The 57,671-nt window shown below is 35.7% G+C and carries 57 protein-coding genes, 1 tRNA gene, 1 pseudogene and 1 CRISPR repeat array (1 of these 60 only partly in view); of the genes and pseudogenes, 18 read left to right on the forward strand and 41 right to left on the reverse strand.

Annotated features, from left to right (window positions below):
• Positions 1-156 precede the first annotated feature (156 nt).
• The gene (locus tag H3T48_RS05930) at positions 157-1,191 is read left to right on the forward strand and encodes a lactonase family protein (protein WP_198188869.1); all 1,035 of its coding nucleotides are present in this window, start codon (positions 157-159) and stop codon (positions 1,189-1,191) included.
• 28 nt (positions 1,192-1,219) lie between these two features.
• On the opposite strand, the gene H3T48_RS05935 is transcribed toward H3T48_RS05930, so the two are convergent.
• The 3 genes from H3T48_RS05935 to H3T48_RS05945 are packed head-to-tail and all read right to left on the reverse strand — an operon-like array spanning position 1,220 to position 3,541.
• Positions 1,220-2,119 (reverse strand): RluA family pseudouridine synthase, encoded by a 900-nt coding sequence (locus tag H3T48_RS05935; protein ID WP_198188870.1) that lies wholly within the window; start codon positions 2,117-2,119, stop codon positions 1,220-1,222.
• The gene (locus tag H3T48_RS05940; protein ID WP_074425597.1) at positions 2,106-2,912 is read right to left on the reverse strand and encodes an NAD kinase; all 807 of its coding nucleotides are present in this window, start codon (positions 2,910-2,912) and stop codon (positions 2,106-2,108) included. Before H3T48_RS05940 ends, H3T48_RS05935 begins: the two co-directional genes overlap by 14 nt.
• Positions 2,912-3,541, reverse strand: coding sequence for a GTP pyrophosphokinase family protein (locus H3T48_RS05945; protein ID WP_074425598.1), 630 nt, complete (start codon positions 3,539-3,541; stop codon positions 2,912-2,914). Before H3T48_RS05945 ends, H3T48_RS05940 begins: the two co-directional genes overlap by 1 nt.
• Positions 3,542-4,044: 503 nt before the next feature.
• Here H3T48_RS05945 and H3T48_RS05950 point away from each other — a divergent pair.
• Both H3T48_RS05950 and H3T48_RS05955 read left to right on the forward strand, forming a co-directional pair.
• A complete protein-coding gene (locus H3T48_RS05950) occupies positions 4,045-4,668 on the forward strand; it encodes a CYTH domain-containing protein (RefSeq protein ID WP_198188871.1) in 624 nt (207 codons plus the stop codon).
• A gap of 79 nt (positions 4,669-4,747) precedes the next feature.
• Positions 4,748-5,389, forward strand: coding sequence for a DsbA family protein (locus tag H3T48_RS05955; RefSeq protein WP_198188872.1), 642 nt, complete (start codon positions 4,748-4,750; stop codon positions 5,387-5,389).
• Here the strand turns inward: H3T48_RS05955 and H3T48_RS05960 are convergent.
• The 6 genes from H3T48_RS05960 to H3T48_RS05985 form a co-directional block, all read right to left on the reverse strand.
• Positions 5,364-6,233 (reverse strand): competence protein CoiA, encoded by an 870-nt coding sequence (locus tag H3T48_RS05960; protein ID WP_370567531.1) that lies wholly within the window; start codon positions 6,231-6,233, stop codon positions 5,364-5,366. The two genes, H3T48_RS05955 and H3T48_RS05960, sit on opposite strands and share 26 nt — an antisense overlap.
• 56 nt (positions 6,234-6,289) lie before the next feature.
• Positions 6,290-7,015 carry an adaptor protein MecA gene (locus H3T48_RS05965; RefSeq protein WP_198188874.1) on the reverse strand — a complete coding sequence of 242 codons (726 nt, stop codon included), beginning with the start codon at positions 7,013-7,015 and terminating at the stop codon, positions 6,290-6,292.
• A 104-nt stretch (positions 7,016-7,119) separates the two neighbouring features.
• A complete protein-coding gene (gene spxA / locus H3T48_RS05970) occupies positions 7,120-7,518 on the reverse strand; it encodes a transcriptional regulator SpxA (RefSeq protein WP_046306436.1) in 399 nt (132 codons plus the stop codon).
• 208 nt (positions 7,519-7,726) lie between these two features.
• On the reverse strand, positions 7,727-9,460 hold the full coding sequence (gene ptsP / locus H3T48_RS05975; RefSeq protein WP_074425604.1) for a phosphoenolpyruvate--protein phosphotransferase: 1,734 nt from the start codon (positions 9,458-9,460) through the stop codon (positions 7,727-7,729).
• Complete coding sequence (locus H3T48_RS05980) at positions 9,460-9,726, reverse strand: phosphocarrier protein HPr (RefSeq protein ID WP_046306433.1); 267 nt, start codon at positions 9,724-9,726, stop codon at positions 9,460-9,462. The genes ptsP and H3T48_RS05980 overlap by 1 nt, the downstream gene beginning before the upstream one ends.
• Before the next feature lie 112 nt (positions 9,727-9,838).
• On the reverse strand, positions 9,839-10,021 hold the full coding sequence (locus H3T48_RS05985) for a hypothetical protein (RefSeq protein ID WP_046306432.1): 183 nt from the start codon (positions 10,019-10,021) through the stop codon (positions 9,839-9,841).
• Positions 10,022-10,200: 179 nt separating this feature from the next.
• Here H3T48_RS05985 and H3T48_RS05990 point away from each other — a divergent pair, with 179 nt between their 5' ends.
• The gene (locus tag H3T48_RS05990) at positions 10,201-12,396 is read left to right on the forward strand and encodes an ATP-dependent Clp protease ATP-binding subunit (RefSeq protein ID WP_198188875.1); all 2,196 of its coding nucleotides are present in this window, start codon (positions 10,201-10,203) and stop codon (positions 12,394-12,396) included.
• Between the two features lie 125 nt (positions 12,397-12,521).
• Complete coding sequence (locus tag H3T48_RS05995) at positions 12,522-12,803, forward strand: DUF1827 family protein (protein ID WP_046306430.1); 282 nt, start codon at positions 12,522-12,524, stop codon at positions 12,801-12,803.
• A 39-nt stretch (positions 12,804-12,842) separates the two neighbouring features.
• Here the strand turns inward: H3T48_RS05995 and H3T48_RS06000 are convergent, their stop codons facing one another.
• Both H3T48_RS06000 and H3T48_RS06005 read right to left on the reverse strand, forming a co-directional pair.
• Positions 12,843-14,414: a peptide chain release factor 3 gene (locus H3T48_RS06000; RefSeq protein WP_198188876.1), complete on the reverse strand. Its 1,572-nt coding sequence runs from the start codon at positions 14,412-14,414 to the stop codon at positions 12,843-12,845.
• On the reverse strand, positions 14,414-15,283 hold the full coding sequence (locus tag H3T48_RS06005; RefSeq protein WP_122034646.1) for a hemolysin family protein: 870 nt from the start codon (positions 15,281-15,283) through the stop codon (positions 14,414-14,416). The genes H3T48_RS06000 and H3T48_RS06005 overlap by 1 nt, the downstream gene beginning before the upstream one ends.
• 100 nt (positions 15,284-15,383) lie before the next feature.
• On the opposite strand from H3T48_RS06005, the gene H3T48_RS06010 reads away from it, so the two are divergent.
• Entirely contained in the window at positions 15,384-15,845 is a 462-nt protein-coding gene (locus H3T48_RS06010) for a hypothetical protein (protein ID WP_046306424.1), read from the forward strand.
• A gap of 5 nt (positions 15,846-15,850) precedes the next feature.
• On the opposite strand, the gene H3T48_RS06015 is transcribed toward H3T48_RS06010, so the two are convergent.
• Positions 15,851-16,330, reverse strand: coding sequence for a hypothetical protein (locus H3T48_RS06015; protein WP_046306422.1), 480 nt, complete (start codon positions 16,328-16,330; stop codon positions 15,851-15,853).
• Between the two features lie 9 nt (positions 16,331-16,339).
• The gene (gene recX, locus H3T48_RS06020; RefSeq protein ID WP_198188877.1) at positions 16,340-17,155 is read right to left on the reverse strand and encodes a recombination regulator RecX; all 816 of its coding nucleotides are present in this window, start codon (positions 17,153-17,155) and stop codon (positions 16,340-16,342) included.
• 125 nt (positions 17,156-17,280) lie between these two features.
• On the opposite strand from recX, the gene rlmD (H3T48_RS06025) reads away from it, so the two are divergent.
• Positions 17,281-18,657: a 23S rRNA (uracil(1939)-C(5))-methyltransferase RlmD gene (rlmD, locus tag H3T48_RS06025; protein ID WP_109715270.1), complete on the forward strand. Its 1,377-nt coding sequence runs from the start codon at positions 17,281-17,283 to the stop codon at positions 18,655-18,657.
• Positions 18,658-18,939: 282 nt separating this feature from the next.
• Here the strand turns inward: rlmD (H3T48_RS06025) and H3T48_RS06030 are convergent, their stop codons facing one another.
• Positions 18,940-19,902, reverse strand: a complete 963-nt coding sequence (locus H3T48_RS06030; RefSeq protein WP_370567534.1) for an alpha/beta fold hydrolase — start codon at positions 19,900-19,902, stop codon at positions 18,940-18,942.
• Between the two features lie 63 nt (positions 19,903-19,965).
• Between H3T48_RS06030 and H3T48_RS06035 the strand changes: the two genes are divergently transcribed.
• Positions 19,966-20,250, forward strand: coding sequence for a hypothetical protein (locus H3T48_RS06035; RefSeq protein WP_198188879.1), 285 nt, complete (start codon positions 19,966-19,968; stop codon positions 20,248-20,250).
• A gap of 310 nt (positions 20,251-20,560) precedes the next feature.
• Here H3T48_RS06035 and H3T48_RS06040 read toward each other — a convergent pair whose 3' ends face one another.
• The 7 genes from H3T48_RS06040 to map form a co-directional block, all read right to left on the reverse strand.
• Complete coding sequence (locus H3T48_RS06040; RefSeq protein ID WP_198188880.1) at positions 20,561-20,902, reverse strand: hypothetical protein; 342 nt, start codon at positions 20,900-20,902, stop codon at positions 20,561-20,563.
• Between the two features lie 40 nt (positions 20,903-20,942).
• Positions 20,943-21,242: direct repeats of the CRISPR family, unit length 36 nt; unit sequence GTTCTAACCATCATTGATTTAACAACCATCTAAAAC.
• 261 nt (positions 21,243-21,503) lie between these two features.
• Positions 21,504-22,667, reverse strand: a complete 1,164-nt coding sequence (locus tag H3T48_RS06045; protein WP_198188881.1) for a hydroxymethylglutaryl-CoA synthase — start codon at positions 22,665-22,667, stop codon at positions 21,504-21,506.
• The gene (locus H3T48_RS06050) at positions 22,667-23,878 is read right to left on the reverse strand and encodes a hydroxymethylglutaryl-CoA reductase, degradative (protein ID WP_198188882.1); all 1,212 of its coding nucleotides are present in this window, start codon (positions 23,876-23,878) and stop codon (positions 22,667-22,669) included. The genes H3T48_RS06045 and H3T48_RS06050 overlap by 1 nt, the downstream gene beginning before the upstream one ends.
• Positions 23,879-23,881: 3 nt before the next feature.
• Positions 23,882-25,033: a thiolase family protein gene (locus H3T48_RS06055; protein ID WP_198188883.1), complete on the reverse strand. Its 1,152-nt coding sequence runs from the start codon at positions 25,031-25,033 to the stop codon at positions 23,882-23,884.
• A 136-nt stretch (positions 25,034-25,169) separates the two neighbouring features.
• Complete coding sequence (gene galU, locus H3T48_RS06060; RefSeq protein ID WP_046306400.1) at positions 25,170-26,066, reverse strand: UTP--glucose-1-phosphate uridylyltransferase GalU; 897 nt, start codon at positions 26,064-26,066, stop codon at positions 25,170-25,172.
• A gap of 59 nt (positions 26,067-26,125) precedes the next feature.
• Positions 26,126-27,049, reverse strand: coding sequence for a YihY/virulence factor BrkB family protein (locus H3T48_RS06065; protein WP_198188884.1), 924 nt, complete (start codon positions 27,047-27,049; stop codon positions 26,126-26,128).
• Positions 27,050-27,054: 5 nt separating this feature from the next.
• Entirely contained in the window at positions 27,055-27,882 is an 828-nt protein-coding gene (gene map, locus H3T48_RS06070) for a type I methionyl aminopeptidase (RefSeq protein WP_046306396.1), read from the reverse strand.
• A gap of 139 nt (positions 27,883-28,021) precedes the next feature.
• On the opposite strand from map, the gene H3T48_RS06075 reads away from it, so the two are divergent.
• The gene (locus tag H3T48_RS06075; protein WP_046306393.1) at positions 28,022-28,468 is read left to right on the forward strand and encodes a flavodoxin; all 447 of its coding nucleotides are present in this window, start codon (positions 28,022-28,024) and stop codon (positions 28,466-28,468) included.
• Positions 28,461-28,994, forward strand: a complete 534-nt coding sequence (locus tag H3T48_RS06080; RefSeq protein WP_122034618.1) for a GtrA family protein — start codon at positions 28,461-28,463, stop codon at positions 28,992-28,994. Before H3T48_RS06075 ends, H3T48_RS06080 begins: the two co-directional genes overlap by 8 nt.
• A gap of 328 nt (positions 28,995-29,322) precedes the next feature.
• On the opposite strand, the gene H3T48_RS06085 is transcribed toward H3T48_RS06080, so the two are convergent.
• Both H3T48_RS06085 and wecB read right to left on the reverse strand, forming a co-directional pair.
• Positions 29,323-30,906 carry an ABC transporter ATP-binding protein gene (locus tag H3T48_RS06085; RefSeq protein WP_198188885.1) on the reverse strand — a complete coding sequence of 528 codons (1,584 nt, stop codon included), beginning with the start codon at positions 30,904-30,906 and terminating at the stop codon, positions 29,323-29,325.
• A 29-nt stretch (positions 30,907-30,935) separates the two neighbouring features.
• A complete protein-coding gene (gene wecB, locus H3T48_RS06090; RefSeq protein ID WP_198188886.1) occupies positions 30,936-32,078 on the reverse strand; it encodes a non-hydrolyzing UDP-N-acetylglucosamine 2-epimerase in 1,143 nt (380 codons plus the stop codon).
• Between the two features lie 413 nt (positions 32,079-32,491).
• On the opposite strand from wecB, the gene H3T48_RS06095 reads away from it, so the two are divergent.
• The 4 genes and pseudogenes from H3T48_RS06095 (at position 32,492) to H3T48_RS06110 (ending at position 34,423) form a co-directional block, all read left to right on the forward strand.
• Positions 32,492-32,728, forward strand: coding sequence for a DUF2188 domain-containing protein (locus tag H3T48_RS06095; protein WP_198188887.1), 237 nt, complete (start codon positions 32,492-32,494; stop codon positions 32,726-32,728).
• A 293-nt stretch (positions 32,729-33,021) separates the two neighbouring features.
• Positions 33,022-33,259, forward strand: a pseudogene (locus H3T48_RS06100) (DUF961 family protein); the annotation flags it as partial.
• Between the two features lie 292 nt (positions 33,260-33,551).
• Entirely contained in the window at positions 33,552-33,965 is a 414-nt protein-coding gene (locus H3T48_RS06105) for a polyketide cyclase (protein WP_198188888.1), read from the forward strand.
• The gene (locus H3T48_RS06110) at positions 33,965-34,423 is read left to right on the forward strand and encodes a MarR family winged helix-turn-helix transcriptional regulator (protein WP_198188889.1); all 459 of its coding nucleotides are present in this window, start codon (positions 33,965-33,967) and stop codon (positions 34,421-34,423) included. Before H3T48_RS06105 ends, H3T48_RS06110 begins: the two co-directional genes overlap by 1 nt.
• Before the next feature lie 628 nt (positions 34,424-35,051).
• Here H3T48_RS06110 and H3T48_RS06115 read toward each other — a convergent pair.
• The 9 genes from H3T48_RS06115 to H3T48_RS06155 form a co-directional block, all read right to left on the reverse strand.
• On the reverse strand, positions 35,052-35,957 hold the full coding sequence (locus tag H3T48_RS06115) for an NHL repeat-containing protein (RefSeq protein WP_198188890.1): 906 nt from the start codon (positions 35,955-35,957) through the stop codon (positions 35,052-35,054).
• A 723-nt stretch (positions 35,958-36,680) separates the two neighbouring features.
• A tRNA-Arg gene (locus H3T48_RS06120) sits at positions 36,681-36,753 on the reverse strand.
• Positions 36,754-36,804: 51 nt separating this feature from the next.
• Entirely contained in the window at positions 36,805-38,133 is a 1,329-nt protein-coding gene (locus tag H3T48_RS06125; protein WP_122034603.1) for a PTS sugar transporter subunit IIC, read from the reverse strand.
• Positions 38,130-39,371, reverse strand: a complete 1,242-nt coding sequence (locus H3T48_RS06130; protein WP_198188944.1) for a DEAD/DEAH box helicase — start codon at positions 39,369-39,371, stop codon at positions 38,130-38,132. Before H3T48_RS06130 ends, H3T48_RS06125 begins: the two co-directional genes overlap by 4 nt.
• Positions 39,368-40,075 (reverse strand): GH25 family lysozyme, encoded by a 708-nt coding sequence (locus H3T48_RS06135; RefSeq protein ID WP_198188891.1) that lies wholly within the window; start codon positions 40,073-40,075, stop codon positions 39,368-39,370. Before H3T48_RS06135 ends, H3T48_RS06130 begins: the two co-directional genes overlap by 4 nt.
• 120 nt (positions 40,076-40,195) lie before the next feature.
• Positions 40,196-41,197, reverse strand: a complete 1,002-nt coding sequence (locus tag H3T48_RS06140; RefSeq protein WP_198188892.1) for a D-2-hydroxyacid dehydrogenase — start codon at positions 41,195-41,197, stop codon at positions 40,196-40,198.
• A gap of 207 nt (positions 41,198-41,404) precedes the next feature.
• On the reverse strand, positions 41,405-42,589 hold the full coding sequence (locus tag H3T48_RS06145) for an amidohydrolase family protein (RefSeq protein ID WP_198188893.1): 1,185 nt from the start codon (positions 42,587-42,589) through the stop codon (positions 41,405-41,407).
• 349 nt (positions 42,590-42,938) lie between these two features.
• The gene (locus tag H3T48_RS06150) at positions 42,939-45,011 is read right to left on the reverse strand and encodes a glucose PTS transporter subunit IIA (RefSeq protein ID WP_232349893.1); all 2,073 of its coding nucleotides are present in this window, start codon (positions 45,009-45,011) and stop codon (positions 42,939-42,941) included.
• A gap of 16 nt (positions 45,012-45,027) precedes the next feature.
• A complete protein-coding gene (locus H3T48_RS06155) occupies positions 45,028-45,720 on the reverse strand; it encodes an N-acetylmannosamine-6-phosphate 2-epimerase (RefSeq protein WP_122034592.1) in 693 nt (230 codons plus the stop codon).
• A 140-nt stretch (positions 45,721-45,860) separates the two neighbouring features.
• On the opposite strand from H3T48_RS06155, the gene H3T48_RS06160 reads away from it, so the two are divergent.
• Positions 45,861-46,676 (forward strand): MurR/RpiR family transcriptional regulator, encoded by an 816-nt coding sequence (locus tag H3T48_RS06160; protein WP_198188894.1) that lies wholly within the window; start codon positions 45,861-45,863, stop codon positions 46,674-46,676.
• Positions 46,677-46,729: 53 nt separating this feature from the next.
• Here H3T48_RS06160 and H3T48_RS06165 read toward each other — a convergent pair whose 3' ends face one another.
• The 3 genes from H3T48_RS06165 to dcm all read right to left on the reverse strand — a co-directional run bounded on the left by H3T48_RS06165 (position 46,730) and on the right by dcm (position 49,962).
• On the reverse strand, positions 46,730-47,215 hold the full coding sequence (locus H3T48_RS06165) for a prolyl-tRNA synthetase associated domain-containing protein (RefSeq protein ID WP_198188895.1): 486 nt from the start codon (positions 47,213-47,215) through the stop codon (positions 46,730-46,732).
• Positions 47,216-47,236: 21 nt separating this feature from the next.
• Positions 47,237-48,448 (reverse strand): MFS transporter, encoded by a 1,212-nt coding sequence (locus H3T48_RS06170; RefSeq protein WP_198188896.1) that lies wholly within the window; start codon positions 48,446-48,448, stop codon positions 47,237-47,239.
• A gap of 227 nt (positions 48,449-48,675) precedes the next feature.
• The gene (gene dcm, locus H3T48_RS06175) at positions 48,676-49,962 is read right to left on the reverse strand and encodes a DNA (cytosine-5-)-methyltransferase (protein ID WP_198188897.1); all 1,287 of its coding nucleotides are present in this window, start codon (positions 49,960-49,962) and stop codon (positions 48,676-48,678) included.
• A gap of 89 nt (positions 49,963-50,051) precedes the next feature.
• Between dcm and H3T48_RS06180 the strand changes: the two genes are divergently transcribed.
• On the forward strand, positions 50,052-51,503 hold the full coding sequence (locus H3T48_RS06180; protein ID WP_198188898.1) for a Sau3AI family type II restriction endonuclease: 1,452 nt from the start codon (positions 50,052-50,054) through the stop codon (positions 51,501-51,503).
• Between the two features lie 189 nt (positions 51,504-51,692).
• On the opposite strand, the gene H3T48_RS06185 is transcribed toward H3T48_RS06180, so the two are convergent.
• On the reverse strand, positions 51,693-53,129 hold the full coding sequence (locus tag H3T48_RS06185) for a DUF2075 domain-containing protein (RefSeq protein WP_232349894.1): 1,437 nt from the start codon (positions 53,127-53,129) through the stop codon (positions 51,693-51,695).
• 497 nt (positions 53,130-53,626) lie between these two features.
• A complete protein-coding gene (locus tag H3T48_RS06190; protein ID WP_198188899.1) occupies positions 53,627-54,139 on the reverse strand; it encodes a DNA-3-methyladenine glycosylase I in 513 nt (170 codons plus the stop codon).
• A 226-nt stretch (positions 54,140-54,365) separates the two neighbouring features.
• Between H3T48_RS06190 and H3T48_RS06195 the strand changes: the two genes are divergently transcribed.
• Positions 54,366-54,800: a LytTR family DNA-binding domain-containing protein gene (locus H3T48_RS06195; protein WP_198188900.1), complete on the forward strand. Its 435-nt coding sequence runs from the start codon at positions 54,366-54,368 to the stop codon at positions 54,798-54,800.
• A 32-nt stretch (positions 54,801-54,832) separates the two neighbouring features.
• Entirely contained in the window at positions 54,833-55,255 is a 423-nt protein-coding gene (locus tag H3T48_RS06200; protein ID WP_232349899.1) for a DUF3021 domain-containing protein, read from the forward strand.
• Positions 55,256-55,400: 145 nt separating this feature from the next.
• Here the strand turns inward: H3T48_RS06200 and H3T48_RS06205 are convergent, their stop codons facing one another.
• From H3T48_RS06205 to rlmD (H3T48_RS06220), 4 genes are all read right to left on the reverse strand, one after another.
• On the reverse strand, positions 55,401-55,766 hold the full coding sequence (locus H3T48_RS06205; RefSeq protein WP_198188902.1) for a TIGR02328 family protein: 366 nt from the start codon (positions 55,764-55,766) through the stop codon (positions 55,401-55,403).
• Positions 55,763-56,143 carry a YbgA family protein gene (locus tag H3T48_RS06210; protein ID WP_187157651.1) on the reverse strand — a complete coding sequence of 127 codons (381 nt, stop codon included), beginning with the start codon at positions 56,141-56,143 and terminating at the stop codon, positions 55,763-55,765. Before H3T48_RS06210 ends, H3T48_RS06205 begins: the two co-directional genes overlap by 4 nt.
• 336 nt (positions 56,144-56,479) lie before the next feature.
• A complete protein-coding gene (locus H3T48_RS06215; RefSeq protein ID WP_187158148.1) occupies positions 56,480-56,656 on the reverse strand; it encodes a hypothetical protein in 177 nt (58 codons plus the stop codon).
• Positions 56,657-57,089: 433 nt separating this feature from the next.
• A protein-coding gene (gene rlmD, locus H3T48_RS06220) for a 23S rRNA (uracil(1939)-C(5))-methyltransferase RlmD (RefSeq protein WP_198188904.1) crosses the window boundary here: on the reverse strand, positions 57,090-57,671 show its end. The gene runs 765 nt beyond the window's last position; 582 of the gene's 1,347 nt are visible here — the last part of the coding sequence; its start codon lies off the right edge, out of view; its stop codon occupies positions 57,090-57,092.

The following is a 57,671-nucleotide window of genomic DNA, read 5'->3' on the forward strand; positions in this document are numbered from 1 at the left end:
TGTACTCCTTAATAAAAATGTGATTTAATCGGAATATTCCGATACCATACTTTACCACTTTTAAACTAATGTAATCATGCAAATTTTTTACAAATAAATGTCATGTTATACTTATCTCATTAGTTCATATCAATGAAATTAAATGGAGGCTGAAAAATGAAATTATTAATTGGTGGTTACACCAAAAAAAAGGCTACAGGAATTTACGAATTACCACTTTATAATTCTGATAACGGCTTAAAAGTTGAACTGGAAACAGCAAAGGAAGTAATCAAAATCGGCGGTCCTACTTACTTTGTTCAAGACCAGGATTTGATTTTCACAATTAACAATGCCGGTGATAAAGGCGGAATTAGTTCTTTCCAGTTAGTTGATGGTGCATATCAAGAAAAAGATTCTTATTTAACTGCTGGTTCTTCACCAGCTTACATTGGAATTGATTCAGTAAAGCACCTACTTTATACAGCAAACTATCACACTGGTGTTTTAGCTGTCTTTTCTTATACAACTGATGGTCAACTAACTCTAATCGACTCTGTCACACATACAGCAGACACACTTGGACCTCGTCCAGAACAAGTTGACGGGCCTCATCCACACTTTTTTGATGAGACACCAGAACAGAACCTGGTAAGTTGCGATTTGGGTAACGACTGCGTTGATTTTTATCGCCTTCAAAACAACAAGCTTGAACACTTAGCTAAGTATCAAAATGAAGCCGGCTTTGGTACACGTCATATCGTCTTTAGTCCTGATGGAAATTACTTCTATGTCGTTGGTGAGCTTTCAAGTAAGGTCAATGTGGTTCAATTTAATGAAAAAGATTGGACTTTTAACAACATTGCCACATATTCAACTATTCCTGACGATTACACTGACCACAACGGTGCTGCTGCTATTAAAATTAGTCATGATGGTAAATTTATTTACGTATCTAACCGCGGTCACGACTCAATTACTGTTTTTGCTGTTAAAGAAGATCACACGTTAGAGCTTAAACAACGCGTTTCTACTTTTGGTGAATTCCCTCGTGATTTCAACTGGGATCCAAGTGAGCAATTTGTTGTAGCAACCAACCAAAACACTGACAATGCTACCTTATACAAGCGTAGTGCTGAAGATGGTTGCCTTACTCCAATTCAAAAAGACATTTACGTACCTGAAGGTACTCGTGTTCTCTTCAGTGAATAAATTTTAAGCCAAACAAAAAGAACTGTTTTTACAGTTCTTTTTTTGTGCTATTTTGCCATAAAGCTTGCATATCTTCCGGATCCTCAATTTCAATTTCTACCAGCTGGTTGTGTGCAAATGGATCTGGAAAGGCTAAGTAAAAGCAGTTCAATGCTTGGCGGTTAAATTCGTCATTTATGCCATACAGCGGATCTCCAAATAAAGGATGGTTAATTGATTGCATATGAAGTCTGATTTGATGAGTCCGTCCAGTATAAAGTCTTAGTTCAACTAGACTAATTCCGGGCTCTTGTTTAAGAACCTGATAAGCTGTAATTGCTCTTTTGCCATCCGGAGTAATACTACGCTTGACTGCATCTCCCTTTTTTCCAATTGGTTTATCAATCACACCCTTTAATTCATTTTCCGCAAAATTACCATGAACAAGCGCATGATACTTTTTAACAAACTGATCTTTATCTAGCTTACTAAAACGTGAATGAGCTATTGCATTTTTACCAACCAATACTAAGCCTGAGGTTTCGCGATCAAGCCTGGTTACAACGTGCGGCTTAACGCCCTGCAGCTTTTGTTGCTCAAAATAACCCAAAACACGATTTACAACCGCATTGTCATCATATCTTGAAGGAATTGACAAGAGATCTGCTGGTTTATTTATGACTAAATAGTTTTCCGTTTCTTTAGCAATCATTAAAGGCCTAAACGAAGGTTTTAGCCATGGATTTTCCTTTTCGTTTCCAGGAACAAAAATCACTTCGTCACCAAGATGTAACTGATAATTGGTAAAACGCCGCTTATGATTGACTAAAATCATTCCGTCATTGTTTTTTGCATCATTAACAGCCTTTTTTGAAAAACCATTTTTCATTAAAAAAGCCCCTAATTCTATGGGAGCTTTATTTTCTACTTTAACTTTAAATAGTGTCATGCTTATCCCCAATGAATGCACTCTGAACTCGAGACCAAAAATGAGTATGTCCAAACCGGTCAAACCGAATTTCCTTGTTTGAAATTCGAAAATCTATCTTTTTGGCATTATGAATATTAATTCTATTACCGTCAACCGTCATTACAAAATGATCTGAATTAGGGACAATCGTAATCCACTGGTCGGGTGCAATGACAATTGGAGATGAAAGGGTTCTAAAGACACGATTATTAATCGATGCAATTTCCGTCATCTGCAACGCCTTTAGTTTCGGGTGAATTACTGCTCCACCAATTGATTTGTTATAAGCAGTCGAGCCCGTTGGCGTTGAAACACAGAGACCATCACCACGAAAATTTTCAAATAGCTTGCCGTCAATATAAACATTGGCTTCAAGTGTATGGGAAACCCGTTTAACAGCAGACTCATTCAAAGCTAAATAATGTTTGCGCTCATTAGATTCTGTTGTCAGTTCTACCTCTAATAACGGATACTTGGCTGATTCAGGTTCACGCAAAAAGAGTGCATCAACCATTTTATCAACATCTTGCCCTTGCCAATCAGTATAAAAACCTAAGTGTCCTGTGTGAATTCCAATAAAACGAATCGAACTGATTTGTTTTTCATACCGGTGAAAAGCGTTTATTAATGTGCCATCACCACCCACAGTAATCACTACATCAGGATATTTTGCGTCAAAAACCACGCCCTCTTTTGTGGCAAGAATCTTTTTTAAATGAGCTACTACTTTTAAAGTTTCTTCATTGGTGTTATGAGCAATCGCTATTCTCATTATTTTTCCTTACCTTTGTTTTTGGTAAAAACTTTCTGTGCCTCTTGTACTTCATCCTTGATTAGCGACATTTCTTCATCAAGCTTATAGGCTGTTTCAGCCGTAGACTTTAATCTTTGCGAAATGTCTTCAGGATACGAACCTTGATACTTATAGTTTAGCGTATGTTCTACGGTAGCCCAAAAGTTCATTGCTAGAGTTCTGATTTGGATTTCAGCCAACAATTTTTTCGAGCCTTCTGGAAGATAAACTGTATATGAAATTACCATGTGATAAGAACGATAGCCTGAGGGCTTGGCATTTTGAACATAGTCACGCTCTTCTAACACTTCCATGTCATCACGCTCGTGAATCAAATCTACCACTTTGTATATATCATCAACAAATTGACAAACAATTCTAATGCCCGCAATATCCTGCATATCGGTTTCAATTACATCAGGACTAATAACGCGCCTTTTCATCTTTTCTTTAATCGAATCTACCGTTTTGACGCGTCCAACAACAAATTCGATTGGTGAGTGCTCACCTTTAGTCAAAAAGCTCTGGCGCAGCGAACGGAATTTTACTTTTAATTCGCGAACGGCTTCAGTATAAGGCCATAAAAAAGTATCCCAGTCAAAATTCATTGAAATATTTCCTTTCTTAGTTGCTTCTTCATTCTAACATAAAACAAATGATAGCAATTTCATATTGGTGGCAGAAGCTATTATCTTGCTTGCTTTTTTTAATAACAAAAGTATAAAAAGTGCGATTAATTAGCTTTCTCAGTAAATTAATTTTTTTAAAAAGCTATTCTTTAACAATCCTTCAAAATTATGATAAATTTATTAAATAAAGTCAAAAAAGTTGCTCACTTTGATTTTTCAACTGCAATTCACATTTGCTTTATAGCAATAGTTTGGATAACTCCATTCTTAAAATCCAACTTTTCTAAGCTTATTTTTTGACTCTTATGGCAAAAGTAGTTCAGAATGAAAAACGTTGCCGCATTATAATAAATGTGATCAAGTTGTAAAAAGTTGACTATAATATAGATAGGCAAGATTGCTAGTTGTAATTTTTCCTATGATAGCTTTTAAGGTAAGGTACCTATTACAGCTAAATTGTTGATATACATTGGGGTAGATTAATGTCAGAGAATAATGAAATTGAAGCTAAGATAATTTTGCCCAAAACAACGTATTCCCAGTTATGTAAAAGTTTTCCTGTTAAAAATGATTTTAAGCAAGAAAACTACTACTTCGACACTGATAATGGCTTATTAAAACAAGCACATATCAGCTGCCGGATACGCTTGTTTGAAGATCATGCCGAGCAAACGTTGAAAGTACCGGGTAAAAAACCTGTACAGCATCGTTATCATGAAGCGATCGAAATCAATGATGACTTGAATCTAGAGAAGGCACAAGATCTTCTAAAAGATGCTGAAGAAAAAGGCAAAATCATCTTTACTGGTTCAGTTGGTGATTATCTTAAAGAACACTTTGGTTCCAAAGCAACTTTATGCTTGCAAACATTCAGTAAAACACATCGAATTCTTGCTCAAGGACCACAAAATTGTGAACTTACATTTGACGACACAATGTATCCTGATGGTTTTGAGGACTTTGAACTAGAAGTAGAAAATGATGATCCTACTTTAATTGAAGCTACATTGAAATTGCTTAAGCAACAATATGAGTTAGTGCAAAATTCTGCTAACACAAACCGATCAAAAATTGCACGCGCTTTCAGTCATCGTGGTAAAATGTGACTGTATGGATTTTTTCATTTTAAAGGATAGATATTTGGTAAAGTTATATTGATTAATCAAGTTATGGAGGAGCCTGATCATGTTTGAGATATTTCTTTTTGTCAATCCAATTGGCGTATACTGCTATGATACAGAAGTAGCTGTTAAGAAAACGGTCGAAGAACTTGATATTAGTTCTTCTTTCCATTTTGTTCCTATTACCAACTCAAAAGTAATCAGAGACGACATTATTCGAAGAAAAACTTGCGGTCAAACGATAGACGATATTCCTGAATACACAATGGCTGCTTATCAGGCATTGCGTAATTATCATGCAATAAAACTTGAATATGGCAATAAAAAAGCACGTTGTTACTTAGTTAGTGTGCAAAAGGCTGTGAGTAAGGACTTTAATGTTTATTCGCAAGATTTGCCTAAAAAAGTTGCAATTGATTTAGGGTTAAATTACAAACGAATCTGTGATTCTAAAATCAATAAATATATTGATGATTCGATTGATCAAGACAAAGAGCTCGCACGGAAATTTAATATTCAAACCATTCCTACAACAATCTTTTTTAATGAAAGTGGCGACGACAATGGACTTTTAGTTGAAGGAACAATTGCTCACGATAAATTGCTTGCTTTGTTAAAAAATAGTTACTGTAGTGAACCTCAAGAAGAAGAACAAAAGCAAGTGGAAAATGGTTACCTTCCTAGAAGGCACCTTCGCTTGATGTAAAGTATGTTGTAGCATTATCAGCTGAATTGACAGAACGAACTTGGCTAAACACCCATTGTGGTAGTTCATCAACCGTCATCTGTTTTTGGTACAACTTTGCACCTATCTGCAATCCCTTGATACTTTTATGTGCTAATTGCATTTTAAGATAGTTCTTCTGAACGCTAGAATCAATCTGGTATTTCTGCAAACGTGGCTTAAAATACCATAACTTCTCCAATCCAATAGAATCCAAACTAAAACTAGCAGTTTGAAAATGTAACATATCCGTTAGTGGTTCAAGTTTGACGTTATATTTCAAACGTAAACTCCTTTGATACGGATTAACTTCTAAATAATAATTATTCCACAACTCGTTTTCACGAAAGAAAATGAGTTGTGTTTTTTTGAGATAATGTTGAAGAAAGTGCCTTTTTCCTACAATCCAAATGTCCTTAATGCCAATTTGTTGGTACAAAAGATGTCGGTGCATAAATTCTGATTTATTGAGCGGCGCGCATTGCACCTCAAAAGCCAACTTAGGACTTGCTAGCACATCTGCTCGTAATCTACCATTTGCAAGTGAAACTTCCGTCTGCGCATCAAATTTAGCCGCTTGCAAGGCATTTTTAAGTAGTTCCTTACTTTGCGCATGCTCATCTTTTTCTCCTGCCATATTGATAACCTGTGGCAAGTGCTTAAAGTAAGCTGTCTTCTTTTTTACAATTAACTGAACCTCTCTTTTACAATGCGGACAGAAATAATGTCGCCTCGCAAACTGCTTGGGGTTAGTACTTTCTTTTACTGCTTCTTCTCTGGCAGTAACTAATTCATTATTCAAAAATGCTGCGTACAAAATAATCACCTATTATGAAGTACGCAAAAAAACGACAGGTTTTACTCTGTCATTTTTAATTAGTTTTATTTTTTAGCAAAAGTCTGGCGTAATTGCTCTAGTGCATCCTGTTTAATAAGACACTTTGCAGTGGTCCGGACACGTCCCATCTCTTCAGGCTTTACCTTGGTACCGTACTCATTAGCAATTGCCCACGCATCAGCAGGTTTAAGTTCAGAATAGTTTTCATTATCAAACGCTAAGTCAAGGTAAAAACGATTTCGTTCATGGTAAAGACTTGAAGAAAGATCTGGTGCCAATAAATTATCGGCAAGTTCAACTACAAATTCAAGATCAGAAAAACTGTAACCCTGTTTTGTCTGCAATTTCCAAAACGATTTTTTAACTTTTGGAACTGTAGCTTCATCAGTGTCTTGACTGTCTTCATCATCCAAATCTTCTTCATCATCGTCTTCTAAATCAAGGAAAGAGCGACGTGCATCATCAGTATTTTCGTTTTTAATATCGCCAAAATCCTTCTCAAACAGTTTTGATAAGCTCTCTGGATCCTGATTCGTTGCCTTAGTGATCAATAGATCGAGTCCACCATTATTTGGCATTACTTGAAAAGTGACTGGAGCATCTTGGCTAAAAGAATGGTCGGTGTCAATTTCATCTAAAATTGAATAGAAAAATTGTTGGATCTTACCTTTATCGCCCAGCAAATCTAGAACTTTCAGACCACGTTTAGCTAATTCAGACTTGTTAATTCTCACGCGGATAGTATTTTCATTAATATGTTCTACTTGCATGAGTCATTCACCTCCATCAGATCCTTTGTTCTATTGTAGCGTATTTTGTACATAAAATAAAAGCGTTAGTTCTAAAACTAACGCTTTTTTTGAAAGATTTCAAATTATAAATCTGCGATTTTTTGCATTTCCTCAAGTTCAAGTCGACGAACTTTTCTAGGCAAGAATCGTCTGATCTCGTCTTCGTTGTATCCAACTTGAAGACGACGATCATCCATAATAATTGGTCTTCTTAAAAGACTTGGGTCCTTCTCAACCATATCTAGTAATTGATCAATTGACAGATCATCCAAATTTACTTTAAGTTGTTGGAATGCTCTGGATCGTGTAGAGATAATCTCTTCAGTACCGTTTTCAGTCATCCGCAAAATTTGGATAAGTTCCCCTTTAGTAAGTGGTTCAGAAAAGATATTTCTTTCCTTAAAATCAATATCATGTTTCTTCAACCATGCCTTCGCTTTCCGACACGAGGTACAACTTGGAGATATATATAAATTTACCATATATTTTCACGCTCCTTCTGATCAAAAAATGATTCGTTACCTCTAGTATTATATCACATTACTTTCTTTTTATAAGTAATGTGTCTATGCTATCTATATTTTATGATAGTGAGTAAAAGTGAAGAAACTGTGAAGAATTTCTCAAGAAAAAGTAAAGAAATAAAAAGAGTGCATTAATATCTAATGCACTCTTTGTTAACCTATGAACTTAATTATTCACTTTTTTCATTAAGTCGTCAACTAATTTTTCGTTTTCTTCAGCAGTTTCTGAAACAAAACAAGCAGTATTAGCTAATTCCTTAATATCTTCTGTGTTTAACTTCTTCATTAAGCTTCTAATTCTTAAAATTGAAGTTGCACTCATTGAGTATTCATCAAGACCCATTGAAAGCAAAATTGGGAACATGGTGCTGTCGCCAGCGGCTTCACCACACATACCACACCAAATGCCATTTTCATGAGCAGCATCAATTGTGTGCTTGATCAAACGCAATACTGAAGGACTAGCTGGTTGGTATAGGTATGAAACATTATCATTACCACGGTCAGCTGCCATTGTGTATTGGATTAAGTCATTGGTACCGATTGAGAAGAAGTCAACTTCTTTAGCGAATTGGTCAGCAATAACTGCAGCAGCAGGAACTTCAATCATCATTCCAACCTGTAAGTCTTCGCCAACCTTAACACCGCTTTTAACTAACTTATCTTTTTCTTCAGCTAAAATTGCCTTAGCCTTACGCAATTCACCCAAAGTACCGATCATTGGGAACATGATGCCCAACTTACCGAATGCTGATGCACGTAAAAGCGCACGTAATTGTGTACGGAAGATTTCTTCATTTTGCAATGACAATCTGATAGCACGAACACCTAAGAATGGGTTCATCTCTTCTGGAAGATCCCAGTAGTCTAAGTGTTTGTCACCACCGATATCCATTGTTCTAATAACAACTTGCTTGCCATTCATTCCTTCGATAACTTCTTTATAAGCTTCGAATTGGTCTTCTTCACTTGGGAAGTCCTTGGAATCCATGTACAAGAATTCAGTTCTATACAAACCAATAGCTTCAGCGCCGTTCTCATTAACGCCTTCCATATCATTTGGTGTACCAATGTTAGCTGCAATAATGAATTGCTTACCATCAGCAGTTACAGAAGGTTCGTTCTTGAGTTTCTTCCATTCAGCCTTTTGCTTTAGGAATGCTTCACTCTTAACTTTGTAATCAGCAACTTGTTCATCAGTTGGCTCAATTACTGCATCACCGTTCAAACCGTCAACAACTAATGTTTGACCGTTTTCAACGTCTTTAGTAATTGAATCTGTACCAACAACAGCAGGCAATTCAAGTGAACGAGCCATGATTGCTGAGTGAGCAGTACGACCACCGATATCAGTAACAAAGCCCTTAACAAATTTCTTGTTTAATTGAGCAGTGTCACTTGGAGTAAGGTCATGAGCAACAACAACAACTTCATGATCAATTGAAGCTGGATTAGGTAATTCCTTACCTAATAAGTGAGCCATGATTCGTTTTGAAACATCGCGAACATCAGCAGCACGTTGTTGCATATATTCGTTATCTGTCATGCCTTCAAAAATTGTAATGAACTTTTGAGCGGTTTCATCAAGTGCAGCTTCACTGTTAATTTTTTGCTCTTTGATTTCATTTTCAATTGCACCTGTAAATTCAGGGTCATTCAAAATCATCAAGTGAGCTTCAAAAACTTGAGCTTCTTCTTCACCTAAACTCTTTTTGGCACTATCACGAATTTTTTCAACTTCTTCAGTTGATACTGAAATAGCTTCATGGTAACGAGTTAATTCACTGTCAACATCTGAAACAGTTGTCTTCGTGAAAGAAAGATCTGGTTCGACCAAGAGATAGGCTGGTGCTACAGCAATACCATCACTAGCAGCAATTCCTTTTAATGTCTTGGTCATTATTCAGCTAATCCTTCTTTTTTCATTGTTTCTGAAATAGCGTTGATTGCATCTTTTTCATCATCACCATCAGCACTAATTGTAACGTCAGCATTCTTACCAACACCGAGTGACATAACACCCATGATTGACTTCAAGTTAACTGATTTGCCATTGTATTCCAAGTTGATGTCTGAACCAAACTTTGAAGCAGCTTGTACTAACAAAGTTGCTGGACGAGCATGAATACCTGTTTCTGCAATAACATGAAAATCGCGTTTTTCCATTATAAATATCTCCTTTGAATTGAAAAATCAAACCGGTAGTAACTACCTATTCGCTTACTTAGACTATCATTTTTTTGTGAATTAGACAACATAAATGTAACAGTTTACATCATCAAAGTTCCGTCGTTGATTGCTTGTAAACTATTTTTCCACCACGTAGGGCTTTACCAGTTATGTTCTGTCTTTTGCCAAAAGATCTCAAAGCAGCCTGAAACGCAAATGCATCTTTAGGTTCAACTTCATAATGATCTAATTCACCACTTGCTAACTGCTCTAAAATTTTTTGATAATCCAAATATACCACCGTTTTTCTAAAACATACACTAAAAATTAAGCATTTTTGCTTTTACAAGTGATTATTTTAGCATATTTGGATTCAATAGATAATAATGTATATTATTCCGAGTTTTAGCACTTGATTATTGAGAGTGCTAATTATATAATTTAGTCATTGAAAAGAAAGGCGGTAATGTAATGCTCTGTCAAAACTGTCAAAAACGACCTGCCTCTATTCATCTTTTTGCAAAGGTAAATGGAGAAAGCCGCGAAATCAATTTATGTGGACAATGTTATCAAGAACTTAAACAACAAGGAAATATTAACATGAGTAACGACAACAACGGTTTCTTTGGCGACTTTAACGATCTCTTTAATTTTAATAATGAAAATGCAATGAACGGCAACCCTAATAACCCAGGAAACCCTGGAATGAACAATGGTAATCCTAATAATGGTGGTGGAGGCCGTTCACTACTTGATCAATACGGTACAGATTTAACTGCTCTTGCTAAAAAAGGCAAAATCGATCCTGTTATTGGTCGTGATAAAGAGATTGCGCGTGTCATCGAAATTTTAAATAGAAGAACAAAAAACAATCCTGTCTTAATTGGTGAAGCCGGAGTTGGTAAGACTGCGGTTGTCGAAGGATTAGCACAACAAATAGTTGATGGTTCAGTACCTGCAAAATTACAAGATAAACGAATTATTTCATTAAATGTTGTTTCTCTTGTTCAAGGAACTGGAATTCGTGGTCAATTTGAGCAACGGATGCAACAATTGATCAAGGAACTGCAAGATCATGACGACATCATCTTGTTTATTGATGAAATTCATGAAATAGTTGGCGCCGGAAATGCTGAAGGCGGCATGGATGCTGGTAACATCATTAAGCCTGCCCTTGCCCGTGGTGACTTGCAACTAGTCGGTGCAACTACCTTGAACGAATATCGCGAAATTGAAAAAGACTCTGCTTTGTCACGTCGTTTCCAACCAGTTGATGTTAAAGAACCATCAGTTGCAGAAACTATTCAAATTCTGAAAGGTATTCAGAAGCGTTACGAAGACTATCATCACGTTCACTACACTGATGATGCAATCAAATCTGCTGCTGAATTATCTGAGCGCTATATTCAAGATCGTTTCTTACCTGATAAGGCCATTGACTTGCTCGATGAAGCTGGTTCAAGAATGAACTTAACCATCCCTTACGTTGACAAAGAAAAACTGCAGGAAAGAATTGCAGCAGCTGAAAAGTTAAAGCAGGAATCATTGCAAAATGAAGACTACGAAAAAGCCGCTTACTATCGTGATCAAATTGAAAAATATAATAAGGTAAAAGACCAAAAGGTTGATCCTGATAAATCACCAGTTATTACCAGCAAGATTATGAATAAGATTGTTGAAGAAAAAACTGGTATCCCAGTTGGTGACTTACAAAAACAAGAAGAAAATCAACTGCAAAACTTGGCTTCTAACTTAAAAGAACATGTAATTGGTCAGGATAAGGCTGTCGACAAGGTAGCACGTGCTATTCGTCGTAACCGGATTGGTTTCAACGAATCCGGACGACCAATTGGCTCCTTCCTCTTTGTTGGTCCAACTGGTGTTGGTAAGACTGAGCTTGCTAAACAATTAGCCAAGCAAATGTTTGGTTCAGAAGATGCCATGATTCGTTTTGATATGTCAGAATATATGGAATCCTATTCAGTTTCTAAACTAATTGGTTCTGCACCTGGCTACGTTGGCTATGAAGAAGCAGGTCAATTAACTGAACAGGTTCGTCGTAATCCATACAGTCTAATCTTGTTAGATGAAATTGAAAAAGCTGATCCTTCTGTAATGAACTTGTTCTTACAAATTCTAGATGACGGTCGCTTAACTGATTCTCAAGGTCGTACTGTTTCATTCAAAGACACAATCATCATCATGACATCTAATGCGGGACAAGGCATTAAGGAAACTAGCGTGGGCTTTACAGCTGAAAATGCTAGTGATGAGCCAGATGCTGCTCGTTCTTCAATGAGTCAATTCTTTAAACCTGAATTCTTAAACCGTTTAGACGACGTAATCGACTTCAACGAACTTTCTAAGGAAGACTTAGTTAAGATTGTTGACTTAATGCTTAACAGTGTTAATAACATGGTTAAGAGCCGCGGAATGCAAATTACTGTTACTGACGATGCAAAGAACAAGTTAGTTGAGGAAGGCTACAACCCTGCTATGGGTGCACGTCCACTTCGCAGAACTATTCAAGAAGAAATTGAAGATAAAGTAGCTGATTACAAGCTTGATCATCCAACTGCTAAAAACTTAACTGCAAGTGTTAAGGACCAAAAGATTGTTATTAGCGATGAAGAAAATAATTCTTCTGATGAGAAAATTGATCATTAATCTCTCGGCTTTATGCAATAATATTTTAATTAATTACAATATAATTGCTTTTTTGCAAAGAAAAATGTTGTAATTAGCGTTATACTAATGTAAAAGATAACTACTAGAAGAAACGGGTGAAATCCATGCACTTAATAGATGTAACCAATAGCTATAAGGATCTAGTTCATAGTCAACTGAATTCGACTAACGTTAATTATGTAAAAGTTTATTCATTAGGAAATACCTCTGTCATCTATACCGAAAGCAATGAAGCAATCGAAATTGCTCTGGAAAATCATGATCGTCGTATTCGTAAAGAAGAAGCTGAATTTGTCATTAAGCGACTAATTAAGGAAGATGATCCTTCCTACGTTATAACCTTTGACAAAAACCAACAGTTAATTGAAATCAATATTGATAAATAGAAAAAAGGTTGATAAATTTATCAACCTTTTTTTGTTTGCTTATAATTTCTCAGTTAATTTAACATCCGGATACTTATCTTGGAAAAAGCGCTCAGCAAACTGATTTTCAAATAGAAACAGTGGCTGATCATAGCGATCTTTAACCAATAAGTTACGGCTATTCGACATAGCAGGATCAAGTTGATCCGGATCAATCCAGCGAGCCACACGATGACCGATACTATTTAGCTCTACATCTGAGTTATATTCGTTCTTCATTCTGAACTTAAAAACTTCAAATTGCAGTTGACCAACGGCACCCAAAATATATTCATCAGTTTGATAGTTACGGTATAACTGAATCGCACCCTCTTGAACCAGTTGCGTCATTCCTTTATGGAACGATTTTTGCTTCATTACGTTTTTCGCAGTTACACGCACAAACAATTCCGGTGTAAATTCTGGTAATGGTGGGTAAACGATTTTCTTTTTACCAGAATAGATACTGTCACCTATTTGGAAATTACCAGTATCATAGAGACCAACGATATCGCCGGCAACGGCATCGGAGACTTGAACACGTTCACTAGACATGAACTCGGTCGCATTATTTAGCCTAATTGGCTTATCAGTCCGCGCAAGAGTAACATCTAAGCCCTTCTTAAATTCGCCACTACCAATTCTAATGAAAGCAATTCGATCCCGGTGATTTGGATTCATATTAGCTTGAATTTTAAAGACAAAGCCTGAAAATTCCGGGTCATCTGGACTTAGCTCTTCATCATCATTAACTGTGTGTGCTTGTGGAGCTGGAGCCAATTTTACAAAACTCTTTAAAAAGGTTTCAACGCCAAAATTAGTTAAGGCAGAACCAAAGAATACGGGGGTCTGATCTCCTCTGAGAATCTTCTCAGAATCAAAAGTATTACCAGCTTCTTTGATTAATTCAATTTCATCTAAAGTATCCTTAAATTGTGGGTTCTGGCTTAATGGTTCGCTTTCAGGCAAGTTGCCGTCTTGATCAAGTGGCAAGAAACGATCTTCACCGTCTTTGTGATAAAGCTCAACTTGATTATTGGCAATATCATAAAGACCCTGCAAAGTTTGGCCGGAACCAATTGGCCAATTCATCGCAACACCTTCGATGCCAAGAAGATCTTCCAATTCCGCAATTAAATCTAATGGCGGACGACCATCACGATCCAACTTGTTCATAAACGTGAAGATTGGAATACCACGTTGCTTGACAACTTTGAACAGCTTTTTCGTTTGTGGCTCAATACCCTTAGCCGAGTCAATTACCATGACTGCTGCATCGACCGCCATCAATGTTCGATAAGTGTCTTCTGAAAAATCCTCGTGTCCTGGTGTATCAAGAATATTGATTCTTTTACCATCGTATTCAAACTGCATTACGGAACTAGTAACGGAGATACCACGTTGTTTTTCGATTTCCATCCAGTCACTAGTTGCATAATGGCCTGTTTTACGTGCTTTAACGGTACCAGCACTACGAATAACGCCACCAAAAAGAAGCATTTGCTCCGTAATCGTTGTTTTACCCGCATCAGGGTGCGATATGATAGCAAATGTTCTTCTTTGTTCTACCTTATTTTTAAGTTCATCACTCATTAATTACTTTGCTCTTCTTCCTTTTGTCCTTTGTCTGGTATCGTCAACAAGACCGTGAGTAATCTTGACCGGTTCATTCTTCTTGTGGTCAAAACCATCCCATTGTCTAATTTAACTGATAATTTTTCTCCTTTGGCAGGAATAATTCCCAATTTAGTGATTACGTATCCGGCTACTGTATCAACGTCTTCCATTTCAAGATCAGTACCAAACTGTTCGTTAAATTCGTCAAGCGGCATTTTCCCGTAAATCACATATTTATTCGGAGCGATTTGTTCGGATAAAACTTCAGTATGGTCGACTTCATCGTCAATGTTACCAACAATTTCTTCGATCAAATCTTCAATGGTTGCAATACCAACAACTCCACCATATTCATCGGTTAAAATTGCTAATTGCTGCTGTGTTCGCTGCATCTCAACTAGTAATTCAGCCAAATCAGTTGTTTCTGGAACAAATAGCGGTGGATTCATGACATCTTCATAGTTAATCTTATCAAAGCCTTTTTCCCAAGCCTTTCTAAGCACTGTTCTGATATGAATGACACCAACAATCTTGTCCTTGTCCTGCTTGTAAACAGGGATTCTTGAATATGGCTCGTGCAAAATTTCTTTAAGGTTATCCTGCAAGCTAACTCCATAATCGACCATAAAAGCATCGATTCTAGAAACCATGACTTCACGGACCATTCGTCCTTGAAAATCCAAAACATTATTTAACATTGAAAACTCAGTGTCACTCACTTTTTTCTGATCGTGCAGTTCCTTTATTTCCTCAGTTAAATGTTCTTTCGTCTCTCCATCGCTTGAAGAGGATAATTTATTTTTGAAAATTTGAAATAAATTCCCCTTATCAGGGTCGCTAGCCATAGTTTTTTCTCTCTTTCTAAAAATACGAAGTTTAATAGTGCCATTATATCATGTACGCACAGGATATGTTAAAATAGCACGTAAGAAATGAGGTTTATTAATGAAAAAAAGTCATGTTTTACTTGTTTTTACGTTTTTATTGCTAATACCATACATCTGCAGTCTCACCATCATCGGTATCGGTTACGATGCATTAGTACTGCATTCAGCTGACTTGTTCAGAACCTCAATTGGTGCATTTGTCGGCGCTCTGATTATGTTTGCAATTAAGGCAACCATTCAACGTCCGGTCGACCTCTTGGCTGTGGAAGTTGATGACGGCTTACTAAAACAACTTTTACGTTTTTTCAGTATTAGACGGCGTCCACTTTTGCAATTAGCCAATATGATTTTGGACTTTGTTCTCTGCTTTGGCGCAACTTTTGTTGTTCGCCAATTTCTAACTTTGGATCAGATTGTTGGCAAATCGGCAGGAATCGTAATGTTAGTTATGTTACTTTCAACCTGCTTAGGTGCCTACGTTGAATACGATAATTTATCAATCGATCCTAATCAGCATTAAGAATTTTACTCACTGGCATCCAGATATAACATCTGTGCCAGTTTTTTTGTCGCTAAATTTAGCGTTTGAACAAAATATGGTGTTAGGCTATCACCTGGATTTTCATACATTTGAATGCCTTCATCGCCCACTTTTTGTAAAAATGTTGGCAAAACTGAATTAAGTGGTTGGCTGAAAAAAGCAAGATTTTGCTGGTCAAGTTCTTCAAGTGCGACCTCATTTTGAGGTAAGACAAATCTCATTAGACCACTAGGAACTTCTACTTCATTTGGAACTAATACACCGTACCAGTACATAAAATTTTCTGGCCCGAAAACGATCATGCTAGCCCGTTGATCAGTCAATTCATGCTCGGCTAAAAACGCTTGAAAAACCTGATCTTGTTCCATTTCCACATTACAACTAGAAAATGTTCTTTGGTCATCCATTAATTGATCGGAAAAAGGACGACCAACAAATGTACTTTTTTCTTGTAACTTTTTCATAAAAACTCCTTAATAGTCTGCTAATTCGTCAAGCGGGATAATTTCTCCTGCTAAAAAAGAATCAATTTCATTGCTGGCAAAACCATGTGTATAAAGATAATTACGGATTTTACTGTTGCGCTCTTGTTCGGGCAACCTTCTGAAACGCTTATACGCCTTAACGCCCTGTTTTTTCAAAGCATCAAGTTGCTCACTTTCATCTTGCGCAAGATCCAGTTCGGCAATTATCTCATCAGCAATTGAACTAGAAAAGCCATGGCTCATCAACTTGGTCCTCATTTTACGCTCAAGTTCACGTTGTGAAATTCTGCCAATTTTACTTTTCATTGACTTCAAGACCCGTTGTCCCGCATCTTGCCATTCACTGTCATCAATCTGTTCCAACCCAATTTGGACTAATTCAGGATCAATCCCCTTTTGCGTAAGTTTACGTGAAATCGTCATGGGCCCATCAGTACCAATTCGCAAATTTTGTCTAATTGCTAGATCCACGTACTTTTGATCGTCCAAAAAGCCCATTTCGGTTAATTGATTAACTGCAGCTTGTGCAGGTTCATTATCAATTCCATGATCCTTTAAGTATTGTAAAACTTCATAAACCGTTCGCGGTTCATAATTTAAATACCTTGATGCTAAATTAGTTGCTTTTGCATCTTCATCATATTGCTTGACCTCATCTACTTTTTCGTCAGTCAGCTCTTGTCCTTTTAAAAGAACAAATTCTGCGACAGTCTGCTCACTGGCGGAAAAAGCATACTTGCCATCTAAAAAAATATTGTACCGACCCGGACGTTTTTGACTGCTTACTTTAGTAATTATTGGCATTTTACTCACCTTTCTACTAGATTATAGTTACATGCTAGCAAATTTCTTTCATTCTTGCGAAAAAGTTTTGTTAGGTAGTACAATAAATTGTTAACATTGTAACGTTTTATTGTAGAAAGAAAATTATGTACAAAAATTTTAAGCAAAAAGAAACAAAAGAAAAAGACGTTATCATCACGATTAAACGCTTAGGAATTAATGGTGAAGGTATTGGCTATTATCGCAAGAAAATCATTTTTATTCCAGGCGCACTGCCAAACGAAGTTGTTGTGGCAAAAATTATCAAGGAATATCCGCACTACATTGACGCTGAACTAGTTCGCATTAAGGAAAAAAGTCCAGACCGTGTTCCTTACCCTAAAGGCGTTGATCCAGCAATCGGCGGACTTGAGCTGGCACATTTAAGTTACGAAAAACAGCTTGAATTCAAGCGTGACAATGTTTTGGAAGCATTAAGAAAATATCATCCACGCGGTTACAATAAGTATAAAGTCAAAAAGACAATCCCTGCTCCAAGTGAATGGCACTACCGTAATAAGGCTCAATATCAAATTGAGCAAGATCATGGTCAAACTAAACTCGGTTTGTTTGCTCCAAATTCACATGAACTATACGATTTACCTGTCATGCCAACGCAAAACAAAGCAACGCAAGAGACTGAACGTAAAATAAAGGAGCTGGTTGACAAGTTACACGTAGCAGTTGCCGATCCTTTCAGACATTATGATGGTTTAAAGACAATCGTTGTTCGCCAAGCGGAAGCAACCAAAGAAATTCAAGTAACACTAATAACGGTTGGACACAAAATTAAGAACTTACCTGCTTTAAGTAAGGAAATCATTAACTTGCCTAATGTTGTTAGCGTTTTTCAGAACGAAACTGATTGGCGCAACCCTCAAGTTTGGGGTAATAAGACAGAAAAATTGGCCGGCAAAAATCAAATTATTGATGAAATCTTAGGCAAGAAGTTTGCCCTTTCACCACGAGCATTTTTCCAATTAAACCCAGTTCAAACTGCAACCTTGTATTCTGAGGCACTTAAATTCCTCGACTTAAAACCCGAAGACACTTTAATCGATGCCTATAGCGGCGTCGGTACCCTGGGAATTTTAGCAGCGGATCAAGTCAAACAAGTAGTTGGAATTGAAACTATTCCTGAAGCTGTTGAAGACGCTAAACACAATGTTGAGCTTAATCATTTGCGTAATGCAGATTACTTTCAAGGCAGTGTGGAAAAAGTTCTTCCTGAATTGCAGAAAAATGGTGTTCCAATTGATGCCTTAATTGTTGATCCGCCAAGGACCGGACTTGCAAAGAGTCTAATTAAGACCCTATTGAAAATCAAGCCTAAAACTTTTGTTTACATTTCATGTAATCCTTCCACTCTTGCACAAGACTTAGTGTTATTGAGTGAAGCATATGATGTTCGGTTAATTGAAAATGTTGATATGTTACCTCAAACACCACGCTGTGAGTGTGTCGTCAAATTAACCTTACGCTAATATAAAAAAGTTGTCGCAAATTGCGGCAACTTTTTTATTTGTGGATGGAGGTATTTTAATGCTTTAGGTGAATAAATAAAGACCAACCTTTATTATTTGATAAACCGATCTCTTTAAGTAAAGATCATTATCCCTTAACTATTAGAAAGCCAACTCATATATGACATATACTTTACTTTAACAATATACAGAATATGGAAATAAATTAGGTTATTTGTTTCCCCTTTCCACAATTTAATCATAGCATTTTATTGCTAGTCCTTACCACCAAAATGCACTTAATTATTTAACATAATCTTTTAAAAAGCTTGCGATACGCTTACGGTACTCCTTCGGGTGATCGGCAAATGAATCAGCATGTTTGGAATTTGGTGCAACCCATATTTTTTTAGGACCTTTAGTCGCTAAATAATTATGGTATACCATTTTAGTTGGAACAAAAGTATCATGACTACCATGAATAAAGAACATTGGACGATGATTTTTATGTAGTTGCTTAATGCTCGATGCATCTTTCATGAAGTAACCAACTTTTACGCGATTGATGCCGCTCAAGATTTCCACTAATGGGAACCGTGGAAAAGAAGGCATATTATATAGTGCTTCAGCCTCGTGTTCAATTTCATCTTTAACGCTGGTATAGCCACAATCTTCAATAAAGGCCTTAACCTGTCCTGGAAGTCTTAGCCCACTTGTCATCATCGCTGTCGCTGCGCCCATACTAAGACCATAGACGACAATTTGTTGCTGACTACCTTTGCGCTTGAGTACTAAATTAATCCACTTTTTGACATCATCTTTTTCTGGCCAGCCATAGCCGATATATTTTCCTTCACTTTTACCTTGAGCACGTGGATCAGGTGTTAGAGTATTATAGCCCATTTCATGGAATAGCGCGTCATACTCGCCCATATCTTCCTTAGTGTCCATGTATCCAGGCAGAATAATTACTGTCTTATTAGAACTAGCCGCAGGAATATAGTTTGCGACTAATTTATATTGATTGTCAGCCGACTGCATGTACCATTTTTGTTTAGCAGTCTTTTTGAACCACTTTTTTTCTTTGTATAATGGATCCGACTTTTTCAATGTGTCACTGGATGAACTTAAAAAACTTTTTGGTCCTGGTACACAGGCCATTTTAAAGAAATAATAGCCTGCACCAGTAAAAATTACGCAAACTAGCAAAACAACAATTATTAATGAAAGCCATAGCTTTTTATGCTTTAATTGTTTCAAAGAAATGTCACCTTTTCTAAAAATAATATCAATAGTATAACACTTTAAAAACGTATAGGAATCATTATTATGAAATTGACTAACTTATTGCAATTAACGAATGATATAGATGGCCAAACCAAGCTGTTTTTAACAATCAATCAACAAGTTTACCCTTTGGCAAAATTAAAAATTTCTAGCAAAGAGTGTCTGTTGTATCCAGGAAAACAGGCGATGACCAAGGGTAAAATCATTCATTTAGTAAAAAACATCCATGGCCTTGATATCCCCACATATATGGTCAATCAGCAAGAACTCCTTCCAGTATTTGGCATTCAAATATTGCCCGAACAAAATTCAATTAGATTAACTTAGTTTTGATTCAAGGGTAAGCGAGGTCCATCATATTCATGAGTTTTTTTATTTCATAAAAATATGAATTGTTAAAGACAGCAAAAAACAGTTAGTTCCATTCGACTAACTGTTTTTTATTCTTGATTCCTCTAAACAATGAAAATTAAAAAAGCACATTTGAAATGCATAGTTTATTCAAAATAGTTATGCAATAAGCAATTATAAATTAATCCTAACAAAAGCTGATACACTTCGGTAAATTTTAAAAATGTTTAGTAACTTTTGTCTTATCTTAGGCTGGGTAATAACCACTTGTTCTTAGAAAATGAAACTATTTTGAAGGTCCCCACCAATTATGGATTATATCAATTAGGGCTAATAAACCTAAAGCGTTCATAATAAAGCCCTTAGTTTGTGCATGTCTAATCTTAGCGTCAACATCTACTTTTTTCTCTTTACCTGATTTTTTCACTTGTAAGTTAGCATCATAAGGTGTGTCACGCTCTACAGTTACTGGCATATGTAACGCATTTTGTTTTTCGACATATTCAAGTCGCTCGCTTGTTGTTAGCTTATGGAATTCTTCATCAGTAAGGATGCCTGCTCGTTTAAAGGCTTCCCTTCGATTCTTTTTTAATTCTTCCTGCTGGCTATATTGCTTTCCACTAATCATTTTTAGTGCCTCTATTCTCAGCCTTCTTTTAATTATGTATTAGTCTCACTGTTTTGATTTAACAACCATCTAAAACTTTTCCCTGCTGGTAAATGACGCCACGTTTGTTCTAACCATCATTGATTTAACAACCATCTAAAACGTGATTATGGAAAGTACATTGGATATATGGGTTCTAACCATCATTGATTTAACAACCATCTAAAACCGTCCTGGAAGCTTAGCGAGGGCAACTTAGGTTCTAACCATCATTGATTTAACAACCATCTAAAACAAAGGGAAGTTTTTACAAACAGCGCTAAAAGTTCTAACCATCATTGATTTAACAACCACCTAAAACCGATTTTTTATCATCATTTTTTAATGTTGTCTTATCAAAAATAGTTCCGGCAATTATCAAAGTATTTTTCCGTCAACCCAACTATCTCGTAATTGCGAAAAACACACTTTTGAATTAAAAATTAGCTACATTTTTAGTTCAAAAACTTTTAGACTAAAATTAAATCACCTAAATTATAGCACAAGGTTAATTAGCTTAATGTTTTGGTTTCACTTTTTATAAAAATGTGCACAAAAAAAGACCCAACTTTAGGGTCTAAATTTATTTTTGCTTGTATTGACGAACGTGATCTTTAGTTCCAGCAAAGTACCAATAACCGGTTTCTTCATCGCTCTCTAATTCAAGGTTATCTTGAGGAAGTTCAAGTGTCTGAGTAAAAATTTGCTCATATTCTGAAACACTGACTTTCTGCCGACGGGCAATCATTTTCTGGTCACCATCAACATCAAGCGCATTTTGATACTCTGCCACGACTTGACCAGCATAAAACTCACCCATTGCACCTGAGCCATAAGAAAATAGTCCAATTAACGCTTCTGGAACCAAATTACCGTTTTCTAGTAAGCTCAAAAGACTTAAGTACAGGGACGCAGTATAAATATTACCAATTTCACGGCTGTATTGCGCAGAAGCTGTAAAGTTATTTGCTAATATTTCTGCAGTTTCTTGTTCCTGTTTTTCAATTGCCAATTGATTTGCTTTAAATCCCATCTTAACAAAAGGTAGATGATAAATTAGTGCAGCAAAATCGCCAGTTTGACAGTCATTTTGCGCTTTGTAATTGGTAAATGTCCGTTTGAAAAAGTCAAGATAGACCTCGGTAGAGTATTTACCATTGACTAAAGCAACAGCAGAATCGTTTGGACGCCAAAAATCATTAATGTCGGCACTGTAGGCGCTGTGGCCATTTTTCAAGGCTAAAATTCGTGGTTCAGCCTTAATTAGCATGCTGACGCTACCTGCACCTTGCGTCACTTCACCACCAGTGTTTAAACCGTAACGAGCGATATCACTACCGATAACGATTGCACTATGATGTGGGTGAAGTCGAACATAATCTCGCGCAATCATAATTCCTGCGCTCATCCCAAAACAAGCTTCTTTTATTTCAAAAGTTCGCACTTCAGGTGCAAGCTCTAGCGCACTCTTAACAAAAAGTGATGCAGACTTAGATTGATCTACTCCACTTTCCGTTCCAATGACTAGCAGACCAACTTGTTCACGATCAATTTCATCAATATAGCGCATAGTTGCGTTAATTCCCATTGAAACAGCATCCTGCGTTTGATCAGCCACGCTCATTTTACTTTGACCAATTCCAATCAAAAATTTATTAGGATCTTGATTACGCGCATGTGCTAAATCCACCATATCAACGTATTTATTGGGGGTGTAAAAACCAATTCGATCTATTCCAACTTGCATTATTGTCCCTCTCTTATTTGTCTTAAAAACTGCTCCGCAGCTGCTAATGAATACTCTTTTTTGTCAATCATCATTTGCCGCACCTGCTCTTTTTCTCGCGAAGTTGCAGTTAAATTGGCAACAGTATTTTTAGCTTGCAATTTCATGTGTCCTGCTTGAATTCCCGTGGTAGATATTGCTAGCAAAGCAGCTAAATTGTTAGCTAAGCCGACGGCTGCAATTACGTTAGCCAGTTCGCTACTAGTGATATCTTGGCCTAAAAGACGGTAGCTCTGTTTTACATCAGTCCGGGAGTTAATTGAGCCCCCAACCGTACCAATTGCTAATGGAATCGTCAAAGAGCCAATCAACTTGTCATCTTTGACATCCCATTGACTTAGACTACTGTATTTGCCCTTTTCACTGGCCCAAACACCGCAAGCCGCTTCAACGGCTCTGGCATCATTACCAGTTGCTAACAGAACTGCGTCAACACCATTCATGATGCCCTTATTATTAGTAACTGCGCGAAATGGATCGTTTTGCCCAATTTTGCTCAATAAAGCAATTCGTTTAGCCACTTTTAGTCCGCCAACTGTGGCAACATCTAATTCAACTTGTGCGGTAGTGAATTGACTCGGATAATTCGATAGAATGGCAAATAACTTGTCAACAACTCCTGGAAAAGTGGCTAATTTGTTAGCGATAAACTCCAAAATTGAATTTACCCGATTAGCACCCATTGATTCAGCCGGATCGACCAATACTCTGAGCATTACTAAGTCATCTTTTTGTTGTAGATTAATTTGACGAACACCACCACTGTGTTTAACCAAGCTGGCAAATTGAGAGTTTGCTTGCTCGATTATTTTAGGAAAAAGTTGAGAAAGCTCACTTGCATTAAACTTAGTGTCAACTTGTAAAGTGACTTGACCGTAAATTCCGGTACGTTTACTTACTGCTGTAACACCACCGTTTTTTGCAAAAATGCTAGCCCCATGATTGGCTGCGGCAACGACCGATGGCTCTTCTGTTGCTAGTGGAACAAGATACGACTTGCCGTTTACCAGCAAATTCTGCACAACGCCTACCGGAAAACGCAATTGTCCAATAACATTTTCACTTAGGTTATCCAATTCGTGCAAGGTAGTTTCATCGATGTCATCTAATTCTATCCCTTGATTAATCAAATATTCTCGTCTTTTTTCAGGCGTCAATTCATAAAATTTCATTCGTTAAAAGTCCCGAATTAATTCACAGGCAATAGCCTGGCCTCCACCAATACAGAGTGTGACTAAAGCTTTGTGCCCATTAACGTGCTTTAATTCATTGATTGCCGTTCCGACCAGTCTAGTTCCAGTTGCGGCTAAAGGGTGCCCTAAAGCAATTGCACCACCATACATGTTCAACTTTTCACGTGGGATTGCTAAAGCACGTTCTACTGCCACACATTGAACCGCAAAGGCCTCATTTAGTTCGATTACATCATAGTCTGTAATCGTGTTACCCGTATTTTTCAGTAGTTTTTGCACTGCATAATACGGTGCAAATCCCATTTCAGCAGGATCATTACCTGATTCGGCAAAAAAACCTAGCTTTGCAAGTGGCTGCAAACCTAATTCTTCCACCTTGTTTGCAGTTGCCAGAATTACGATGCTGGCTCCGTCACTTATAGGCGACGCATTACCAGCTGTTACAGTACCATCTTCCTTAAAAACTGGCTTTAAGGTGCTAAGCTTGGCAACATTTGTATCTTCGCGGATATTTTCGTCGTGCACTAAGTCATTATTTTCATCAAAAACTTCAATTAACTCATCTTTAAAACAATCATTTTGCACTGCTGCCGTAGCCTTTTCATGTGACCAGCTACTGAATTCGTCCATTTCTTGCCGAGAAACTTGATACTTGTCAGCAAGTCGTTCAGCAGTCAACCCCATCGGCATCCCTGAAAATGCATCGGTTAGTCCGTTAGCAAACATTTCATTTTTTAAATTGCTGCCAGCTTTATCTTCAGCGATAAAAGCCGCATTAGTCATGCTCTCTGCACCACCGACTGCAACTAATTCAAAGTCACCGAGCTCCATTTGTCCTTGAGCCAAGCGCATTGCCTTTAAACTCGAGCCACAAACCTCATTTACTGTCACACTGCTGCTAGTTTCTTTCATTCCAACATTCAGTGCAACTTGCCGAGCCATATTTTGTCCAAGTCCTGCGCTTAGCACGTTACCCATAAATAGTGCATCTAGTTCCTGTGGCTCAATATCAATGCTTTCAAGTGCCCCAGTCAGTGCTAATTCGCCAAGTTCAGTTGCATTTTTTTCATTCCACAAACTGCGGTAGCGGCCAAAAGGTGTTCTTTTAGCTGCAACAACATAAATATCTTTCATAAGTTAATCTCCTCACAAAATATTCAAGTTGAATCTTACCTAAAAATCACGCAGAAAAATAGTAATTTGGCCCACGTTAAGAAAAATTTTACACAAAAAAAGAAACCATTAAGATTTGGTTTCTTTAAATTGTTATTTATTTTTTCTTATCTTCAGCCTGCAACTTTTTAGCTAAATCAATAATATATTGACGTAACTGATCCTTAGTTTCAGGATGTTGAAGCCCGTATTCAATTGATGTTTCAAGGTAATTCTCTTTATTACCAACATCATGACGAACACCTTCAAACACATGTGCAAAAACGCGCTGCGTTTTATTCATTGTATCAATTGCATCAGTTAATTGAATTTCGCCACCCTTATCAGGTTTTTGTTCTTCTAAAATTGCAAAAATCTCCGGGGTAAGCAGATAGCGGCCAATAATCGCATAGTCACTTGGCGCCTTGTCAATTTCTGGTTTTTCAACAAATGACTTAACATTAATCAAACCAGGCATAATTTCATTTTCGGGTTCAATAATACCGTATTTTGAAACTTCTTTATGTGGCACTGGCATTACTGCAATAGTCGAAGCATGAGTTTCATTGTAGCGATCAATCAATTGCTTGGTTAATGGCTCTTTGTCCATCATCAAATCATCACCAAGCATTACTACAAATGGTTCGTCACCGACAAAACTGCGTCCACGCGCAATTGCATCACCTAAACCAGCTGGATAAGGCTGTCTAGTGTAGTAAATATTAATTCCTAAATGGGTAATTTCTTGCGATAGTTTAAGTAAGCCAGTCTTACCTTTTTCTTGTAAGTTTTGTTCAAGTTCTGGGTTAGAGTCAAAATGATCTTCAATTGTTCTTTTGTTTTTACCAGTAACAATTAAGATATCTTCAATTCCAGAATGTTTTGCTTCTTCAACAATAAATTGAATTGTTGGTTTATCAACAATTGGTAGCATTTCCTTTGGCATTGCTTTAGTGACAGGTAAAAATCTTGTACCTAATCCAGCCGCCGGAATAATTGCTTTCCTTACTTTCATCCCTTGTACGCTTTCTTTATTAATCTAAAAAATAATATAACAGATTAGTGCATCTGATGCTAGTTTTTCCGGTTGCGCTTTCCTTGCACATATTCAGCCAAGTGACCTACCGAATAACTCACTTCACCGTAGTTCATTGTCACAATTGCTGCATTCACACAGGTTCCAACCAAAAACAAAATGGAAGCAATATTGAGCCACAACATGAAAATGATGAAAGTGCCAACAATGCCATAGTTTTCCCAGCTAATATGGAAATTATGTAAATAGTAACTAAAGAGCCACGAAAGTGCCACCCAACCAATTAAAGTTGTAAAAACCCCAGGCCAAATGACACGTTTTTTTAATTTTATATTGGGCAAAAAATAATTTAAGTAATACAATGCACCAATTAAAGTAATAATGACCACAGGATAGCGGTAGCTAAAGATTTTTTCAATTTCACCGACTGATAATGAAAAAATTGGACGTAAAAATTCCAATACCTGCTGACCAAAAATAAAAGTCAAAATAAGTAAAGCAAAAATCAATATCATCAAGTTGGTTAAAAAGATGGTAATCGATCTTGTCCAGACAGTAATCTGCCACTTCTGCTTCAGCTCAACTTCACGTACACCGTAAATCCGATTCATGCCAATTCTGATAGCATTTACAAAAGACGAGACCGACCAAAATGCCAGCAAAATACCAAACGAAATATAACCAGTTGAGTTACTTTTTAACAGTGAATCAATGATTGGCATAATAAATTTGGCAATCCGATCAGGAAAAATCAATTTTAGATAGCTAGCAATCGGTTCCGTATTAATGTGAAATAATGGCAAAATGTTTCCGATAATAATGATCAACGGAAAAATTGAGAATAAAACATAGTACGCAATTGAAATTGCACTAGTTAAAACTTCGCCCTGAGTGAACTTGTTAGAAACGGTTTTATAAAATAAAGCAACACGTTGACTGGCTGCGCTCGCTTTTCTACCCATTCAACTTAGTCATCCATTTCGTCAAAGTGTGGCAAATACTTCTCATAACCATCATATGGCTTTTGTAAAGTTAAAATCTTAGGACCATCTTTAGTGATGGCAAAAGTGTGCTCAAATTGTGCAGATTTAGAGCCATCTGGAGTAGCGTAAAAAACCCAATCATCGTTTGGATCAGAAACAGTTTTTTGCTCAATCCGCCAGTCACCCCCGGCTTCAACCATTGGTTCAACCGTAATTGTCATTCCTTCGCGAAGACGTAAACCATGTCCTGCCTTACCCCAATGAGGAACTTCAGGATCTTCGTGAATACTTGGTTGGATACCATGACCAACTAGTTCTTTTACGTCACCATAATGGTGTTCATCTTCAACGAAATGTTGGATAGCAGCACCAATATCACCGATTCGGTTGCCTAAAACAGCCTGATCGATTCCAAGGTACATTGCCTTCTTAGTTGTTTCCATTAAGTCCCGATCTTCAGGAGAAATTTCACCAACTGCATAAGTGGTACATGAATCAGTTTCAAAACCGTTAAGGTTGCAAGTTACATCAACCTTAACCAGATCGCCTTCTTTTAAAATGGTGTCCTTACGTGGGGTTGCATGAGCAATTTGGTCATTGACTGAAATACAAGTACCATATTTGTAGCCCTCAAAACCTTGTTCTGATAAGCGACCACCACGGCTTTTAACAAAGTCTTGGCAGAATTCTTCAATTTTCCAGGTCGTAATTCCTGGCTCAATGACATCGCGCAATCCTTCAAACATTGAAGCCAGTAGACGGCCAGAAGCTTGCATACCTTTAAGTTCACGAACAGATTTAATTGTTATCAAAATTAAACTTCTCCTCTTAGTAAAATGATGTTTATTATCATTATAGCGTTTTTTAAAACTTTACTAAAGAATTTCATCAATACAGTGAAATTATGTATAATGTTATGATGAATAAAAAAGAGGAAAGGTAAGGAGAAGTATGAAAGCTAGAATTGTCTATGCTAGTATGACTGGTAATGATGCCGATATGGCAGATATCTTGGAAGAAGATTTACAAGACTACGGCTTTGATGTGGAAACAAGCGAAGCAGAATTTACCGATGCTAGTGACTATTTGACAAGCGACCTCTGCATCTTCGTCACTTATACTTACGGTGAAGGTAAAATGACTGATGACGTTGCGGACTTTTATGAGCAACTAAAAGAATTGGATTTAAGTGGTAAATACTTCGCCGTGATGGGCAGCGGCGACATGGTCTATGCTGACCATTTTTGCGAAAATGTCTTTGACTTTGAAAAAATGTTTAATCAAGTTGGTGCAAAAGAAGTAACTAAACCAGTTACAATTGAAAATGCACCGGATGATGACGATATCGCTGCTATTGACAATGCCGCAAAGGAAATGGCTGATCAATTAAATGGCTAAAAACACTAACACTAATTCATCCAAGTTTAATTCAACGTCTGATCCAACCATTCATCGCTTGGGACAAAACGTGGTTAAACGGCACCGTAATTTATTTGTTTACATGATTTTCGGTTTTATTGCTGCTCTCATTAACACCGTGGTATTTATGGTTATCCACAAATACATGCATAGCCCCGTATTAATTTCAAATACAATTGCGTTTGTGATTTCAAATTTGGCCTCTTTTGTTTTTAATCAAAAAGCCGTTTTTACAAATAACGTTGATGAAGAGCACTCTACTTGGCAAAAGTTAATCGTCTTTTTCACTTACCGCATTATCAGCTTGATTCCAGACAGCCTCATCATGTTAGTTGGTCTGTCATGGTTAAAAATGAATGCACTATTCGTGAAGATTCTTGATCAAGTTCTGGTTGGTATTTTCAATTACTTGACTACCAGATCTGTTTTCCAAGCAAAAGAAACAACGATGATTGAACGAGCTAAAAAGAAGCTCAAAGAACATCAAGAAAAGCGTCCAAAATAAAAGAGTCATGAATTGTTCTAAGCCAAAAACTTGGAAAAAAGTTAATATCATTTCTTTAAGGTCTGATTCCGATATCCTTTCGGAATCAGACCTTTTAGTGTCTCTTTAATTCTTGGTTAGAAATATTTCAGTTTTATCCGAACCTGAGAATGTTTCCATTAAGCTATCAAAATTTCAAAACCGAAATCAAAAAAGAGCATCAAGCTACTTGGTAGCCTGATGCTCAATCAAGATATTATAAAGCTGCATTTTACAAAGAGTCATTATAACTATCTAGTTACCATGACAAATTGCAGCTTTTGGTAATTGATTTTTTAAAAAAGAAAAATTATTGCGTTGGAGCTATTTTCACAATATTTGAATAATAAGATAATTCGTCTGCCCTATGTATAACACTTATAATTGTCGTGTTACTTAGGTACTTGTTAATCATTAAGTAAACTTTTTTGATGGCCTTTTCATCTAAACTACTTGTAAATTCGTCAAGTAATAAAATATCCGGTTTAGTAATAATTGCTCGCAAAAACAAAATTTTTTGAACTTCACCGCCGGAGATTTTATTCTTAAAATCTCCTGGTGTCTTATTATTTAAATCATCTCTAGTTTGAATTAAAGTATCTAAGCCAATTTCTTTAACTAGGTTCAAAACTGTTTCAATACTAGCATTTAAATTAGGATAACAAATATTTTTATAAATAGATCTGTTAAATAACGGGGCATCTTGTGCGATGTACATTATTTTGGGCGCACTTTGAAACGGGAAAATTATTTCACCCTTACTCGGTGTATAAAAACCACTCAGAATTTTCAAAAGTGTACTTTTACCTGAGCCGTTTTGCCCTGTTAATGCATTCATTTTATTTTTTTCAAAGGTTAAATTTAGATTATGAAAAATAGCTTGATCACTTTTATATGAGTAGTCAATATCTCTAATTACCACTTCGTCTGTCTGATCATCAAATTTAACCATATTAGGTTTTTGCTCAGATGACACACCATATTCGAGTTCGGACAAACCTGCTCGAATGCGGTTTAATAATTCCTCTATAGCTAAATACTGTGGGCCAAATCCGGATAAATTCAAAATAGAATATAATAAAATTAGAATGACTGAAAGTGATTGAATTTTATTACTCCCAAATACATGCTGTCCAACTGCCGCAATTAGAAAAGCTAAAACAACTATTATTAATTGTTGTATTATTGCGGCCTGATTTGTAATGCTCTGAACATGTTGATATGACTTTTGCTCATTAGAAAGAATACTGTTCATGTAATTACTTTCATATTTTTCAGAATTACTAGATGAGATTGTTTCAATATTTCGATAGTAGTCAATCATATATTCGTTTACAACAGATGCACTTTTTAACGAATTAGATATGTTTTTCCTGTTGCGCTTTGCCATCCACACAGAAATTGCTAAATAACCAGAAAAGAACACCAAGTATAAAAAACCAAGTAGTTTATTTTCGATACCTATCATGATGGTATACAGCACAATCATTACAGCCATTTGAATTATGATTTTTAAACTACTTTGTTCCAACTCACGGCAGGCAAAAGAGACGTCCTTAATATAGCTTTGGACTTTACCTACAGGATGCTTTGAAAAATAGCTGAAAGGTTTATTAGTAACTACTTCCCACAGTTCTTGTTTAGAATATTTCCTAACTGCCTGAACAAATGTATTGTTGAAGTAATCAATAAACGGTATCGTCATAAGTGAAACTAACAGGGCTATTAAATTACCTAATCTGTTACTTTCACTTTTATTTGTTGAAAATAAATTAGTGATGAAATAAGGTTGCGAAAAATAAAGTATATATCCAAAAAGCACGAAGATAGAGAAATATGCAATTTTGCTAATACCAATTTTTTTAATTACTCGTTTTAAGTATTTCCAAATCATTTTTCTTTATCCAATCGTGGCTTTTCTTTTTATTCAAAATCTTTTGGTCGTTGCCCCTTTTTATCAGAAAAGTAATAAGCAATTGCATCCATAATGCGGTCTGAAGCATGACCATCACCATATGGATTCTTCGCATTAGCCATTTTGTCATAGGCACTTTTATCTTCTAATAATTGCAGCATTGCTGCTCGAACTTCGTTAACCTGAGTTCCAACCAGTTTCAATGTTCCAGCCTTGACACCCTCTGGTCGTTCAGTAGTATCACGTAAAACTAACACAGGTTTGTTTAAGGCAGGTGCTTCTTCTTGAACACCACCCGAATCTGTCATAATAAAGTAACTGCGCTTAGCTAAGTTATGGAAATCAACCACGTCAAGTGGTGCAATCAAGTGAATGCGAGGATCATTGCCTAAAATCTCATGAGCTACTTCTTGCACCTTAGGCGACATGTGAACGGGATAGATAATTTCAACATCATCGTGACTATCCACAACTTCTTTCATCACCTTAAAGACACGTCTCATCGGTTCACCCTGATTTTCCCGTCTGTGCATTGTTACTAAAATCACTCTATGATTTGGCTCAATTAAATCGAGCACCTTGTGATGATAGTCATCTTTGACCGTTTCTTGCAAAGCATCGATAGCAGTATTACCAGTAATAAAAATATTATCAGCTTGATGATGCTCACTAAGCAAATTTTCTTTACTCAACTTAGTTGGTGCAAAGTAAATATCTGCTAAGTCATCCGTCATTTGGCGATTCATTTCTTCGGGGAAAGGTGAATACTTATTCCATGTTCTCAAACCGGCTTCGACGTGACCGATAGGTCGTTGCTGGTAAAAACTGGCCAAACTCGCTGCAAAACTAGTCGTTGTATCACCGTGCACCAAAACGATATCAGGTTGTTCCTTAGTAATCACATCAGCCAATTTAAGCATTACCTTTGAAGTAATTCCTTCGAGTGACTGGTTCTTTTTCATGATATTAAAATCATAATCTGGTTTTATATTAAAAATTTCTAGAACCTGATCTAGCATTTCGCGATGTTGCGCAGTAACGACTGTTACCTCATCAAAACGCTCATCTGCCTTTAGTTTCAGTACTAAAGGAGCCATTTTTATTGCTTCTGGTCTCGTTCCAAAAACCATCATTACTTTTATTTTAGTCATAAGTGCCTCCACACTAATAATATTAATTTCACAAGAAAAACTCAAGTCATTATGCTTTAATAATTAAGAGGAAATAGAAAGCTGGTAAACTAATGCAAAATCACTTTGGACTACTTTTAATCACTGCCTTTTTAATCATCATTGCTTGCTTCTTTCTAGTATTTAGTTTCGATAACCGGCGTGCAAAGCAAAAACGGTTATTACTTTTGACTGGCGCAGTTATCTTATTTATTATAATCGGTATTCTAACCAAGCTAATCTTAAGCAATCCTCTACTTTAATTATTTTTAGAGTAGGGTTTTTGCAAAAGAGTGCTACTCATTTTTTCCGAGTTTTTAAATGTGCATCTTTCAACTATTAATTGGTAGCTCGTTGTATAATCACAATATAGAGTAAGAAAAGAGATGAGCAAAATGAGCAAGGAAGAAACCACTAAAAATGTTTGGGTTACAACTCACGGTGACCAATGGGCAGTAAAGATTGCTGGTGAAGCCAAGCCACTTAAAGTCTTTGACCGCAAAGCTGATGCAATGGAATTTGCTAAAGAACGGGCTAAAGAAGAAAAGACTGAGTTAATTAGCCAAAAACGAGATGGTAAAATTAATTTGAAAGATTCTTATGGTCATGATAGTCGTAAAACAAAAGGCTGACTTTAATAGCTGAACTTAAATCAACTTTATAGATGACAGTGACTTCTATATTCTCATTCATTATGGTTACAGCATTAAATAATAGTTGATACTCTCAAAACCTATTTAAGTTAATATTTTAATTAACCAAATAGAACACTTTTTCTTTATTTATATATAACAAAAAAACTGATTTCCAAACTGGGAATCAGTTTTTTAATACTTAAAATTAGTGGCTCCGTTAATTTAATGAGTAAACATATACCGCACCATCTGGCAAGCTTGATACATAAAAAGAAACAAAGTAAACATAGATAGAATCAAAATACGTAATATCAAATATGGAAAACATTCTGTATTTTAGAATATGCTGGTGAGGGTAATGTCGAACAACGTCAAATCAATGGCAGACGAACAATTCTCTCTCGAAGTTACAACTTATACTCAACGATTCAAATAGCTGACGACATCGTGAAGCTATTACCTGCCAACGCTGGCGAAAAGCACTCTGACTATAATGCCGAAATGGAATTAATCAATCCAGTAGCAACCTAAATAGTTGCTGACGTGGATTCGTATATCAAGGTAGATGATATTATTTTGTAGAAATGACAAGGCATTATCCTGCCAAAGCAGAAACAGAATCAAGTTAAAAATAAAGAAAAAATCTGATAAAACATAGCAAAATCTTCCTATACCAATGACCTTTGATGACAACTATCTCTACGTCTTCGACAATATGTTATACACTTAGATAAAATATTGTATTTACATTTATTATAAGTACATTTATAATAAGTACATGCAGTATTTTCTGCTAGTTATTAAGAGAGAGGTAGTAAAAATGGAATTTAGTTTTATGACGCAAGTGAATGCATCAAAAGAAAAGATTTGGGAGTATTATGCGGATATTCAAAAATGGTATGTTTGGGAAAATGATTTAAAAAACATAACTTTGGATAACGGATTTAAGACAAATTCAACAGGAATAATGGAATTAGAGGGAATGCCACCAATGGACTATGTTTTAACATCTGTTATAGAGAACCAATGTTTTTGGGATAAAACAGATACACCATTGGGAAGCATCTTTTTTGGACATGAGATTTTTGAAATTGACAATGATAGCGTAAATATTAAACATACAGTCAGATTAGTAAGCGATGATGTTACTGATGAAAAAATTGATTTCTTAAAAAATGTTTTTGCAGATGTGCCTGATTCAATCTTTTCATTAAAGAAAGTAGTTGAAGCTTAATGGAGAAATTTCCTTCAAAATACAAGGATAATTCAGAAGCTTCTTCCGGTCTTTTGTTTATGCGGACGTATAATAAATGGCATGGAGAAATCAAACGACAACTAAAAAAGATACATCTAACACACCCTCAATTTGTGGTTCTGACATCTCTTGGTTATTTATCACAGCAAGAAAAAGAAGTCACACAAGTTATGCTTTCAAGAATTAGTGGAATGGATGTAATGTCCATTTCTCAAATTATTGGAGCACTCGAAAAAAAAGAATTAATTACTCGAAAAGAAAATTCGAAAGATACTAGAGCAAAAACTGTTAGTATTACAAAAGCCGGACAAGCTATTTTAGAAAAAGCTATTCCTATAGTAGAACATATCGACAGTGTCTTTTTTGGTTCATTGGAAAATAGAGAGCAAACTTTTATTGAGCTATTAAACCATTTGAATACGTATAATTTCGAGTGATTAATTCATTTACATTTTTTATATTTTTTAACAAAAAAAGCAGTCTGTCTATAAAGATTGACTGCTTTTTTGTACCTTGGAAGTAGGGACTCAGATTTTTTAAACACAAAGGGAAACGAATACAAGCAAATGAAAAAAGTGTACTCCATCATACAGCACTTGAAACTTTTGGTGTGGTTGTATTATTGGTAATAATACAATTTCATCTGAACTTCTTCTTGCAAGCAAATTGGGAAACTATCACTTTTGAGGAAATTCTCTTATTACTACAAACTCGATACTTTTTTGGAGCAGTGTAATCATTGCCCCTTTTGTATGCCTTGGAATCAGAATCTTTTTTTATAAATACAAGATTGGTTCCATAAAACAACTGGAACACCGCCAAAAGCTCGCATGATACTACAAAACGGCTGGTATGAATCATAAGAATCACAATCTGATGAAATTTTTAAAGACATGCCAATCTCAGAGCTATCATCCATTTCGCTAAGAGGTACTATTACTGAAATATAGCTTCATTCATGTCAATGTGTAAATCACTATGGGAAAGTATCAAGACCAGCTTTTACAGCTAGAACGAAAACTGGATTGTATTGTGGGCTGGTAGATAAAAACTTCTAATTGAGTATTAATTTAATGAGTAAACATATACCGCATCATCTGACCAGCTTGATACATAAAGTTGATCATTATGAGCACGCACACCTACGCAACCACCAATTTTATCAGCAATAACTTCAGTTGAACCGTCTTTAGCAATTCTTCTGACACAATCACCACCATTGTCAGCGGCAATTATCTCGCCCTTAGCTGTAATGTCGATGCCAACGCCTGGTCTTGCAAAACCTTTTGAAAATACTGAAACTTGTTTATTAGTGTCAATTTTGAGCACACTTCCACCGTAGTTCGTGACAAACAAATTGCCTTGAGAATCTTCCACTACTCCAACTGGAGTTTGCATTTTATTCGAAATAATGGTCTTTTTGCCTTGAGGATTAATACTTACTATTTCATCACTACCACGGTTAGTAACAAGTAAATTCCCTGCTTTATCAAATGAGATACCTGTTGGTGTACTCAAATTATTAGCAAAAGTAGTCTTTTTACCATTTTTATCTACCTTAAGAATGACATCAGCACTATAGTCAGATACATACAAATTGCCACTCTTGTCGAAAGCTAATCCTGCTGGTGAACTCATGCCAGTTACAAATTTTGACTTTTCACCATTGCTCGATATTTTTGTTACTGAATCTCCACCCCAGTTTGAGACATAAAGGTTATTCTCTTTATCAATTGCCATTGCTGTTGGAGATGAGAAGCCTGTGTATTTTTTAATCAGTTTCAATTTTTGGTCCCCTTTCTGACTGCCTTTTTTTGCCTTTTTCACTTTTTTGACCTTTTTGGTCTTCTTTTTCTTACTGTAAACTTTGGTGCTTAGTTCCACGTCACCTAGTCCCATGTCGTTTGTGCAAGCAGCTAAACTGCCTAGTAGACCTAATAAGACTGTTATCTTAGCCAAGCGCTTCATCATTTTTAAAAATCTCCTATTATGTTCTTGTAAAGCATCATTTGCATAATGAAACTTATTGTTATAAGGATAAATTTAGCTATCCCTATTTACACTGCTAACTATTTTGTCATAATCGTATTTAGCATCACCATCAGTCACTTTCTCAAACACTGTTTGAGTTGTAACTCGTATTGGTGGATCTATTTCATTTGTTCGAAAACTGGTGCTCCAGTATCTAAAAAGCCTCCTATTCTTGTAGATTCTTATAATAGTAGTCTATCTGCTGGAGTTAACTCCATGTCAATTAAATTTTGCATTACAAAAAATCTATGCTTTTTACAACATGAATTTTTCCATTTATTTACCTTCAACTCGTTTCCAAACAGTGCTTAAGTTTAAGTATTTTACTAAATCACTTATATAGCGCCATTTTGAAATCATCCCGTTTGTCATAGTCAATTGTTACTCTTTGCAACGATGTACGGTACTTGAGTATTCTCTCCACCTACACAATCTATTTGTTCTAGTTTTAATATCAGAACTTGAAGTGGAGCTAACTCTAGCATATTTTCATCATAATTGGCGTAAATATGATAATAATGACCCCCAATTTTTCTATTCTCTATAATCAAAATAAATTGGAAAAACAATTGATAATCACTACTACAATTAACTAGTCAGAACAAAAAAACTGGTTCCCTACTTGGAAATCAGTTTTTCATTTTCATCGTTTCTCATTTTTCATGACCCCGGTGAGATTCGAACTCACCTCTACGGTTTAGGAGACCATTGTTCTATCCAGATGAACTACAGGGTCGCAACAAATTAACTTTACCAAATTTAGTTGATAAAAGCCAATTTTTTTAGATTAATATTGCCGTGTGAAATATGGACTTGGATTGTTTGAATCCGCAATTTTATCTGCCGCAAAAACAAAAGGCGTCCAGATTGCCAGCGCAATTAACATGTTAATAATACACAAAACAATTGCACGCCAATCATAATTGCAGGCTAAGAACGGTCCAATAATTGGCGGCACAACTGCAGGAACCGCAGCTTGTACTGGGTTTACCAAGCCCAACATGGTCACCCAATATGAAAATGCAACATTGACGATTGGGGCTAAAACAAAGGGGATGAAATAAACTGGATTAAGCACGACTGGCAATCCAAGAACAATTGGCTCGTTGATGTTAAAAACAGCTGGAGCCAATGCAACTTTAGCGATCGTGCGGTAATCACTTCGTTTAGAAAATAGTAAAATCGCTACAACTAACATCAAAGTACCACCTGCGCCACCAAACCAAGCAAAGGCATCAAATGAGCCCCTAACCCAGAGATAAGAAGCAGGTTCACCATTACGTACCGCAGTTACGTTAACATTCTGGGCTGTTAACCAAATTGAATCAAGGATTGGAGCCCAGACTCCCAGCCCATTAAGTCCAAAGAAACTAAAGATTTGGACAAACAGCGTTACTAGCAAGACCATACCAAAGCCCTGGCCAAGTTTTACAAGCGGTGTTTGGATGGAATTTAATAGCCAATTACCAAAATAAGTACCAGTAATTGTTTGAAAAGCAAAATTGATCATGCCAACACAAAAGATGGCAATAATTGCTGGGATCAATGAATCAAGCGCCATTTGTTCTGCATATGGTAAAGTAACCGACATATTCAACTTAAGTCGCGCTTTTACACAAAAAGCAAAAATTGAAACACCGATTGAACCAAACAAGATTGCGGTAAAAATTCCGGTAGTTGAAAACTGCGAAATGTCAAAAGTGTGCTTAACTGAAATAGTCCGGCCATTTACCCGCATTTTGGTTAAGTTGGCAATGCTCATTGCTAAGGAGGACAGGGAAACAATTGCCCCTGCAATTGGGTCAACTTCCATACTTTTGGCTAAATGATAACCGAGTGACATAGACAAAAAGAGTGCAAAAAGTGCAAAGGTTCCTCGCCACACCACATTGCTAATCAAAGCGAGCGGACTCATCAACCAGGCGAAAGTTTCCCAGCCCAAGTTAACTCGCGCAGCTTCAATCAAGCTCTTAATTAAAACCGCAAGCGAACCAGCAATCGTAATTGGCATTACAGAAACGAATGCATCACGTAAGGCCACTAACCAATGGGTCTGCGCCAGTTTATTTGCTAGTGGTAATATGTAGTCTTCTAACCAGGCTACTAATCGACTCATTTTTTCTCCTTTTTCTTTAAATAATGTGGATGATATCCCTTATTCTTACGATTCTTGTTTTTACGCTTTTTCTTTTTAGTAGGCTGCTCAGGCTGAACTGTCTTTGTAGCAGCTTTGGATGCTACTTCTTGCTCCTTTGGCTGTTCAGTCGACAATTTGTGCTTAGCAAAATAAACTCGCTCAATTTGTGTTGTATCTATTAATAACTTTTTGAGATCACGCAAATCATGGTCATCCCCAAGTGTTACAACATAGCCCTTGGCTCCCATTCGTCCGGTTCTTCCGGCGCGATGCAAGTAGGTATTTGTTTCACTAGGAATATCATAGTTGATTACATAGGTTACTCCAGGTATATCCAAACCGCGAGCAGCTAGGTCTGTTGCAATTAAAAGTCGTGTTCTACCAGCCTTAAAATCGCTGAGTGCTTGCTCTCGTTTTTGCTTGCCAAACTCATTTGCTAGTAAACCAAATTTGGTTTTGGTATGACCAAGGATACCAGCAAAACGCATCATTGTCTGATTGGAATCGAAAAACAAAATCCCTTTAAAGTGATCCAATCTCATTAAGCGCTGAATAAAGTCAATTTTATGAGCATTATCAACCTGCAGAAAGGAATTTTTTACTGTTGTGCTTTGTTTTGCCCGCACATCGACCAGTTTAAAAGGACGATCAAACAATTCAGCTGCATTTTGCGTAATCTCTGATTCAGTTGCTCCAAATAATAAAATTTGAGCATTCGGTAACAAGTTTTGTCCTAATGAACTTAGCAATTCCATTTTGCTGAATTCAAGAATATCGTCAGCCTCATCAATGACTAAAGTTTTGATTTGTTCAACTTTAATACGGTTACTTGAAAAAAAGTCAAAGAAACGTCCTGGAGTAGCGACAACAACTTCAGGATGTTTTTTCTTTAAATTGTCTTCCTGTCGTTGCCGATTACCTGAGCCGACCAAAGTAATACCAGTAAGATCTAAAGCATGAATGAAAGGATTAATTGCATGTCTGATTTGCACTGCAAGCTCCGTTGTAGGTGCAAAAATAATCAAACTATTTGGCTCACCCTTAGTGATTCTTTCAAGCGTCGGTAAAGCATATGCCAACGTTTTTCCCGTTCCCGTTTTGGCCAACGCAATACAGCTTTCACCCTCACTAATTAACTGGTTAGTTTCTTGTTGGATTAAAGTTGGTTTTGTAAAACCTAATTTAGTTAAAACTGTTTCGATTTCTTTTTTCATTATTGTGTTAACTGTCCATATCGTTGTTTATACTGCGTTACTGTCCCATTATATGCGAGCATTGCAACGCCATTTTCTAAGCCGCTAACCGATTTTACGCGACCGTTGTTAGTGTAGCGCCAAAAAGAATATTTCATCTTACTTGGTGCTTTTTTACCATTAGTAATAAATAAAGTTCCATCAGGGAAAAAGGTTTTATACCTGATATTAACATCAACCATAACCAATTTGCCGTGGTTTTCCAGCATTCTGACAAACTGAGCCATCTGTTGTAGATAACGGTTACTATGATCGTCAACTGCAGGTTCAATCAAGATAGGTAAGCTGCCTGTGTTCAAACCGACTTTTTTCATGAAATATTGATAGTGCTGTTCCGGTGTAGACTCATTACTGTAAGCGATACTGGTGCCAAAAGCCATTTTGGTGCCTAACACCTGATCGCGATAAGATAAGTAATCATCATCAAAATATGAACGTCCTTGCGTGCTTCTGAGATACACAAATGAAATACCGTGATCTTGTAATTCATGCAGGTCAACATATCCAAAAGTTTGATTTAGTTCCACACCAATTGCACTTGAATTTGAGTCGGAAGGCAATGTTGTTTGATTGCGAAAATTAAGTACACCTGCTACAAGTCCACCAATTGCAACTATTAACAGTAAAATAATTGCTGGCAACGTATATTTGTGATGAAATCTACCCATCCTGATCTCCGACCTTTATCTATTAGTTATTATACCAATATTTTTATTATAATTGACAATAACAAAATATGATACCAGGACAAAAAAAGACTAACAAAAGTTAGTCTTTCTTGATTGCATCTATTCATCAACTGGATATACTGGCTTCTCACCACTTAAAACACGTTTAGCATCAGTCATACTTTGGTTAACCATGTTTTTAACCGAAGTCTTAGTGTAGTATGCAGAGTGCGGTGTGAAAACAACATTTGGCATTTTGACCAATTCTTGATAATCTTCTGGCAATTCTGAAATGTCATTGAATTTCTTCATAACAATTGCTTCTTCGCCAGTCATAACGTCAAGCGATGCTCCAGCAATTTCATTATTTTTCAGAGCAGCAATTAAATCTTTGTTGTCAACTAAAGGACCACGCGCAGCGTTAATTAATACCGCTGTGTTTTTCATTTCCTTAAATTCCTTAGCGCTTATCATACCCTCTAAATCAGGTGTAAATGGCGTGTGCAAAGATAAAATGTCGGATTCTTTAATAACCGTTTCAAAGTCCGTGTACTCGAGGAAAGCTTCATTGGCAGGATTTTCAACAATGTCGTAACCAATAACTCGTGCACCTAATGCATGAAAAATTTCAGCTGTGGCACTCCCAATTCGTCCCACACCAATGATACCAACGGTTTGATTATAGATTTCGTCGCTCATCAAATTGGCTTCACGCACAAAATTAAAATCTTCCCGTTCATTTTTCAAGATTGGACCCCACTTGCGTAGCAAGTACATTGCAGAAGTTAAAGTGTTTTCAGCAACTGCTCGTGGCGAATATGCAGGAGTGTTAGTAATAAGTAAATGATATTTATGTGCATAATCAAAGTTAACAATATTATAGCCAACTGAGCGTAATGCAATATGTTTTATGCCATACGAAGCTAATTTGCGATAAACTTCTTCCTCATCAAGATCAAAAACTTGCAAGACACTAACAACGTCAAAACCTTCAGCTTGTTCAACTGTCTTTGCATCTAGATCATCATCAGTAGTTTGCAGATCGTCGTCAGGATGTTCTTTATTCCACTGGTCAACGTAAACCTTTTGTTCAGGGGTCATACTGTATAGTAAGGCCTTCATTAAATAATCCTCCCTTTTGGATAAATTGTGATATCTACCATTCTATCTAAGATTAGTGAAAAATTAAAGATTTATTTGAACAAATCTAGATTTAGTTTTATGACTAAATAATCTAAAAGTTTTGAACTCTTTTTTGCTAAAAATAAAAAGAGATTACTAATCATCGTAATCTCTTTCGGTGTTTGCATTTATTTGGATAACGGCAAATTAATACTCACGACGGCCCTTTTTATAAACTGCCTTATCTTTTTGAACAACTGCTTCAATTTTTTCTAAAGGATTCTCATCCAAAACAAGGAAGTCAGCGTATTTGCCTTCAGCTAGTGAACCATATTCATCATCAATTTTCATTAATTTAGCAGAATTATAACTCGTTTGTAATGCTTCATGGTTAGTAAAGCCTTGCTCAACCAAAAGTGGCAATTCCTCAGGCGTCATTGTAAAGTCGTTAAATGGCGTTCCTGCATCTGTACCCAAAGTAATTGGAACTCCTGCATTTTTAGCATTAGTAATGTTACCACGCAAGTCTTTCCATGCAGCTGCGATTTTGTTCATTTCCCAATCAGGAATTTTACCTGGCGCATATTCGATAAAGGCCCAAGCACCAACAATTGTTGGTGTTAAATATGTACCCTTCTCAAGCATTAACTTGATTTCTTCATCGTTAACGTAAAAACCATGTTCAATACTGTCAACACCAGCTTTGATGGCATTCATGATCCCTGGATTACCTTCAGCGTGTGCAGCAACCGTTAAGCCTTTGTGGTGAGCTTCTTCTACAGCAACGTGAATTTCTTCTTCACTCAACTGTGGGTCATCCATGAAGTCATTTTCAGTCATGACACCGCCAGTTGCCATTACCTTGATTGTTTTGGCGCCTCTTTTGATTCCTTGTCTGACTGCTTTGCGCATTTCATCAGGTGAATCTACCAAATGGCCAAAATTAGGCATGTCACCGTGACCACCAGTCATTGAATATGGCCGACCAGAAGGTAAAATCTCTGGTGCTTTAGTGACTTTACCCTGCTCAATTAGCTTGCTTAAATAAATATCAACATCATAACTGCTTCCACATTCGCGAATGTACGTTACGCCTGATTTTAATAAATCATGCAAGTTACTTAAAGCTTGAACTACTGCAGCTACTTCATTGTTATCTGTTCCACCATCAGCCGTTTGTGGATCCATTACAACATGCGTATGGCAGTTGATTAAACCAGGAATAATAAATTTTCCTGCTAAATCAACAGTTTTATCCACTTGAGGTATTTCACCTGAACCAATTTTGGTAATTTTTCCACTTTCATCATCAACTACTAAGTAGTTGTTTGCATGAATTTGATCATCTTCGCCAGTATAAATATTGGCATTGACATAAGCTGTTTGTGACATTTGAAATCCTCCAAACTAAATAAAAAAGCACTCATCCCTAATATAAGGACGAGTGCTTCGCGTTACCACCTTTAATTTTTTTATTACTCACGTAATAAAACTCACTAGCTATCAATCAATAGCTTGCATTTATAACGGCTGCAGCGCCGCTAACGGCTAACTATCACCGTTAGTCATCAATTAAAGCCCATGTTCATTAACTGCTATCGGCTGGCTTTCACCACCTGCTAGCTCTCTTTCACGATACCAAGAAAATTACTCTGCTTCTCAAGATGAAATATTTAATTATATTTTAATTTAGCATCTGAATTGGCATGTGTCAATAGCTCATTAATTAAAATTAGTTGGTTTATTTAGTTATAGCTTCAAACACTTTTTTGCCTGCCTTTACAGCCGTTCCTGATTTAACAAGATCTTTAGCTTTGCCGACATGTTCAGCTGAATTAGTGATTACAGTTATAACGGTTGTCTTTTTACCTGCATCAGTAACTTGCTTACGATCCATTTCTACTAACTCAGTAGTTGGTGTCACTTGGTCACCTTCATTTATTTTGATTGTAAAAGGCTTACCTTCCAAATCAACAGTATCGATTCCAAGATGAAGTAAAACTTCCAAACCTTCAACAGTCTTAAAGCCAATAGCATGCTTAGTGTTAAAAATTGAAACTACCTGTCCGTTTACAGGACTATAGATTTTATTACTATCGGGTTCAACTGCAAAACCTTCGCCCATTATCTTCTTAGAAAATACTTCGTCATCAACTTCCGAAAGGTCCTTATACGTACCAGAAACAGGTGCAGCAAAACTTACTTTTGTATTTTTTAATGTATCTGAATTCTCAGCTTCTTTTTCACTAGAATCTATCTTTTTAGCCTCAGGTTTACTGTTGGGATTAGCCAAAATATCATTGATTTCCTGGCTATAAAGATCTGCTTTTCCACCAAAAATGGCCTGAACTCCTCCAGCAACTTTTAGTACACCAGGAGAGCCCAATTGCTTGAATACTTTCTCATTAACTTGGCTATTATCGTTTAGTGCAATTCTTAATCTAGTAGCACATGCAGAAATTGTTTTAATATTGCTTGCTCCGCCTAAGGCAGCAATTATTTGAGTTGATTCATCATATAACTTGTCACCTGTTTGTGCGACATCATTATTAACAACAGTTTCTCCATTATCTGAGTCATCCTGCATACCAGGAATATTAACGTGGAATTTTTTAATACAAAATGTGAAAACTGCAAAGTATAAGAAGAACCAAACTACACCAATTAGCAATACATTTGGCCAATTAGTCTTGTCTTTTCCTTGCAAAACCCCAAATAAAAGATAGTCAATTAAACCACCTGAGAATGAATTACCAATTCTAATATTCATAATATCAGCAAGATAAAATGAACAACCATCTAAAAATGAGTGAATCAAGTAGAGCCATGGAGCAACAAATAAAAATGAATATTCCAATGGTTCAGTGATTCCTGTTAAAAATGAAGTCAAACCACCTGAAAGATAAAGTCCACCGTCTTTTTTACGGTTAGCTTTTGGTAAGCAAAAGTACATTGCTAAAGCTGCACCCGGTAAACCAAACATCATTGTGGCAAAACGACCAGCAAAAAAGCGAGTTCCGTAAGTAAACAAACCATGGAAGTTAGGATCTGCTAATTGGGCAAAGAAAATATTTTGTGCACCAACAACTGTTTTTCCAGCAACTTCAGCCGTTCCACCTAAAGCGGTATACCAAAACATTGGATAAATCGTGTGGTGCAATCCAACGGCTCCAGTTAGTCTCAATAAGAAGCCATAAAGGAAACTTCCGAAACTACCCATTGCAGCAATAGCATGACCAGCTGTTGTCAGCCAACCTTGAATAGGAGGCCAAATCAAATAGAAAATTGCTCCAATAAAGATTGCTGCAATTGATGAAATAATTGGAACAAATCTTGAACCACCAAAGAAACCTAAAAATTGTGGTAATTCAATTTTTCGATAATGATTATGAAGATAGGCAACTACCGAGCCAATTACAATTGCTCCCAAAACACCAGTGTCAATTGTGTTCTTAGGGTTAAACAACTGTAATAAACCGGAAATAGTGGCAGTATATACCAAGTAAGCAACGCCACCTGCAAGACCTGCTGTCCCTTTATCTCCTTTAGCAAGACCTACAGCCAAACCAATTGAAAAAATTAATGCAAGATTACTGAAAACTGCATTTCCAGCAAAATTCATAATCTTTAAGGTGTTTTGTAGCCATGCTTGATTCAATACTGGAAAAGCTGAAACTGCTGCAGCATTTGTCAACGCTCCACCAAGTCCAAGCAACAACCCAGCAACTGGTAGAATTGCAATTGGTAGCATAAAGGCTTGTCCTAACTGGGTAAACCACTGACCAATTGCAGAAAATTTATTATTCTTAGTCATTTTTAATCCTCCTTAGTTAACTTTTAAAAACATCCGTAAATGTCTTGGCAATTTGAAGTGGTCTTGTAATTGCACCACCTACAACAATTCCTACGGGATCTATTTCAATTACTTTCTTTAGTTCTTCTGGTGTATGAATCTTACCTTCAGCAATTAAAGGCATACCTGCTGCGACAATTTTTTGAATCAAATCATAATCTGGTCCATTTATATTTTCGCTTTCCTCTGTGTAGCCAGCTAAAGTCGTGCCAACAAAATCCATTCCACAATCATATGCATTCTTTGCTTCTTCAAAATTAGAAACATCCGCCATAAACAGTTGATCTGGGTATTTATTTTTTACTTCACTGATAAAATCATTTATCTGTTTCCCGTCATGTCTTGGCCTCAAAGTACAATCAAAGGCAATAACTTCCACACCAGTTTCAATCAACTCATCTATTTCTTTCATTGTTGGCGTTATATATGGTTTTTCTGGTGGATAGTCGCGTTTGATAATGCCAATAATAGGCAAGTCAACGACCTCCTTTATTTCATCAATGTCTCTAATAGTATTTGCTCTAATTCCAACGGCACCAGCCTCTTGTGCAGCTTTCGCCATCAGCGGCATTACTCCACCTTTTTCTGTATAGAGCGGCTCTCCAGGCAAAGCCTGACAAGAGACAATTAGACCTCCATGGACTTTATCGATAAAATCTTTTCTCTTCATATGTATTTTTACTCCAAAAATAATAAATTCTGAAGTTTTCCTCCCAAAAACAATATTATTATTTTAGAGCTATAATTGCAATCGTTTTCTTGAAAAAAGCTGTTATAATTTTAATAAAAGCAAAAGGATTATTATCATTAATGAACTTCATACAATTATTCAATCAAAACAAAGATCATCTAACTAAATCAGAAGCAAAATTAGCTAATTATATTGCTACTCATCAAGAACGGGTAATTTATGACACAATCAAATCGCTTAGTGAAAATACTCAAACCAGTGATGCAACAATTATTCGTCTATGCAAAAAGTTAGGCTTTTCAGGTTTTTCCAACTTAAAAATTGCATTAGCGCAAGAGTCAATGACGCAAAGCAACACGAATAAAAATAAGAGTGAATTTTATTCTGACAGCGCCAACTTATTAGTTGATTCAATAAAGAAAACAGAGAATTTGATTGTGCCTGAAAAATTGCAAGCAGCAGTTAAATTACTTAGCAAAGCAAAAAGGGTTTATCTTTTTGGCGTTGGACATTCCGGTGAATCTGCCAACGACTTTGCTAAGACTTGGCTCAGGATAGGCTTAATAGCTCACGCAGAAGTTGATCCCCATCTTCAAGTCCAAATTAGCTCTTTGTTGAGTAAAAAAGATGTTGTCGTAGGATTATCACTATCTGGCCATACTAAAGATACATATGACTCGCTTAAGTTAGCTAAAAATAATGGTGCTGGCATTATCACAATTTCAAATGATCTTAACTCACCAATTGCAGAACTCGGTGACGTCCAACTTCAAACGGCTGTCAGCGAATTTACTAGTATTGGTTCAGTTTCTGGCCAAGTCTCACAGCTGTATCTTTGTGATGTACTCGCTCGTGGCTATGAATTATATGCAAAAATTGATACACGAGAAATAAAGGAACAAGTTCTACCTGAAATTCTTAAAAAAGAAATCTAAACTAAAAAGACGCAGACTAAATAGTCTGCGTTTTATTTTTGTTTACCTTTATGTTACATTCCCACCACTTTAATTGGATTGCCTTGCTTTTTAATCACTGCAAGCAAGTCCTGGGGATTTAACCAAATCGTTGCAGTATTGTCATTAGGATGAACGGCAATTCTAGGCTGGTCTGCAAAGTACTCATCCAAATAAAATGATACTTCACGCTTTTGATCATTTAACAAACCTAAGGGCGTAACTGAACCTGGAGTCAAATCAAGTTTTTCTTTTAAGTCAGCTGGTGAGGCAAAACTAAGTCTTCTGGTATCATTTTGCTCGCGAAACTCAGCTAAGTTTACCCGCTTATCACCCTTTACAGTCAGCAGGTAATAATTGCGCTTTTTATCATCTCGCACAAACAAGTTCTTAGCGTCTGACTCAGGATGAGGAAGAGAAATTTTTTCCATTTCTGCCATATTAAAAACGGCTTGGTGCTCAACTATCTCATATTCGATTCCCAATTGATCAAGATATTGCAAAGTTTCTTTTTTGTTCATTTAGAAAACCTCAAAAATCTATTATTTTTTATTTTGATTTTTATTTGTCCGCATAATTAATAAATATGCAGTTACAATCATCATAACCGTTATCAACGAGACAGCAATGAGCATATTTATTGTGCCGTATTTTTGAATTACTGCACCAATAACTGGATTAATAATCATTGTAGCTAAACTAGTAGAGAATGATAGTCCAGAAATAAAAGTAGCCCTGGATTTATCTGACACCCATAAATTTAACATTTGCATTACTACTGGATCGAGGATGTCTAAAACAATATATAATAAACCAGCACCTAGTAAAAACAAATACTTCGAGCCTTGAATTTCTAGTCCTGTTGCGGCTAGTAAAACAGCAATTATTAAAACCGTTAAAGATGAAAATTTCATTTTTACCAATCGGTAAGATTGAGCTGCTACTAACCCACCAGCAAAACTATAGATCATAAAGACGCTTCCGTTAGCAGAAGCATCAAAACCTAATTTAGAAATATAATTGGGCAATAGCATAAATATCGCATTTTCGACCGCAGTTACTATAATCATAATTACAAAGAGAAACAGAATGTCTGAAGAATGAATCATATCCCTAAAAACTGATAAAATACTTTTTAGCATATCAGTGTAAGTCTCGTGCTCATGATCTACGTTTTCAAATTTTTTGGACTCTTTAGTTAAAGCAATAACGGCCACTGCACCTAGGAGAGAAAGTGATTGAAACAAGTATGGAAATTTATCATTTTGAGTAAAAAGATAGCCTCCTACTGCAGTTGCAACGCCTAAAACAATTGAACCGATTAACTGCCTATTTCCTCGTATTTTACCATAGAGCTGTTCATCCCCATCCTCACGAATACCTTCGTAAAAAAAGGCCTCATCTGCACCACTCAATAATGCATTTCCCACACCTTCCAGTGCAAAGGAAACAGCAAGTAAAGGGAAAATAATATTTTTCGGGCAAAACATTGCCATAACCGTTAATAGTGGTGTTGTAATTAAAACGGCTAAACCAGTCAAAACAACAGTTTTGTTTTTAAACAGATCACCTAAAATTCCACTCGGTATTTCAGAAAAAAATTGTGCAAACATAAAAATTGATTCTAGTAGCGCAAACTGAACCAAACTTAGTTTTAATACTTGTACTACAAACAAAATGCTAATAATTCTGGAAAACCTTAGATTAGTAAATGTAGTGTAGAGATAGTATTTAATTGTATTATTAATCTTCATTTTTATTTATTAGTAGCTAAAATAGCCTCACTATCTTCTTTCTATTATATTGAATTTACTCTTAAAAATGCCGTTTATTTATAAGGATTTAATTAAATTCAGATTAGCATAATTGCCAAAATAAGTAAAATTGACTAGGCTTTTGAAAAAAAACACCAGACTAACTATAGCCTGATGCTTTATCAATAATTTATATATTCCAGTAAAAAACTAAAAAATTAAAATATCTAATCATATTCATTTACTATGCTCTTTATTCCAAGACCTATGCGTTTAATCACTGTCGTAACCAAAGCGTTACCCATAAAGAACATTCTCATTCTATCAGAAACTTCTTCTACTTTGCCATCTACTAATTTATATTTAGTCCAATTATCTGGAAAATCCTGTAGTCTTTCTGCTTCGATAGGTGTCAAAATTCTATATTTCCCATTAATTTTTAACCAGTGTGTTGATCTATTTACTGTTCCTTCTGAAGTGAGCATTGTTCTTCCAGGAAGTGATAAATCTTCATACGGAGACATTCCTCCTTCACTGTAAGTATAGTTATGACCTTCAGCACTGGTACGCTGAATTCTCTTTGGTCCCCTTAAATAAGCAAATTTAGCAATTTTAGACTCATCAGTTATATAGTATTTCGAATCCACTTCATTTTCAGGTTGCAAAATTTCACCTAGTGCCGTTGGAAATTCGTCTCCACGTGGAATTGAGTCTATTGTATAGTATCTACCATGCCGCATTATCCCAGTATTGTAGACCTTTCCAGAAAATTCATCGGAAGTATTTACAATATCATTTGGTAGCATGTAAGATGCTTGCCGCTCCTTATATAAAGTATGCTTTATAGGAAATTGTTTTGCAAACAACCCTTCACTAAAAAGTATTTCATCATATTTTTTTGCTTCATTGCTTATACTAGTATTCTCATATTTCTCGTCCAAATGTTTAGCATATGGTAAATCATTTCTAAAAACGAAAAAGTAAACACGTCTTCGACGTTGTGCTCTACCATAATCTGCAGCATTGATAACACGCCATTCTACTGAATAATTCAAGCTGTTCAGTGCACTTAGCATAACTGCAAAGTCTCTTCCACGTTGTTTAGCGGGGGACTTCAAAAGCCGATCAACGTTTTCAAAAATCATATATTTTGGATTTATATTTCTTGCAGCACGAATAATCTCCCAAAATAATACTCCCTTTTTTCCTTTGATTCCCATTTCGTTTTTTATGGACCTTGCAACGGAATAATCCTGGCATGGAAAACCACCCACAATCATATCAGCATCCATAGAGCCAAATTTTTCATCTGTTATTTTAGCAACATCTATACCTATATTTTCCGAGTCTGGAAAATGATAGTCATAAACTTCAAATGCATCTTGACTCTTTCTGGCTGGTTCAAATTGATTCGACCATTTGGTTTGAAATAAATTCTTGTCGGCATTTTCAAGGCCAATGCGAAATCCACCTACACCAGCAAACAACTCTAGGACATTTAATTTATTGGTCATTGAGATTACCCCTCACTTATAAAGTCACTGTCATTATTATATAATGATTCAATAAAAAGATCAACAGGGAAAAATGGAGATTACAATGTATGAAATTTAAAAGTAAAGAGCAGGTACACGAGCGGGCTAAAGGCATTATTAATATTCCTCGAAAAGAGCTAATTAAAGAACTTAATTTAAATATTAAAGGGGATAAAAATGCTATGGGCGACATTTTTGAAGCCTGGTTTGGTAAGCCTAAAGATTCTGCAAGTGAACCAGACCTTGGCGTAGCCGAACTTAAGGCTACACCCTATGTAAAATTAAAAAATGGAAATCATAGTGCAAAAGAACGATTAGTTCTAAATATAATAAATTATGAAGAATTGGATAAGGAAAAATTTGAAACTAGTCACTTACTTCAAAAAAACAAAACTATGGAAATAGGATTTTATGAATTTGACAAAAACAAGAAAAAAGATGATTGGTGTTTTTCAAATTGTTTACTGTATGAAATAGAAAAAAATAAAGTTGATTTACAAATAATAAAAGAAGACTGGGAAAAAATCCAATCTTTTGTTCGAGCAGGTAAGGCAGAAGAAATAAGCGAAAGTCTAACCACTTACTTAGCTGCTTGTACTAAGGGAAAAAACAAACATTCCCTTAGGAGCCAACCTCATTCTGACAAGAAGGCTATGCAACGAGCTTTTTCATTAAAAAGCAGTTATATGACAACTTTACTTAGAAAATATGTTTTCAAAGATGAAGTGTCTGATTCAATCATAAAAGACTATAAAGAGTTGGATAATCAAACTATTGAACAAGTCATTGAAAATAGGTTTGCACCATATATCGGAAAAAGTGTTGACTGCTTAATAAGTAAATTAAACATTGATAAAAGAAAAGATAACCGTAAAGGTAACTATAATGTAGCTATTATAAATAAAATTCTAGGGATTAAAAGTGAAAAAAACGATGAAATTCTTGCAGATGAATTATCAAAAGCATCAATAATTCCTAAAACTGCTCAATTTGATTACAAGCAAAAAAACAACGAAAGTTTAAGATTAGTAGACTTCAAATTTTCAAATCTTGTAAAACAAAATTGGGAAGATGTAGACGGTAATCCTGAAGCAGATTTAAATATATATTTAAGTGAGAGCGAGTTCATGCTTACTGTTTTTCAAACTGATAAAAAAAATCGCAATTATCTTAGAGGAGTTAAATTCTTTAAGATTCCTGTAAATGAAAAGGATCATGAAATTGAAGAGGTATGGGCAGATACTAAGGATACCATTAATGAAGGAGTTTCACTCGAATATAATGTTAAAACTAAGCAAGTAAAAAATAATTTTATTAAGATTTCCGACAACCGCATTATTCATATACGCCCACACGCTGGAAAAAGTAGCTATTCCAAAGATGCTAATTCAGATTTTCTTCCTACCCCAGCTAAATGGAAAAATAAGCCAGATAATTATGAGTGTAATCGTATGACTAAACAGGCTTTTTGGCTAAACAGTAGTTATGTAAAAAGAGTAGCCAAGGATGTCTTAAAGTAATAATTATCTTCTTATCACACCATAGTTTTATTATGCAGGATTTGTCAGCAACATGATGTCTATATAAATTATAAAAGTACTAAAATATCAAAAAACAACATTTCATTTGAAATGTTGTTTTATAATCCAAATACTAAAAACAGAGTTTTTGCTCATATACAATTACAAAATCGCCATTTGATATGAATGTTAGCACAGGCTCTTTCCAGCTTTCTTCAAAGCCTCTCTCAAATCTTTATCAACAGCATAAATATATAAGCCATGCACACCTCTAGTTAGTAATACATTGAATTCATTTCTTAATAACTTATCAGCATAACTTGTCTTTGAATGTAATTTGTTAGTTGCCTTTTTATTTTTACTTTCATTGAAATCATGAATTATTTTTCCATCTCTGTATTTTACTGACGATCCTAAAACAACACCAACATAATTTAGGTCAAAGCCCTGAACAGTATATAAAGAACCGATTTCTCCAATCGTATAATCTTTTTCTGCCCAAGGTAAATCACTGTATTTTACAGAGTGGTTATGATGCTTCTTTTCATACTGATCACGTCTTTTTATTTCATAATTCCAAGGCATTTCCCAGTCCCCGTCTGACACCTTCCAATACTTTTGTTCAGATGAGGGCTTTTCTTTTCCACCTGAATATTTCCAGTCAAACGTTGCAACCATTCTACTTATGCCATTATATTGAGTTTTATTTATGTCAGTAATTTCGTCTTGCATTTTTTTCGGATCATCAAATACTTTTATTCTATATTTTGGATCCTTTGGAATTGGCAAAATTTTATCATCATCAATCAGAGTACGAATCCAGTTAATTGTTTTGTCACTAGCATCAATCCTCATCTGCTTTTCTAGACTAACAACTTCGCCATGTGTTTGATTAACAATTTTTTCTAGGTAATCATTATCAATTATAGAGTCAATAGATAACACTTGATTCGGGTCAAAAACTGCCAAAACTACACGAGCTCGCTCCAAAATGTCATCAATCATTTTTTGTCCATATCCATTGTATGATTGACTATTTTGAGTTAACAGTAAATGTGCCTCATCAATGATGACAATATCATCTTTACTCTTTTTAGTAGAAGTATTTTTAATGAATGTAGCTGGCTTCATAATTCTAATCTTAGAATCCTTTGGAAAAAGCTTTGCTGTAATCTTTTCATATACTTTAAGCTGCTCATTTTGATTAACAAGAACTGAAACTTTCAAATTCTCCTTTTTTGATAAGCGATTTTCATGAACTAAATCATAAAATATATTGCTTACTAGTACTGTTTTGCCTGAACCTGCTTCACCCTCAAGTAAAACTAGTTTAGCTTTTTTGGCATCCCTATTTACTGTTTGGAGTGCTTGATCAATTTTAGTAATTACTTTAGTCTTGACCTTCAATTGCTCATCAGTAAGTTTGTTAAACGGTGAAGCCTTGAAAATAGCTTTCGTCTTTAATTTTTCAGCATCTGGAAAAAGTTTAGCGTTTTTTTCGTGTAATGATATCCAAATTTGATTAAATAAGCCGTCAAATTCTTCAGAATCGTAATATTTATTTTGATCATTAAACCGGCGGTTATTTAATTTTGACACTGCAGGAACACTACTTAGATACTGCATAAGCCTATTCTCTATATCTAATGTCATCGATTTATTAAAATGTTTATGACCAATTACATACATTTCGGCATTTGATGATTGCTTAAAGTCAGCAAAATCTTCTCGAACTTTAGGATCTTCTCCTAAATGCTCAATTGTTCTCCGCTGGATATCGTTTGTTTCTCCTACATAAACCGCATACGTGTCCTTCTTAGATAAAGCAGAATTGATTATGTAGACAGTTGGATACTCAGTCAGAATTTTTTCAGTTTCATCATTGGTTTCATATTCTTCATGAATTTTTGCTTCAAGTTCCTTAGCATTTTTTACATCGTATTTGGTTTCAAAGATAGCTGGACTTTGTAAATTTTCGTTATTCAGTTGAATGAACCTGCTTTCCCTTTACTAAACATACCGTTTTACTGTTAGAACAGTATTTTTTAATTCTAACTTAATAGCATTAACTATTTGTTTTTAAAAGAACATGTATCAAGATGGTCATTGACCATCCCAACAGATTACATAAATGCGTATACTGTTGTTGATCCAACAAACTTAAAACCTTGTTTCTTTAAATCTTTACTCAATTTATCTGATAATGGTGTACTTGCTGGCACTTCTTCGGTGCTCTTCCAAGAGTTAATAATAGGTTTATTATCAACAAAGGACCAAAGGTAATTGTCCAAAGAACCGTATTGTTCACAAACATCGTAATATGCATGGGCGTTGCTAATAGCTGCATTAATTTTCAACTTATTCTTGATAATTCCATCATTTTGTAAAAGCTCTGCCTTCTTCTTATCGTCATAAGTAACTAAAGCTGCAGGATCAAAATCATCAAATGCTTCGCAGAGAGTTTCTTTTTTAGCTAAAATTGTTGTCCAACTTAGTCCAGCTTGTTTTCCTTCCAAAACTAGCATTTTAAACAACTGTCTATCATCATATACAGGAATTCCCCATTCTGTGTCATGATATTCCTGCTCTAATTTATTCTTTGTTGCCCAATCACAGCGTTTAATTTCCTGTGTCATCTATAAGCATTCCCATCTTCTTTTCTTAACATAAATAGTTAAAACTAATCTCATTTTAAATTATACTTTAGTATATTCATGTGCTCAAACTATCTTTTAATTCTAAAGTCAAAATCCAATATTTCCGCTTTTCCAACCACTATTGACACTTTTCCAACCATTTGAGGTATTACTAAATAAAAGCAAAATTTATCTATTATACTGGGTAGCAGAAAGGAGCTTAAACATGAAAATTAATTGTCACGTTGATTCCAACTTAAAAGAAGAGCACGGTGAGTTGTGGCTCAGAAAAATCACACCCGAGATCAATGATTTTTTACAGAAATTAGCACAAAGTGATGATGCAATCTGGTGTCATTACCAGTCACAGATTATTCCAGTTAAGTATCAAGACATTTATGCTTTGGAAGTAGCCAACCGTGATATTTCAGTTTTCACTGAAAAGCAGCAGTTATCTTATAATGACCGCTTATCAAATCTAAAAACTGATTTGCCCAGTTACTTCATTGAAGCATCCCGGAGCGCTGTATTTAATTATCAGCATATCGATCACCTTGAAATACTTGATAACGGATTAATCGATGTTGTTTTAACCAACAATCATCGCGTACAAATTTCTCGCAGAAATATTAAAAACTTGAAAGAGAGGTTAGGAATATGAAAAGCGTTAAAAGATTTATCTATCATTTATACATGTTTGCTACTGAAGGCATCTTCATAGGCTTAGCAATTTCGATTATTTGTAATTATCTATCACGAAACTCTATTTACCTTCCATCGGATCCTTCTTTTATGTCAAAATTTAGCAATTCGCTTGATGCTTTTACCGTCTCAGTCATTTTATGGGCGGTAACTGGAGCGCTATTCGGATTTGGTAGTTTTATTTTTAGTATTAGCCAATGGTCATTACTAAAAAAGACGATAGTTAACTTCTTTACCTACTACCTTGGCTTTGTTCCTTTAGCCCTCTTAGCAGGCTGGGTTCCATTAAAATTAATTAACCTATCAAAATTCACTTTAATTTTTATCTTGATCTATATTACTACCTGGTATTGCAGTTACCATAAGGCTGTAAAAGACGTTAAAATCATTAACCAAAAAATCAAAGAAAAGTAATTTAATTACAAAATAAAAAAGGTTGAGCATTATATTACAATGCTCAACCTTTTTTACTTGTGTTTTTTCAAAGTAATCTAGATAAAATTCATCATGATTCATTTAATCTCTTAAGTGATTTTTCTTGTCTTTAATTACGTCAAACTTAATACAAGTCGATGCCTTTTTGGTGCAAATTATCCAAACAGATTTGTAAATAAGTATCATCATGCTCTGGATAAATTGGATCAGTCCATGGAATAGCTGGTAATGTTTCATACCTAGGGCAATATTGCCCGCGATAGTATGGATCAAACCAATTAAGATCAGGATGGTAATGTCGTCGTTGCATTTCAGCTAATACTAGTAGATGAAACTGGTACAGCTTATACGGCGAATATTGGAAAACATAATTAACAGTAGCATGATTTTTGCCCCATCCTCGGCCTCGTAAAGCCGCAATTTCACGATGTTGTCCTAATAACTGCTGTCTAGGCAACCGCCAAATTAAATCTTGATGCCATAATCTCATGATTTTTCTTTGCACTCCTGAATTAAACGTGAGTTTAATAAATAAGAAACTTGATACTTTTCAGTTAAATGTTTTAAAAATGGACCTAAATCATCATTTTGAGGCGATAATTCTTGTAATAACTGTAAATAGTTTTGCTTTTCTGAGGTTGTCGCAATCTTCTTAAAGTAGCCCCAAACATGTTGGTAAGCATTGGTTAACGTTTTAACTGTTGGTGTTTGACCTGCAGCCTTTTTTAATAAACGTTCGAATTCAGCATTCTTTTGAGCTGACCACTCGTTATCTTTAGCTAGTAGTCTAATCTGCTCATAGCATTGCTGCGATCGCGCCATCACCCAATATTTGTTGTAGGCCCATTTTTCCTGCCATTTATCCATTTTGATAGCCTCAGTCTTTCATGAATTGTCTCCATCTTTATAATTGAATTTCATCTGACTGAATTTTATAGCTAAATACCTTCTAGATACAAATAATAGGAACTAAAGTATAATTTTAACTCAGCTTACCTTATTAAAAATTGCGTTATCTATCTGTATCTTTTTTATCTTTCATCATGTTAATTACTACTTCACAGATTTTAGAAAACTTGAAAGATGAGTATAGAAAAAAAGACAGTAGCGCAAACTACTGTCTTTCATAGAAGTATTTAAAAGATAGAATACAGAATACTATATATTTTATATAGCAGTTATCTTTATATTACTTAAAGTTCATTATTTAGGAAATCCTAAATAAATCGCAAAAAGAACTAATAACACTCCTACTGCAATCAAAATTTTATACCAAGAGTTTCTCTTTCTACGAATAATTCCTAAAGCTATTAAAAAAATACCTATTAACATTGAAAAAATCATTACATAAAAGCCCATTTTATTCTCTCCTTTTGCCAATTGTAATTTCTACTGATTTCTTATCATATCTCGGAAACCACTTTATTTTTTTAATATTTAAGCAACAATCATAGATATAATCATTCGGTTCAGTACTATGTATATTATTATTAAAAATTCCAATTTACTACTTCTTGCAGCAGAATTAACAATAAATTAACAATACTAGAGTGTTCTCATAGTAAGCAACTCTTGAAAGCTCATCTATATATTCTTCCCGTTGATTTTATTAACTTAATTTTGGTACAAAAAAAACGCTTTTTAAAAAAGCGTTTTTATAAAGTATGCCAATGACTACTTTTACTTTAATATTTGATTTTTGCTTGTTGTTTTCCCACTTACTAGGTCTATAAACATCAACACATTAAATCTCTTTATTTCGGATTTAATCATCTTTGCTTATATAAGTGCTTAAAATCAAAGATTTATAATTCTATTGTCGTTCCAGCACCGTCACAGCTTCGACATGAGGTGTCTGTGGAAACATATCAACTGGATCAATGCGCTCAAAACTATAGCCATGTTCCTGCAAATCTTGCAGATCACGAATCATTGTTGCGGGGTTACATGAGATATAAACAATCTTTTTTGGATTTGTTTTAACAGCAGCATCAATAAATTCTGAAGTCAAACCCTTTCGAGGTGGATCAACAAAAATCACATCTGTTTTCATCCCTTTGGCCGCCCACTTAGGCATTACCTCTTCTGCCTTACCAGCAACATATCTAGCATTGTCGATATTGTTCAGTTCAGCGTTGTTGTTGGCATCCTTGACAGCATCACGGACACTTTCAATTCCCCTAACTTCCTTAACATGCTTAGCAACAGTCAAACCGATGGTACCAATTCCTGAATATGCATCAACGACTACATCATCGGAAGCCAGTTCAGCCTTTTTGATGGCTAAATCATATAAACGTGGTGTTTGAAGTGAGTTAATTTGGAAGAAACTCTCAGGTGAGATTCTAAACTTTACATCACCAATTTGATCAGTAATCTGTGGCTTACCAAAAAT

The sequence above is a fragment of the Lactobacillus sp. M0403 genome, from assembly GCF_016101265.1.
Lineage (GTDB): Bacteria > Bacillota > Bacilli > Lactobacillales > Lactobacillaceae > Lactobacillus > Lactobacillus apis.

Excerpts from the sequence above, each read along its gene's own strand:
- H3T48_RS05930 (WP_198188869.1), top strand. The coding sequence starts at position 157 with ATGAAATTATTAATTGGTGGTTACACCAAAAAAAAGGCTACAGGAATT.
- H3T48_RS05935 (WP_198188870.1), bottom strand. The coding sequence starts at position 2,119 with ATGACACTATTTAAAGTTAAAGTAGAAAATAAAGCTCCCATAGAATTA.
- H3T48_RS05940 (WP_074425597.1), bottom strand. The coding sequence starts at position 2,912 with ATGAGAATAGCGATTGCTCATAACACCAATGAAGAAACTTTAAAAGTA.
- H3T48_RS05945 (WP_074425598.1), bottom strand. The coding sequence starts at position 3,541 with ATGAATTTTGACTGGGATACTTTTTTATGGCCTTATACTGAAGCCGTT.
- H3T48_RS05950 (WP_198188871.1), top strand. The coding sequence starts at position 4,045 with ATGTCAGAGAATAATGAAATTGAAGCTAAGATAATTTTGCCCAAAACA.
- H3T48_RS05955 (WP_198188872.1), top strand. The coding sequence starts at position 4,748 with ATGTTTGAGATATTTCTTTTTGTCAATCCAATTGGCGTATACTGCTAT.
- H3T48_RS05965 (WP_198188874.1), bottom strand. The coding sequence starts at position 7,015 with ATGCAAGTAGAACATATTAATGAAAATACTATCCGCGTGAGAATTAAC.
- spxA (WP_046306436.1), bottom strand. The coding sequence starts at position 7,518 with ATGGTAAATTTATATATATCTCCAAGTTGTACCTCGTGTCGGAAAGCG.
- ptsP (WP_074425604.1), bottom strand. The coding sequence starts at position 9,460 with ATGACCAAGACATTAAAAGGAATTGCTGCTAGTGATGGTATTGCTGTA.
- H3T48_RS05980 (WP_046306433.1), bottom strand. The coding sequence starts at position 9,726 with ATGGAAAAACGCGATTTTCATGTTATTGCAGAAACAGGTATTCATGCT.
- H3T48_RS05990 (WP_198188875.1), top strand. The coding sequence starts at position 10,201 with ATGCTCTGTCAAAACTGTCAAAAACGACCTGCCTCTATTCATCTTTTT.
- H3T48_RS05995 (WP_046306430.1), top strand. The coding sequence starts at position 12,522 with ATGCACTTAATAGATGTAACCAATAGCTATAAGGATCTAGTTCATAGT.
- H3T48_RS06000 (WP_198188876.1), bottom strand. The coding sequence starts at position 14,414 with ATGAGTGATGAACTTAAAAATAAGGTAGAACAAAGAAGAACATTTGCT.
- H3T48_RS06005 (WP_122034646.1), bottom strand. The coding sequence starts at position 15,283 with ATGGCTAGCGACCCTGATAAGGGGAATTTATTTCAAATTTTCAAAAAT.
- H3T48_RS06010 (WP_046306424.1), top strand. The coding sequence starts at position 15,384 with ATGAAAAAAAGTCATGTTTTACTTGTTTTTACGTTTTTATTGCTAATA.
- H3T48_RS06015 (WP_046306422.1), bottom strand. The coding sequence starts at position 16,330 with ATGAAAAAGTTACAAGAAAAAAGTACATTTGTTGGTCGTCCTTTTTCC.
- recX (WP_198188877.1), bottom strand. The coding sequence starts at position 17,155 with ATGCCAATAATTACTAAAGTAAGCAGTCAAAAACGTCCGGGTCGGTAC.
- rlmD (WP_109715270.1), top strand. The coding sequence starts at position 17,281 with ATGTACAAAAATTTTAAGCAAAAAGAAACAAAAGAAAAAGACGTTATC.
- H3T48_RS06035 (WP_198188879.1), top strand. The coding sequence starts at position 19,966 with ATGAAATTGACTAACTTATTGCAATTAACGAATGATATAGATGGCCAA.
- H3T48_RS06040 (WP_198188880.1), bottom strand. The coding sequence starts at position 20,902 with ATGATTAGTGGAAAGCAATATAGCCAGCAGGAAGAATTAAAAAAGAAT.
- H3T48_RS06045 (WP_198188881.1), bottom strand. The coding sequence starts at position 22,667 with ATGCAAGTTGGAATAGATCGAATTGGTTTTTACACCCCCAATAAATAC.
- H3T48_RS06050 (WP_198188882.1), bottom strand. The coding sequence starts at position 23,878 with ATGAAATTTTATGAATTGACGCCTGAAAAAAGACGAGAATATTTGATT.
- H3T48_RS06055 (WP_198188883.1), bottom strand. The coding sequence starts at position 25,033 with ATGAAAGATATTTATGTTGTTGCAGCTAAAAGAACACCTTTTGGCCGC.
- galU (WP_046306400.1), bottom strand. The coding sequence starts at position 26,066 with ATGAAAGTAAGGAAAGCAATTATTCCGGCGGCTGGATTAGGTACAAGA.
- H3T48_RS06065 (WP_198188884.1), bottom strand. The coding sequence starts at position 27,049 with ATGGGTAGAAAAGCGAGCGCAGCCAGTCAACGTGTTGCTTTATTTTAT.
- H3T48_RS06075 (WP_046306393.1), top strand. The coding sequence starts at position 28,022 with ATGAAAGCTAGAATTGTCTATGCTAGTATGACTGGTAATGATGCCGAT.
- H3T48_RS06080 (WP_122034618.1), top strand. The coding sequence starts at position 28,461 with ATGGCTAAAAACACTAACACTAATTCATCCAAGTTTAATTCAACGTCT.
- H3T48_RS06085 (WP_198188885.1), bottom strand. The coding sequence starts at position 30,906 with ATGATTTGGAAATACTTAAAACGAGTAATTAAAAAAATTGGTATTAGC.
- wecB (WP_198188886.1), bottom strand. The coding sequence starts at position 32,078 with ATGACTAAAATAAAAGTAATGATGGTTTTTGGAACGAGACCAGAAGCA.
- H3T48_RS06095 (WP_198188887.1), top strand. The coding sequence starts at position 32,492 with ATGAGCAAGGAAGAAACCACTAAAAATGTTTGGGTTACAACTCACGGT.
- H3T48_RS06105 (WP_198188888.1), top strand. The coding sequence starts at position 33,552 with ATGGAATTTAGTTTTATGACGCAAGTGAATGCATCAAAAGAAAAGATT.
- H3T48_RS06110 (WP_198188889.1), top strand. The coding sequence starts at position 33,965 with ATGGAGAAATTTCCTTCAAAATACAAGGATAATTCAGAAGCTTCTTCC.
- H3T48_RS06115 (WP_198188890.1), bottom strand. The coding sequence starts at position 35,957 with ATGATGAAGCGCTTGGCTAAGATAACAGTCTTATTAGGTCTACTAGGC.
- H3T48_RS06125 (WP_122034603.1), bottom strand. The coding sequence starts at position 38,133 with ATGAGTCGATTAGTAGCCTGGTTAGAAGACTACATATTACCACTAGCA.
- H3T48_RS06135 (WP_198188891.1), bottom strand. The coding sequence starts at position 40,075 with ATGGGTAGATTTCATCACAAATATACGTTGCCAGCAATTATTTTACTG.
- H3T48_RS06140 (WP_198188892.1), bottom strand. The coding sequence starts at position 41,197 with ATGAAGGCCTTACTATACAGTATGACCCCTGAACAAAAGGTTTACGTT.
- H3T48_RS06145 (WP_198188893.1), bottom strand. The coding sequence starts at position 42,589 with ATGTCACAAACAGCTTATGTCAATGCCAATATTTATACTGGCGAAGAT.
- H3T48_RS06150 (WP_232349893.1), bottom strand. The coding sequence starts at position 45,011 with ATGACTAAGAATAATAAATTTTCTGCAATTGGTCAGTGGTTTACCCAG.
- H3T48_RS06155 (WP_122034592.1), bottom strand. The coding sequence starts at position 45,720 with ATGAAGAGAAAAGATTTTATCGATAAAGTCCATGGAGGTCTAATTGTC.
- H3T48_RS06160 (WP_198188894.1), top strand. The coding sequence starts at position 45,861 with ATGAACTTCATACAATTATTCAATCAAAACAAAGATCATCTAACTAAA.
- H3T48_RS06165 (WP_198188895.1), bottom strand. The coding sequence starts at position 47,215 with ATGAACAAAAAAGAAACTTTGCAATATCTTGATCAATTGGGAATCGAA.
- H3T48_RS06170 (WP_198188896.1), bottom strand. The coding sequence starts at position 48,448 with ATGAAGATTAATAATACAATTAAATACTATCTCTACACTACATTTACT.
- dcm (WP_198188897.1), bottom strand. The coding sequence starts at position 49,962 with ATGACCAATAAATTAAATGTCCTAGAGTTGTTTGCTGGTGTAGGTGGA.
- H3T48_RS06180 (WP_198188898.1), top strand. The coding sequence starts at position 50,052 with ATGAAATTTAAAAGTAAAGAGCAGGTACACGAGCGGGCTAAAGGCATT.
- H3T48_RS06185 (WP_232349894.1), bottom strand. The coding sequence starts at position 53,129 with ATGCAGTATCTAAGTAGTGTTCCTGCAGTGTCAAAATTAAATAACCGC.
- H3T48_RS06190 (WP_198188899.1), bottom strand. The coding sequence starts at position 54,139 with ATGACACAGGAAATTAAACGCTGTGATTGGGCAACAAAGAATAAATTA.
- H3T48_RS06195 (WP_198188900.1), top strand. The coding sequence starts at position 54,366 with ATGAAAATTAATTGTCACGTTGATTCCAACTTAAAAGAAGAGCACGGT.
- H3T48_RS06200 (WP_232349899.1), top strand. The coding sequence starts at position 54,833 with ATGTTTGCTACTGAAGGCATCTTCATAGGCTTAGCAATTTCGATTATT.
- H3T48_RS06205 (WP_198188902.1), bottom strand. The coding sequence starts at position 55,766 with ATGAGATTATGGCATCAAGATTTAATTTGGCGGTTGCCTAGACAGCAG.
- H3T48_RS06210 (WP_187157651.1), bottom strand. The coding sequence starts at position 56,143 with ATGGATAAATGGCAGGAAAAATGGGCCTACAACAAATATTGGGTGATG.